Genomic DNA, 57,671 nt, shown 5'->3' with positions numbered 1-57,671 from the left:
GGTCTTTCCACCATAACTGGATATATTAACTACCAAGGGAAGAAGCGTATTGCCTAGTACATATCCGATGATAATACCTAAGGGTATACCTATGATTGAGAGGATAAATGCCTGCCTACTAATAATTCGTTTTATCTGCTTAGGCGTCGTACCGATCGTTTTTAATAGACCATAAAAACGAATATCTTTAATGACGGATATCTGAAAAATATTGTAGATGATCAGATAACCAGTGAGAATAATTAGAATCGCTCCGATCATGAAGCTAATTATGGTTTGAGCATCCCAGCCAAAATTTGTGGACATATACGCCCAGTTGACACCGTATGCTATATAATTGGCATCACTCTCTATAAGACTATACCCGCTATCTGTAATAACTTTTTGGATATTCTGCTCAATATTCAAGCTATTTCTAAACATAATATCTGCGCGTATCGTACCGGTCAAATCAAAGTTCTTGTAATAATTCGGCTCTATGTTGGCGAGTTCTGCATCAATAAAGGATCGAGAAACAAAGACCAATCCCGCCGCAAATGTAGGATCACCCTCATAAAAACCTGTTACCACAAAATCACGTGAACGTTTCTCTCCCTTAATGCTATACTCCAACGTCACCTTTTCCTCAATCTTATGAGGAACACCCAGTAAATCCAATGTCACTGTATCAGCAATGATTTCATTTGGTTCAATCGGTATTTCACCCGTGGTTGGGGTATTGAATCCTAGCTTCATAGCAACACTATCGGCATAGGCGATTTCAGTATGACGTTTAAGAAATTCTTTATTATCTGCCATATTCACAAAAATAGTTCTTCCAATATCCTTGATAAGCGGATGATTCTTCAACTTCTGATACTGCTCTTCAGAAAGATATTTCAGACTAGCATGAGCACCACCACCTGATTGACGCATCGTTTCTGTTTGAAAGGTATTCACTAATCCATAACTAATCGTAAACAATGTGGTGAATAAAATAGTCGTAAGCGCAATGGCAATAATCGCAATCCAGTTTCTAGTTCTGTTCGCTTTAAAGCTTTTGAATACCAACCGATTGATGACTTTGTGATTAGCGACTTTTATCATCCCTTCACACCAACAACAATTTCGCCATCTTCAATGTGAATACTGCGGTCCGCCAACTGTGCAATCTCCTCATTATGTGTAATCATCACAATCGTCTGGTTAAATTGTTGGCTAGTCACCTTGATTAGACCTAAGACATCCTGACTAGTTTTGCTGTCGAGGTTACCTGTAGGCTCGTCCGCAAGTATGATCGCCGGTTTAGTAGCTAGCGCACGTGCGATGGCTACCCTCTGTTGTTGTCCACCAGACAGCTGACTTGGCAGATTAGTGAGCTTGGATTCTAGCCCAAGAACTTCAATAATTGTATCCACATAGGCTTTATCTATATTATTACCATCCAACTCAATGGGTAATGTGATATTCTCGTAAACATTTAATACGGGTACAAGGTTATAACTTTGAAATATAAATCCAATATTTCTTCGTCTAAATATGGTCAACTCATTATCTTTCAAACCAAAAATCTCTTTCCCATTGACAATAACGTGTCCTGAAGTCGGCCTGTCCAAACCGCCTAACATATGTAACAACGTTGATTTACCACTACCAGAAGTGCCCACAACCGCCACAAACTCCCCATTGTGTATGGTCAGATTAATTCCATTTAAAGCCTTTACCATATTCGGTTCCCTACCGTACAGCTTGGTTAAGTTTCTTGTCTCCAAAATAATCATTCGATCATACCTCCACAAAAAAAGTCTATACCTCTTCTGCATAGACTTTAACATCCAAATCTTTCGAGGCTCTTTCTCAAATCTAACAGTATTGAAAGATTTCAAATTACACTAAGCCGTTCGGGAGAAACACTGAAAAGACCGTCCCCTTCCCCAGCTCAGATTTCACCTTGATATATCCACCTTCTACAGAGACAATTTCTCTTGTTAGATAGAGCCCTATCCCTACACCCTCATATGGATTGACATGTACAGATCGGTAAAATCTTTTGAAGATATTGTTTATATCCTGTTCTTCTATCCCAATGCCATTGTCTTCAATATCAATGCGAGTAAACAGCTCGTAAGCGACTGCCGATATCCAAATATGTCCTCCCGCTCGGGTATATTTCACCCCATTATCCAAGATGTTATAAATCGCTTCCTCCGTCCACTTGGGATCAAAAAAAGCTTGTAGATTGTGATCACATGTTACATTTACAGTAATTTGGTTCTCTTCAGCCTTTTTGGTAACAGCATCCACTGCATTCATTAATAACACTGCAACCGATGATTGCATTGGATTGACTGTAATTAGGCCTGTTTCGAGTCGTGAAGTTCTCACTAGGGCTTGAATCAGAAAGCTCAGTTTCTCTGACTGTATTGTAATTTCTTCCACACAACTCTTTGACTGCTCTGACAACTCTCCCTGCTCCTGTAACAGCTGAGCATACATCATGATGTTTGAAATAGGTGTTTTCGTCTGATGCGAGATGTCCGATACCAAGGCTTTAATTCTGTTTCTTTCCTCTGCGATATTACTTTCAGAAGATTTAGACAACGTCAAGAAGCGACTCAACTTACTTTCTAACGCAGATATCATCGTTTCATCATAAGTAGGTTCAGAGAACGTATTGTTTATTGCGCTGTCTAATAGCTCATTCATTCTTTGAATCGTAGTTTTTTCTCTGTGACGCATATAGAGAACCGATAGGAAAGCGAATACTAAGACAACCATAGCTACGACACTCACCATTAGATTAGTTGTGTTTATCTTGTTCCACCGCCCATGTGTACCCTAGTCCATACACCATTTGAATGTATTGGGGCTTGGAAGGGTACTCCTCTAATTTGTTTCTCAGACGACTAATCGTAACCGATAGGGCATTCTCATCTACATATTCTGAGTCCTCTGTCCAGATTTTATCAACAAGATTAGCACGCGAAAGAACTATACCCTTGTTCATGATCAGTACTTTTAATAATCTTTGTTCAGTTTTACTAAGTACAATCTCATTCTTATTTTTATAAAACTTCATATTTTCAAAATCAAACACAAAGTCATCAATGACAACCTTGTCCGCCAATGATTTGACAGCTCTTCGCAAAATAGTAGATACCCTCGCTCGTAGAATCATTAGACTGAATGGTTTCGTTATGTAGTCGTCTCCACCTAACCCCAAGCCCGTTACCACATCCAACTCCATGTCATTTGCGGTTAAGAATATGATAGGAACTGCAGATGTCTTACGAATGTCTTGGCAGAGGTCACACCCGTTGCCATCAGGTAAGTTGATATCCAATATAATTAAATCTACTTGATTCGTATCTAATTGTTCCTTTGCCTGTTTCACAGTTAAAGCTTGCATAAACACAAAATTATCCTGTTTTAAAGTTAAAACAATGCCATTATTCAAAGCCATATCATCTTCTACAATTAATATATTTGGCATGACTCCACCTCCTTCGGCATATAACTTCATTATATTGCTTCTATTACACATTTTAATATGACGAAATGTCAAACCTCACCTTTTCCAGAATGGACAATCCGTCAACTACAATAACCTTGTCGTCTGTTGTATCATCAATTAGAAAAGGAACAGGAGAATGATTTCTCCTGTTCCTTTGTCTTTCGTCGTCCTGCTTCTACTTTCTTTCTGTTTCTTCTTGCGTCGTATTACTTAGTCTGGCATCATACTTTTACTTCAATAAAATCCGTTCGGATAACGTATCCCATTGCAGTTTTTTCCCAGTGAGTTTAGTAAATGCAGCTAGAGGTAAATATAGCGTTTCTTTATCAACTTCTGCCTTATAAGAAGCTGCTGTACCATTCCATTTCGTGGAGTTGGTGCTTAAATCAATTTCAATCGTATTCTTTTGAAAAGAAAGTTTAGCCTTACCATTGCTAGAAGTATAAGTACCCCCAAGTGCAGTAATCAATGACTTAGCAGGGACAAGAACTTCTTTAGCTTCACTCATTTTAAATTTAGGATACAGGTATTTCGATTGTAGATCTGTTGTTACCTTGTTCAGGTCAACACCAATGCTGGTTGCACTAGCAATTGCTATTTGTGTATTGTCAATTTGGCCTTTTACTTTATCAGCGATTGGACCATATGCCCATACGCCTACATCCACTGCGGAATGTCCGTGTCCTGACCAACCAACCAATAACCGTTTAGAGATCACTGCATTATAAGCCCCTTCACGTTTATAAGAAGATCCATCTCCATCCAAAATAACTTGAGCTTCTTCATCTGAAAGATCAGTGATCCATGTATTGCCTGACACGATTGTTTTGATGTCAGCGATCGTTGTGGCTCCAGCTAATGCCTTCGCTATGTTCTCTGAGGAATGTTTTTGCTTATTCCACAAGTCGATATTAACTTCATAAATATCATCACGTGATAAGGATAAGCCACCTGTTTCATGATCGGCAGTAACCACAATGGAAGTATTGCCATCCTTTTTAGCGAAATCGAGTACAACTTTGAAAGCAGCATCGAAATCAAGTGCTTCTTGAACCAGCGTCGGCAAATCGTTGGCATGACCTGCATGATCAATACGTCCACCTTCAATCATCATGGCGAAGCCATTTTTGTCCGCAGATAATATTTCTATCGCTTTAGACGTCATAGTAGCTAAACTCGGTGTATCCGCTGTCCGGTCTGGTACATAATCAATATGCGAACTTCCGAACAATCCAAGCACTTTTGAATTTTTAGATGATATCGCCTTCAAATCTTTCGCATTTTTTACTACTTTATATCCCTTCGCCTCAAAGTCCGGAAGGATATTCTTGTCTGTACGTTTTCCTTTTTCATCTTTAGTTACGAAGAAATTAAGTCCTCCTCCGAACAACACATCCACGCCACTCGTCAAATATTGAGATGCGATCGCAGATTCATTATCACGGCTACGTACATGTGATGCATATACAGCTGGTGTAGCATGTGTAATTCGTGCAGTCGTTACGAGTCCGGTAGCCTTCCCACTGTGTTCTGCAGCTTCAATCACGGATGCAAACGGTTTAGATACATCCTCGTTAGACACACTTATACCAGCATTATATGTTTTATGACCTGTTGCGAACGCAGTTCCTGCAGAAGCAGAATCCGTTACGATACCAGAGACGATTACTCCAGCTTCTTCTCCTCGGTCAGCATATGTAGTTGCTTGACCCACGTAATAAGGATCTAGATTCAGATGCTTTTGTCCTTTTACATATTGCTGGTAGTATCGCGTTGCTGCGACTTGTGCTGGTCCCATACCGTCCCCAATCAACACAATTAAGTTCTTAGACGTAGACTTACTAGCTGCATGAACGGTAGTTTGTTGTTGATCAATCACCAAAGAAGTTGTTCCAACTATCGAAAGAACCAATCCACTAACAACCAAACGCTTAAACATCCGATTCATTTTTTCGCCTCCTAAATATATGTTGCTAAGCCGATTTTAGTCGCTAATGATTATCACAATGTGAATTACAAGGACGATTTGTATTAACATCCATGATTACCCTTTTAAATAACATTCATATTTCTGAGCATAAAAAAAGCTTAACCATGTTGGCTAAGCATGTCCTGGGATCTATGCATTTGGATACACCCATCATCTTCAACAAAATCACTGTTCGCTAATCCACCATTGATCCGATCATACTTGCAAACTCCTAATTTCACGAAGAATCAGATCGTAGTATCCTTTGGGATGTGGAACCAAATCGCTTAAGCTCACTTCTCTATTCTCTTCATATCGTTCTCCAGTGCTTTCATTCAATGAGATCCCTTCGGCAACTACTGAATCGATATCCCCCTGAATCAGTTGCTGGAATTCATCCATACTGATGAAGTAAAGCCCCGATACTTCACTAACTTGAAACACATATTCAGATACATCCCTATGACATTCATACAAAAAAACATGACTGAATTCACGATCTATAAGTGTCTTAGTGATGGTATTATCCTCAATAAAGATACCACAGGAATGTAGCTCATCAAATGAGACGTCAAGACCAAGTTCTTCCTTCAATTCTCGCACCCCATCCTCGGCACTCTCTCCGGTTACTAGATGACCTGCACAAGAAATATCAAGCAAACTTGGGTATGTATCTTTCTTGGAATCACGCAATTGAAACAATAAGCTTGGACTCTGCCCTTTAGTATTTCTGTACACCCAACAATGAAATGTTTGATGCCATAACCCTAGAAAATGTGCCTCCTGCCGACTTGCCGTTCCTATCTTTTTCATTCTATCATTGAAGATATCCAAAGTTTCATTTAATGACATAAGTCTTCTCCCTAGGTGTACTTAATAACTATTTCACAATCGTTTGCGTATTCCACTCGCTACGTAGCAATCCATAAATCGCATGATCTATGTAACGATCGTAGATCCATTCTACCTGTCCTGCCGTTCCTTCATTGACAAATCCAAGTCTTACAGGAACCGCTCTAAATTACAGTTTACTAAAAAGCCCTTCCCTCCCTCTCAACAAGGGCAATACCGAAAAGGGCTTCTCACACCTGATTTGTACCCATTTAATCAATAAAAAAGTCTTGTTCAGGCCGGATTTTTGTTTTTAATTGCTTCAAATTATGTTCCAAATTTAGTATGATATCTTCCAATTGTTTGGGATCTATGGTGTGTGTCATCACAGGTTCTGGTTTAATACCCGCTTTTAGCTCACGCATGACAATTTGTTGCTCCTGCCACTTGTCCATTAAATCAGCTATCGTAGCATAAAAGCGTTCATAATCTTTAATAACCTCGTCCAAAAAAGTGTCGACTTCATCAGGATCATACCCTCTGAGCTTATTATTGAACACTTTTTCATGGATAGAACGGGCATCTAGATGAATTCCCAATTGAGTAAATAATTTCTTCTGTTTCTCTAATCTTCGTTGCATATGCTCATCCAATGAGAATACCTCCTATGATCTACTATCTAAGATGTGTTTGACTGTGAAATAGTAAACGTACTTGTTAAGTATATAACAAATTCACGCTTATATAAAAATGGATACACTATTTTGTAGGAATATCCAATCTCTATTGTTCAATTTGGAAAGAATTCAACAGACACCATAAGCTCTTATCCGTGTCTTCATTAGGAATCAATAATTATCGTTAGCCGCTTTATTCAATATCCCAAGACAACGATCAAGATCCGTCTTGATCTGCTTCTTATATAGTTCAGCCTTCGCCTCACCTTCATCAGTAAAGTGATACAGGACGATTTCTTGAAAATCCACTCGGGGATCATTTCCCTTCAACTGCTTCGTACGGTATAATACCCCTTCTTGCACTAATTCATGAAGAGCTCGGTAAATTTCACTCTGAGGAGGAGAATAACCGTAGTTACTAAATTGCTTCCGAAGTTCTTCGAGCATCTGATATCCATATCCTCGTTGTTGTTCGACCATCGTAATTAGATATACTTTGATAAATGCGCGCTGGGCAATCATGAATGCCATGGATAATTTCTCCTTTCATATTTCCTTCATTAACCAATATATGCTCATTATAAACAACTATTTACCAAATTGCACAATATGATTTGTTCACGGCATTTTCTTTTATTACATGAGTTGTAATGTGAAATATACCTACGTCGTTAAAGACGATACAAAGTATCTAGGTACATCTTTTTCTATTTTCTATTGTGAATTTTTCATATGATGTATTATTCACTCTATATGTTTTAAAAAAAAGGACCTATTCTAAACTTCAGTCATTCCGAAGTTTAGAATAGGTCTCCCAAAAGAAATCTGTGCATCTACGATGCTTTCGTCTCAAGCTTCTTCCTTTTCGCTGGAACCCCTCCTACCCATTTGCCAAAAGGCATCCTTGAGAGCAACATCATCAAGAGATAGGAGAACAGGACACAAATCACAAAAGACATCAACATCCTAAATATAACAGGCCAATATACAAAAAACTGAACATCAAATGTATAACTAACTCTTAACATCAAGGCATGTGCTAAATAAGCTCCGTATGAGTATTTTCCGATGGAAAGAATGATCTTATTGTATCTTGTTCCACCACGTTCATTCATCCACATCGCCAGTTGGTAAAACACACATATTGAACTTACTAGGAAGAATACCATAAGCGGCCGCAGTAAATTTACTTTATTAAAGTTAATGACCATTCCACTCGGTGTTTGAAAACTCTCGATTACGATGTATGTATAGTAACCGAATAGGACTAAGAAGCAACTAACATAGATCCACTTCCCTTTGCGAATCCATTCTCTCCATAGATCCGGGCGCAGACCCGCGCAAGCTCCCAATACAAAATAAAAGAAGAAAAAGATGAAATTCCGGTCCACATACTTCGTAAACATCGCTGCGATCCCAGGTAACTGAATGCCTGCCATTAGATCTCCTATCGTAAAAATATGATCTGTTAGCCACACAAATAGTAACCCAGTACAGATAATACACACGATATATACCCCTGGTGGAATCATTCTTCTTACTTTAAAGATGACGTAACGAAATACAGGGAATAACAGATAGAACTGAAAGATCATCACTACATACCAGAGATGATAGCTACCCTTACCCGTAAACAACATTAGAAACCATTTCCAACCTTGCTGAATTACCCCTTCGTTCCAACCATAATTTAATGAGAAATAAACCAATGACCAAAGTACGTAAGGAATGATAATGTCACTTAATCGTTTTCTCAGGAAAGAGAAGTAATTGAATTGACCCTCATAGTTGTAGAATAACACCATGCCAGTTATAAAAATAAATACAGGCACCGCAAATTTGGCAGCCATCAAGAATAGGGTCATAAGAACACCATCATGAAGTCCTATACCCTCTACAATCGAATAATGCGCAATGCTATGCTGTAGTGCCACCGCCAGAAAAGCAAACCCACGTAACAGTTCTATTTCAGTAATTCTTTGCTTGTGTGCCATTCTCTTCTCCCACTCATTACAATTTGACGCTGCTCATTTCTTTATGTAAAACATACGTTTCTTTGTCCAGATCCCCTGGATCTAATATCTCAACGAGCCGAAACCCGCATTTATTCATGTAAAAGTTATGATTTCTCTTGGAAAACCCCGGTGTTTCTGCAATCCACTTCAACGTATCTGGATATCTTCTTTCAATGGCTCCCCAGACTTGCCCTCCAATTCCTTTGTTTTGGATCGATGAATCAATAAATATATTCCCTAAATAATTATTCCCGTCATCATTAACCCATATGATATACGCTCCAATCAGTTCACCATTTAACAATATTTTGAACGCCCCACTCGATGTATTTAATGCCCATTTCCTTAGGAATTCTCCATTATTATAACCTTCTGGTCCATCCGTTTGACCCTCACCGAGATGAATTCGAGCATCCTCATCAAATGCCCTAGTCATGATCACAGTTAAAGGTTCTATATCTTCCTCAACAATCATACTGAATGACAGATTGTTCATGTTCATTTCACTTATACTCATATCATTACCTCCCTACGTAAATAACAATCTCTACTTCACCTATTGTATCCATATATTTTTAGTTCTTTGTTAAAGTTCTAGAAAATTTATTATACAAAAGGTTTATTAGACAAAGTATTTAAGCCACTGTTCACTTCTGAGTCATAACGACTTGCATTCAATGATTTATTATCATGGAATACATGATACACTTCTGTTCCAGGAGAAGCAGAGTCTACAAGCATCCATACTAAAGTAAACGTTCTTAAGAGAATTCATATGAGTTGTTGATTATTAAGGTGTGCTCCTCGCTACTGCTGAGGTCTCGTGCGACGTGTAGGTATCGCTTCTAATGGCTTATCCGGCCAATAATGTTTAGGATAACGACCTTTTAGATCTTTTTTCACCTCGAAATAAGCGCCTTGCCAGAAACTAGCCAGATCTGATGTTACCTGTACCGGACGTTGTGCTGGTGACAATAAATGAAGTGTTAGCGGTATGCGACCTCCGCCTATACGAGGCGTTTCTAGTAATCCGAACATTTCCTGTAATTTCACAGCTACCCTCGGCTGGTCAGAATCACTATAATCTATCGAAATTCGCGACCCACTAGGAACTGTCATATGGGTCGGCGCTTTGGTGTCTAACTCTCGGCGTTGATCCCACGTCAGAAGATACTGTTCGATAATACTCGTCAATTGTAACCTTTGTAGATCATTACGATTCTTCATCCCATATATAGAAGGCAGTAACCAATCTTGCATTGTAGCAAGAAGGGCTTCATCTGAAACATCAGGCCATTGCGAAGGCGTTATGAAATGCATAAATAACAACCGTTGTCGTAATTGTGTGGATACTTTATTCCATGGTAGCAGTTGTAAGCCTTCTTCTCTAATACCTTCAAGTAAAGCATATGCCACTTCTTCTTCGGGTGGCTTCGGGTAGGCTTTCTCTTGGAGCATCAATGCACCTAATGACCATCTACGCCGAGCTTTAACCCCCTGCAATTCATGATCCCAGAGGATCATGTCCTTTTCTTGAATGAGCTCCTGTTGATAACGATATAACGAAGATTCGGATAGTGATGCAGCCAGTAACAATCTACCTTCAATTCCTCGATCATCGACAGCTGCCGCTACGATATATTCCGAGCGGCTCAGTGGCTGAACCATCGACATCTCCACGCCGCGTCCACTTGCCAATAGAAATCTTCCGTCTCCTCTTCCCTGACCAATTCGATCTGGATAAGCAAATGATAATAAGATACCGCACCAATCTGTCTGTGCACTAGACTGCAGTTTCAAATCCAAATTGGTCCCTATTTGACGTGTCTCCTGAATAATACGATGCATGGCTGCCACATCTAGTGACGGATCATCCACGTTTGGCATGCCTTGATTCTCCCACAGAATCAATTGCTCCATTCTAGTCGAGATATCACTATTATTGAAGGCTCTATTCCCTTTGAATATATCCCGCTCCTGCAGTAGTGCTGCAAGTCGACATGCTAACTTGCCACATTGAAGTGGAATAGCCTTTAAAATCATATGAGCCATACGGGGGTGCATCCCAACATGAGCCATTTGACGACCATGTGAAGTAATCCGGCCCCTCTGATCCACTGCACCAAGCCTCTTTAATAGATCAACTGCTTGACCAAAAGCCAGCTCGGATGGCGTATCGATCCATCGTAATTCCTTCGGATCTTGAATTCCCCATACAGCAATTTCGAGTGCAAGTGATGAGAGATCACTGCTCATGATCTCAGGTGTATTAGCAATCTGGAGGGAATCTTGTTCCAGTGGACTCCACAATCGGTAACACGTACCTGATTCAGTTCGTCCCGCTCTTCCTCTTCGTTGATCAGCAGATGCCTTCGATACCTTAACTGTCGTTAAATGAGACATCCCACTTCGCGAGGATACAACTTGCGTTCTCATAAGGCCACTATCTACAACGATACGTACACCCTCCATCGTTAAGCTGGTCTCAGCGATCGAAGTGGCAAGAACGATTTTACGACGTCCATCCGCTTCCATTCGAATAGCATCACTCTGTTCAGACAACGTCAACTGTCCATATAATGTCCTGATCACCATTTCATCCGGTAAGGTCATCATTTCTAATTCCCGCTTAACCTTACGAATCTCAGCCACACCCGGAAGAAAAGCCAGAAGATTCCCTTCATGACTGGTCAATGCCTCACGAATTACCGAAGACATCGCTTTCTCCATCGAAACATGGGCTGGATTAGGCACATAAACCGTATCCACGTGGAACTGGCGTCCAACGCAGTGGATGATAGGAGCATCATGAAGCAGGGAAGCCACCGAGGCTGCGTCCATCGTGGCCGACATGACTAGAATCCTCAGGTCCTCCCTCAACACACCTTGGGATTCTAAGGCTAGTGCCAAACCAAGATCTCCATGAATATTTCGTTCATGGAACTCGTCAAATATGAGGATACCTATATCTGAAAGTGCTTGATCGTTCTGTAGCATACGTGTCAGAATCCCTTCTGTCACGACCTCAATTCGTGTCGTCTTCCCTACCTTACTATCCATTCTTACGCGATAACCTACCGTTTCACCCACTCGTTCTCCTAGTTGAGAAGCCATAAAGTGAGCAGCAGAACGTGCGGCTAATCTTCGAGGTTCAAGCATCATAATCTTCTTGCCTTCAAGCCAAGGCTCATCAAGTAATGCCAATGGTACACGTGTCGTTTTACCTGCACCTGGTTCTGCTATAAGAACAGCTGAATTATTTCGACTCAAATTGTCTTTCAGCTGTGGTAATACATCGTTTATAGGTAATTCATGCATTGTATCTTCTCCATATGAATCCCTTACTGGATTCCTTATTAAGGTTCTTGCCTATTATATAGCCAAGCCACTTCCAATATCTATAGACCCAATTGAGTAGGAGCGAACGGCTTGTCCCCTCTTACTTGATTAATAACATAAAAAGGGTACCATCCCTTCCAGGATGATACCCTTTTCTAACAGTCAAAGATTAGCACAATAGCGATTCAGCACCGTCAATAATTATTTCTGCCCCGGTAATATGACTCGCTTCTTTGGATGCTAGAAAACTCACTAGATCAGCGACTTGCCGGGAATCTCCTGGACCATCTGCTAAAGGCTGACTTCCTTCAGGAAATTGCACAGGAATAATGATATCCTTTAGCTCCTCTGTTTTTTCCGTGCTTTGGTCGATGTTCGTTGAGATCGAACCTGGACAAATAACATTCACGCGAATCTTATACCGAGCAAGCTCTAATGCAGCCATCTTGGTAAAAGCAACCTGACCCGCTTTCGAAGTACTATATGCAGACATACCAAAACTAGAAAACGTTCGGTTCCCATTAATTGAACTGGTAATTATAACGCTACCCCCATTTTTTTTGAGGTGAGGAATCGTATATTTCAACGTTAAAAAGGTTCCGTTCAGATTGACACGTAGCGTCTGCTGCCAATCTTCGAAATCCATCTCCTCAATTGGAGACAGAACCCCATTAATTCCTGCATTAGCAAACACGATATCAACACCACCGAATAGCTCAACCGTCTCAAGTACAGCCTTCTCTACACGCTCTGCATTCGACGTATCCACATCAAATGCCCTTGCTGCACCCTCACGTATACGATTTATTTCCTGTTCCGTATCTGTTGTCCTATCGTTGAGAAGATCGAATAAGGCCACATTAGCACCCTGCTGAGCCAATTTAATCGCAGATGCTTTTCCAATACCGGAGCCCGCACCTGTTATAATGGCTGTCTGTCCTACAAAACGTTTCGTATTTATATGTTCTTCGCTCATATGGACCTCTCCTTTTAGTGTACTTGTAACTCAGATTACCCCAAAAGGATGGTTCCTTAATCACGACTATAAGAAAAAATATAAAAATCCAAATACCAACAACAAAAATGTGCACCTTCTCGAAAGAAAAGATGCACGACCTCTATGAACAATACTATAAATTCAATATATTATGGTTCCATCCATTTAAGTAGCAGATTCTATCACCATTCAAGTTCCAAGAAAGCCGCATCTTCTATTAAACCATCCGTATGCGGTGCATCCAAAAGAATCTGAATCTGCTCGTCAGGTAGTCGTTCATGGATAGGATCTAAATCATGAAGTCCATCTGTATACACCTGCAGTCTCATCGGTATGCCATACTCCAGACGGCTTTGATATACATGTGGCGATCCACCCAGTGGTCCTTCAGAAATCGACCACCACTCTTCCTTACGCATAGTGCCCTTGAAGTACTGACTTACTTCGAGCCCGTTCCGCCAGAACCTTAGACGAGAAACTCCCTGCCAAGCCATCCATATTCTTCCGATGGGTTTTTCAAGCGTAGGTAGTTCTATCCGTCCACATATGTACATTGTATCTAAGGGAGTCGGGTTCTGTAACTCCTTCATAGCTATGACCGGAATATACTCCATATAGGATAGAAACTCCTTGGACGACCAATCTATAGTCGAATCTAGCCAGTCCATCAACGTATTACCTAAATATCTTGTAGTCGAGTTTCCTTGGTTGCTTGTGCCTATGCCATCACATACAACAAAGTTACAAATATCATCTTTAATATGTACACCAAGAAAATCCTGCCCAGATCTACCTTGCAGAGCCGTCTTCATTGCTCTTCCATAACCATACCGACATGTAAGGTGTCCATGATACGTTGAAACTTTTTGCTCTTCATTCTGAGAACTTATGTAATGAAACATTTTCACCACTTCAGGGTTTATAATCATCATTACCTCCTATAGGTGAGGATTGCTTTACAACAATTAATTTAGGGTCTACTAAAGTCCAAACCTGTGGATTCAACGTAGCAGTAATACGTTGATTTTCACCTCACATCAGATTGTGAAGACTGCTTCAACCACATTAGTAACATATTTTGAAATTTTTCCTTGCAAGTTGGACTTGCGACAAGCCAATCCTGATCGCTCTTTATACTTCTGCGGACTAGCCAGTTTACCGAACCATTCATTAAGAACGCTGCTTGCTGTGTTTCCCATGTGAGTCCCGTCCATTTCGAGAGATAAAATTCACCTTCACCAGAAAGGAATTTCAAAGATTTAGCCAATGAGATCGAACCTTCTAAATCGTCAGTTACTTCAGCAAACTTATTGCTTAATGCATCAACATCAAGAACGTGGGATTTCTCGTATAGTTCATTAAAATGTTGTTGGGAGAAGAATAATGCGGGCAAGTCAGAATGAGAACCATCTTGCATATCTATTTCACCCATTATCCTACAACAAGCCTCTTCAATAGTTCCTAAATCGTCCAACATATAACATGCAGTAAGGTCATTTGTTTTACATACTCGTACTACCCGTTCATTCGAAACATGTAGGTAACTTTCGTGTATTTCGTCACAAATGCTATATTTGATCCAACAAGCACGTTCAGCTAAACATGCAATAGCAACCCTAGAGAATACCAAGGGTGTTATAGAAAGCTGAATCTCATTCTTATCCCTAATTAAATAACCTTTTTCAAGTAATAAAGTTTTGGTTTTATGCCATTCGTCAGTTATTTCTTCTGCCAAGCGCCCTTCAAAGGGATCTTCGACACCAAGTAAATGGTCTGAACCCAAAATCCCTGCAAGAAAAAAAAACTCCTTATTATCTAGTATAATTGAGTCTTGCAAAGAAGCATTAGTCGAGAACATTATGTTCCTCCTTCCGAAAAACCACAACATGCCATATGACGCAAATTTTCTAACACCCATACGAGTGTTTCATTGCTCTACATACGAAATTGTGGCTTTATCCCTATTAAAATATCCAATACGTAGTAATCTTGACCCTTTGAAAGATGGACTAACTCTATTAAACTATTAATTGATTCCAATAAAGGTTTCAAAAAAAAACTTATATTTAGTGGTGTGATCTAGGTCAAATGTATCATGACGATTATTGATATATATAACATAATGGAATAGTTATCAAATTATTAAAACTTCCACGATATAGCGTATTCGAGTGATACATCCTCTTATTTTCAAGTTACACCATCATTATAACGTCGTAATTTTTCTTCATTTAAATGTAACATCCATCTAAAAACCAGTCAATTTGCGTTATCTTATCATAGTAACTCTTACTTATTAAGATAATCTGGGATATTCATTACAAATAAAGTGGATACAATGGTAATATGAGCCCACATATCTTTATCTATATAGATTGAACTAAAGACGAACTCTCCTATTCATGAATTTCTTTAGAAATGCTTGAACTTGTGAGCGCAAACTTTAGTTCAATATATATAATTTCATTGTTTTAGGTTCGTTCACGACTTAGACTAACTCTAGTATTTTTTTAATTCTTTAGCTATTTATAATCTAGTTTTAAGGTGATTTTAAGAAAAAATGAATAGAATAGATTTATGAAAGGAATAGGGTGATTTCAATGACCATGTTAATCAACTTTCAAAACAAATTAGTACCGGTGTATTTTAGCACAGAGAACAAACAGCCTGTCCAAAAAACATTAAGACTACTTAGTCATACACTTGAACTTAAAATTCAAAATGGCAAAAGAGCATTAAAAAAATGCTTGGACTCTCTTATAAGCATCGAAATCGTAGGTTCAGAAGCTATTCTACACAGCAAGAGCGAGGATGATTCATTAGCTTTATCTCTTTATTAACATTTGAACACAACAATAACCACAATAGAAAAGACACTGTCCTTAGTGGAGGATGTGTCTTTTCTATTGTGGTTATTTCCATTTCAACATCATTATTAATTCAGTGTATTGCATTAATCAGTACCGTATATTATAATTTGCTCATTCACTAATGTTTAATAATCAGTACTACATACAAAATACTACTAGATCATCAGAAAGAATTGAGGTGCCTACCATGGATGTAAGTGTACAGTTTAAAAAGGGAGTATTGGAACTTTGCGTACTCGTCCTAATCCAGCGTAAAGATCAATATGGATACGAGCTTGCACAGTCCATATCTAAGCACATTGAAGTTGCTGAAGGGGCTCTTTACCCTCTGCTCCGCAGATTAGTGAACGACAACTATTGCACGACTTATTTACAAGAGTCTACTGAGGGACCCCCTCGCAAATATTACCAAATCACACCCCTTGGCAATTCTTATTTGACCCGTCTCATCCTTGAATGGGAAGGCTTTGTTAAGGATGTTTCCAATCTGATTGAGGAAGGAACTGAGCATGAATAAACAACAATTTCTATTTATAATGCAGAACCATCTTACATCCATTACGGAAGTGGAGAGAAACGAATTACTCAATGACTACGAATCCCATTTCACCTATGGTATGCAGAATGGGAAGACCGAAGAGCAAATTGCACATGAGCTTGGAGATCCATTTGAATTAGTTAGAGAAATATTAGGCGATCGATTTACGATACAAGATCCACATACAAGCACACAAACAACCGTATCTTTAACACGCAATATTTTTATTTACATAGGTCACTTCTTTATTAATATTGTTATCGTCCCGTTATTGATTGGCCTATGGTCGGGTTGGGTAGGTTTATGTGCAGGATCAATAGGGCTCCTACTCAGCCCCCTTCTTCTCGTTCCAGAATACTTCATTAATGATACATTTTCCGTCGCTAAGGGATTTGCTGCTGTGACAGCGATGGGGTTTGGTCTTTGGATGACTATAGCTGTCATGTTTACTTTCAAAGGATTAGCAACGATAAGCAGGTCTTACCTTAATTGGAATATCAACATCACTAAAGGGGGCAGTATCAAATGAACAACAAAGTCTTCAGACTTGGGATCTTCGGTTTTATTCTGATCGTTATAGGAATCATAGGTATGTCTTCTAATCAATTTAACTTTGGTGATAAGCTTACGGAATATAATAAGAAATGGACAATAGATAACGACACCTTAAGTCATCTCATTGTAACTAGCGAATACACAACGGATGTTGAGTTTGTTCAAAGTACGGACGGTACCCAGAGCATTGAACTAAACGGCCTATTTGAAGATGCACTGATTTCCAAGCTAAATCAAATAACTCCTAAGAATGGACAATTCGAAATCACCATGGAGGATGACGTTGTTCAATTCTTTAGCATTTCATTCAAATCTCAAAAAGCGACTCTGATCGTCTCATTACCTGATTTAAATCAACTTCAAGAAGTTGGCCTTCATTTCACTTCAAGCGATGGGTCAGTAACTAATCTGAGTGCCAACAATATTGAAATCACATCGAGATCTGGTAATTTAAATCTCGAATCCATCTTCGCGAAACAACTAAGAATCGAAGCTAACTCAGGAAATATTACGGGTACTGATATTCAAAGTAATCTCCAAGCCTCTGTTCAATCAGGAAATATGAATATTAGCAATTATGCTGGTGAAGGTACGTTCAAGGCAAATTCAGGTAATATTGAATTAATACAAAAAGGAGCATCTTCCTTAGATATTTCCGCTAAGTCCGGTAATGTTACACTAACTGCCGATCCTAATTTCAAGGGCTTCTTCGATGTAAATGCCAATTACGGTAATATTCATTCACCTGAATCGTTAAGATTAACCAAGGATTTGATTAAAGTTCGCACGAACTCAGGGGATATCAACATCACACAAAACAACTAAACTGAGCCAAATCCATTTTAAAATTTTTGACAAATAACCAAATAGTATAGTACTATACTATTCATAGTTGATAATAAATATATAGTGCAGAGGAGATTTAATCATCATGACACAAGTTTTATTTGTAAAAGCTAATAACCGCCCCCTAGAACAAGCAGTAAGTGTTCAACTTTACCAAACTTTCTTGGACAGCTACAAACAATCTCATCCTAACGATGAAATCATAGAACTCGATCTATTTGCAGAGAATCTCCCTTACTACGACAACACGATCATTATGGGATTATATAAAGCAGCACAAGGTATGGAGGCTACTTCAGAAGAAAAAGAAGCTGCTGATAATGTATCTAAATACTTGAATCAGTTCCTAGCAGCTGACAAAGTCGTATTTGCTTTCCCATTGTGGAACATGACTGTTCCTGCAGTGCTTCACACGTACATCGATTATTTGAACCAGGCAGGTAAAACTTTCAAATATACAGCAACTGGTCCTGTAGGACTTGTGACTGACAAGAAGGTTGCTATTCTTAACGCACGTGGTGGCGTTTATTCTGAAGGTCCTATGGCTACGGCTGAAATGGCTGTTAACTTCGTATCGTACAACATGAATTTATTCGGTGTACAAGATGTGACTACGGTTATCGTTGAAGGACATAACCAATCTCCTGACCAAGCAGCAAGTATTGTTGAAGCAGGAATGAAACAAGCTTCTGAAGCAGCTCTAAACTTCTAATATTATTTAATGATTAACATATGACAAGACCCTTGGTTGTTTACGGTGTTTAACCGTAACATCCAAGGGTCTTGTTTGTATTTCAATAAGCTTTTACATTCACTCGTCCGCAAGCCGTAACCACTCTGAACTTTTTCGACGGGTTCCGTTTGTATTAGAGTTTCTGCTATTCAGTTTACTTTGAGCCTTAGCTTCTTTTTGTGTCTGATATTTAAGTTCACGAAGTGTTTTTCGATAATTTAGTAGTCGCTTCTCTTCGATTTCACCATCTGCAACAGCTTTCAGAACAGCACAACCCGCTTCTTTTTCATGCATACAATCCGTGAATCTACATGTTGTACTCATCTCTTCAATATCTGCAAATGTAAGAGATACCCCTCCTTCGTCCTCCCATAACTTAAGCTCCCTCATACCAGGTGTATCAATCATGACTGCACCTTGTGGGAGAAGAAATAGCTCTCTGTGTGTTGTTGTGTGTCTACCTCGATTGTCGCCTTCTCTCACATCTTGTGTGCGCTGCAACACCTCACCAGACAACCAATTAATGATCGTGGATTTACCACATCCAGACGACCCCGTTAATGCTACCGTAGACCCCGTAGTAATATATTTAGAAAGCTCTTCAAATCCTTGATTATTATGCGCACTTATAACATGTACGGGAACACCTATAGATGCCTCTTGTATAAGACGTAATCGTTCATTCACATCCGAGCATAGATCGGCCTTACTTAACAGAATTACCGGGTTCACCCCACTACTCCACGCCATGATCAGATATCTTTCTATCCTTCTAACGTTAAAATCATTATTTAAAGCACATACGAGAAATAACGTATCCACATTCGCTGCTATAATCTGTTCATGAGTCACAGTTCCGGCGCTTTGACGTGAAATACACGTCTTTCTGTCAAGAATCCCTTGGATGATTACTCTCTCTTCCCCTTCAAGCCGTTGGACAGCGACCCAATCACCAATGGCCGGAAAATAACTACGATTCTGTAGTTCATGCTGCAGCTTCCCAGTCATTTCTGCCCAAATGTCAGAGCTAAATGCAGTGGCTACACGGTATTTATGTCCAAAATCACCAATGACACGCGCTGGAATAGCATCCTTTCTATCTAACATTGTCCATTGTTGTTCCCAATGATCATTCCAACCTAATTTTTTCAAATCCATTTATTTCATTCCTCCAATTATATTAACTTCGTTATGCTGACCGACTGCATTAACACTCACGAAAATACAAAAAAACCACCGAAACGTTCCTCCGGCGGCAATTTGAATGAAAGTGTTTACCCATCGTGATGAGATAACCCTTCTACAACCTTCAACTTACACAAAAAAACCGCGGAAACCATCAACGGTCCCCACGGTTAGATTATTACGCTGAGATATGATTACACATTTACATGTAATCATTATCTTCAACTTTTAATATCACCCGTTGTAAAAGAGACCGTCCAATAAGCCATATTTTGTTTGTTGATGTGTTCATTATATGTATAGGCCATTGTCATCATCTCCCTTCCCTGTTATATGTTGCAATAATAAACGCTCACGATTACTTTTGTCAAGAATTTAATTCCATGTTTATATGATTCCTAGTAATTCATTCAATTGATCGATCGTTTTCCATGGCTTAATACCCAGTGAATCATCCCATCCATGGTAACGACGTAGCCATATTCCACGGATACCCACTTGATTTGCTCCCCAAATATCGTTCCTTGGGTGATCTCCAACAAAGACTGTATTCTCGGCTTCAACTTCTAGTTTGTCTAATGCCATTTGGTATATCCGTCGATCCGGTTTTTTCATGCCTGCATCTTCAGATACAATCACAGTATGAAATTGTTCACCTAGTTGAAGCAGACCCATTTTTCCATACTGAATATGATGTTTACCGTTCGTCATAATCGCCATTAGATACCCTTGACGCTGACAATAGGCTAGAACCTCATCCACATAATCCATTTTACATGCGTGAGTCATATAATGTGTGTTGTAATACGATTCAATCTCACATGCTGTAAGCCGGTTCTGCCACGGAAGACATTCTACCATCTCTTCAAAAAATTCCTGTTTATTCCGGTAACCATCCGCATCTCTAACTTTCAAATCGGCTACGATTTCAGCTTGTGTCAACGGATCTAAATGTCCTAAATGATCATTCACAAACTGTTCTGAGTATTTACGAAATGTCGTATCTCGGTCCATTAGTGTATTATCTAAATCAAAAATAATTGCTTTGATATGCAAATGTAATCTCTCCAATCCCAAAAGGCCATCTTTATTCTAGTCATTAAGCATAATTCCTTTTAAAGCATACCATATTATACCTCATCACTTCAGTTAGCTATATCCGGCTCTACATTTCTGGCAATCAACTGATATTTAAGGTAGTATTATTATGTTTGAGTTACAGATCATACGATCCTAAGGAGGTTCATCATGCAAGATGTCATCATCATTGGAGCAGGTCCCTGTGGACTTTCAGCGGCAATAGAATGTAACCGTCGTGGACTATCTACACACATTATTGAGAAACACCATATTGTTCGCTCCATTTATCTATATCCTACATATATGCAGTTCTTCAGTACAGCAGAGCTATTAGAGATTGGGGATATTCCTTTTTCCTCACCAAATGACAAACCTTTTCGCCACGAGGCCCTTTCCTATTATCGCAAAGTAGCCGCCCATTACGAACTAAACATTACATCTTATGAAGAAGCCGTCTCTATTGAGCGACATGAGAACGGGTTATTTACTGTTCATACGAAAGACCGACGTGGGCAAGAACTCCATCATGAGGCTAGACACGTCGTGATTGCAACGGGGTATTTCGATCATCCTAACTACATCGGTATTCCGGGTGAAGACTTACCCAAAGTGACTCACTATTTCCGTGAAGCACATCCTTATACGGGCACGAAAGTAACCATCATTGGTGGAAGTAACTCTGCTATTGATGCAGCTATGGAGCTAGTCCGCGTGGGAGCTGAAGTTACCATCGTCTACCGAGGTAAGACCGTATCGAATAATATCAAACCTTGGGTTCGTCCTGTATTTGAAAATATGGTTACCAAAGGGAGTGTCACCCTTCATTTGGATTCCAGAGTGACGGAGATAAGAGAAGATGCTATCATCGTTACGACGAATGAGGGGCATGAATCCACCGTAGATAATGATTTCGTTCTTGCACTTACTGGATTTCATCCTGATCGTGCATTACTCGCTTCTTCAGGTGTACAATTAGGTGGCGATATGGAGAAACCTGTCTTTCACCCTGATACCATGGAAAGCTCCGTACCACGACTTTATGTGGCAGGTGTTATCGCTTCAGGTAGTAATGCCAATGAAGTGTTTATCGAGACAGGTCGCATACATGGACGTTTGATAGCTGAACATATACACAGTGCTCAGCAATTAGAATGAAGGAGTTGACCCGCTCATGGATATCACATCACTTATTCTTTTAGGAATGGCTGGCTTAGGTATCATTAGTAACAATACGCCAGTGAGCGTCGCTATGATCATACTCCTTCTCCTGCGGGTTACACGCTTTACGTCCGCTTTTCCTTGGTTAGAGAAATATGGTTTAACTATTGGAATTATTATCCTTACCATTGGTGTTATGTCTCCACTCGCAAGTGGTAGTATGAGTCTGTCCACGATTACGAAATCTTTCCTACATTGGCAATCCTTACTCGCTATCGCCATAGGTATGCTAGTTGCTTATCTTGGAGGTCGTGGAGCAACACTTATGGGTAGTAACCCTACCATCGTTGCAGGGCTGCTCGTAGGAACTGTGCTAGGGGTTGCACTATTTCGTGGGGTTCCCGTCGGCCCGCTTATTGCAGCCGGGATTTTATCTTTACTGATCGGTAAGTCATAATTACGAATTCACCATATTCATATGAAACATAATGACAGGGGCTAGCCTAAAAGGTCAACGAAATGACCTGCTAGGTTAGCCCCTGTGGTTTTTTTTGGATCTGCACTAAACCCTAGTCTCGGCTGTTATACTTACGGATTCAAAATATAAAAAACGTAGTTCGTCCTCTTGATTTTCTACACATAATTCTTTAAACCATTCTTCTTCTTTATCACCATCTTTAAATACACTCGATCGCCATAACGATAAACCTATTTCAGGAAAAAAATAAGTGTAACCTAATTCAGGATGATCACGATCATATTCAGCAATTCTATCAATGGTTTCAACAAGTTCCTCTGCTTTGATATTAAAGACGTTAATCCCACTAAACACACAATTAAATTCTGTTGTAATCATTCCTGAAGGTATTTCTATAAAGATAATCTTACCCAAAGTGTCATACTCAACTCTAAACACGTAATTAAAATAATCAGGATCATGAGCTTTCTTTTGATATTTGACAGTATATGCTTCAATGCATTCTTCAAACTCATATTTACTCATACCCAACTTAATATCCCCAATCCCTATCCCCGGTTCGATCACTAAAGTATCCATAGTAAACTCCTAAATAAGCAAATTTAGTTTTCCACTATATTCCAAATAGAGAAGACTATCTGCCTTTAATATAATCTCGATTCTAAGATAGCAAATCTTAACTCATCCATTCAAACATGAAGTGCTGAACATGAATGTATCCGTCTATGACATAAAAAAACAGTAGGGCAATGAGATCCTCTTGCCCTACTGTTTTTAAATCGTCACTTAAAATGAATAACCCACGTTAGTAAAATATAATCTATCTTAACGGCCTGTCCTAACAATCTCAGATAACTCTAACTTTCCAAATGTTGAACATTGTACAATCTAGCATAACTGCCATCCAATTCCATCAATTCATAATGCGTTCCACGTTCGGTAATACTTCCATTCTCTAGAACGACTATTGTATCTGCGTGCGTAATGGTGGACAAGCGATGTGCCACAATTAGCGTCGTACGGTTCGATGAAAGAGACTGTAGGGATTGCTGAATCAAATGCTCGGACTCTAAATCTAGAGCTGAAGTTGCTTCATCCAGCACGAGAATATCAGGATTCTTCAGGAACACACGTGCAATTGCTAAACGTTGTTTCTGACCACCTGATAATTTAACGCCACGTTCTCCCACTTCCGTATCATAACCTTTGGGCAAATTCATAATGAACTCATGAGCATTCGCTGCAACAGCAGCTGACATAATAGCATCTTCGTTCGCATCCGGATTACCTAGTAGAATATTCTCCCTCACAGATCCACTGAACAAGAAGTTATCTTGCAGAACCATCCCAATCTTGCTACGCAGGCTCTCCTGGGTTAGATCACGAATATCGATATCATTCAACAATATTCCACCTGTCTGAACGTCATAGAACCTGGGAATAAGACTAATCAGTGATGATTTCCCGCCACCACTCATACCGACGAAAGCAACCGTTTCACCTGCTCTGATATCTAAGTTGATATCTTTCAAAATCCAATCATTCTTCTCATTATACTTGAACCATACATGATTAAAAGTAATCTTCTTAGCCTGACCTTCCAAAGTCCTGGCATGTGGAGCATCGACAATATCATAAGGCTCATTCATCAATTCCATCACGCGATCTAACGACGCAGATGCTTGGGTTAGTACCGTAGACGAACTGATCAAGCGTCTTAGAGGAGCATACAAACGGTCTAAATAAGCAAAGAATGCCACAAAGGTACCAATCGTTAGATTACCCTGAATGACTTGATAACCGCCATATCCGATGACCAGAATCGGTGAAATGTCCGTTATCGTATTAATGATCGCAAATGTAATCGCATTCCACCGGGTCTGTGCCAACGCCTTATTGAGGAAATTACCATTTGTACCTTCAAATTTATTCTGGTCGTATTTCTCCAATGTAAAGCTACGTATAACAGATATCCCTTGAATACGTTCGTGTAAATAAGATTGGATACCCGCCAATGCTTGTGATCGATCTTTTGTGAGCTGTTTCAACCTTTTATACAGTATCTTGACTGCAATAGCATACAGAGGAAGCATCGCAATAGCGACCAAAGCTAACATTGGGTTCATTGAGAATATGATAACTAATACGAATACTAGCGTAAACATGTCCAACCAAATGTTCATCATACCTACTTCAACGATATTTTTGGTCTGCTCCACGTCATTGATGAACCGTGATATGGCTTCACCAACCTTTGTATTCTGATAATATCTAAGTGATAATTTTTGTAAGTGCGCGTACAGTTTATTTCGAAGATCAAATAAAATTCGATTTGTAATCAGTTGGGCGAAATATTGACGGAAATATTCAACAGGACCTCGAACAACAACAAACAGTACCAGCGCTCCACCAAGAATAAGCATCAATTGCGATATTTTCTCTTGAACAGTAAGCGTTGATGCGATCAATAGATCATCCACTACATATTTCATAATCATTGGTAAGGTCAGAGGAATGGTGAATTTAATCATCCCTATGATCAGTGTAATCATTATTAATTTCATATACGGCTTGATAAACTTAAAGTAAGCTATCCAATGTTTCAATGAATATAATTCCCCTTTCGATAGGACAACTCTGATTTTCTAATGTCCTAACACTTCTATGATGTATTTTTCAAGACCATTAAATCCAATATTTAATGAATTGCGTTCAAAAAGGTTGACTTTCCCCTCCTATAGTGGTTTTATATCAACATATCCGAATCAGGAGGAATACCGTGTCCAGACAATTTATAATAGAAGCTACCATGGTCGCTTTCTATGGTGAGCTGCTACAACCATCCGAATCCGTTGAATATATCATTCCCTATACGAGCATTCTTGAATTATACGAACTTCAGAGCACATCCGACATCATGATGAGCAATTTAGATCACGACCAACACGTCAAGCAACAGATGAAACAATTAACAACTTACCTTGAAGAACCTCTTAATCGCAAAAAAATAGAGCGTGCTCTGCAAATTCCATGGGCTAAAAGTACATCCATCCCTCTTGGAGATTCAATTATGATTACGGTCGTCAATGCCGTAGACACTGAGGTGTATGGTGAGGATTTCGATCCGATTGAAACAGAACTCCTCTTAATAGCACAACGACTTCAAATCCCACTTCTCACGGATCAATTCGAGTTCATTCAACGAATTATCGAAGGTGGTATCCCTGTTCAAGTCTTTGATATTGAAGATTTCCAATTTGCCATAGAAGATAATGTTTTTACTCCTCACCCGTAAATAACTCACAAGATATGTACGCAATCAAAAACTCCTTTCCTTACGGAAAAGGAGTTTTTATATATTAGCTTAACAATAATGACTTCCTACGCTTGAATCTCTTCATAAACATAATCAATATCATCATTTTTTGCTATCCATCGCTATCCGCTTGTATTCGTTACCATAAACATAGTATTGCTTTAAGGGACATTCCGAATAATTTGCTTCGTTCATATTCACGTTTGTTTGCAGAGAATGTGATTTTTTTCGTGATTTTTCTTTGGATGAAATTATCCTGTTAGAATCAACTATACTTCTTTACTGTTTTACCATCATTATATACTTTCTTCTATAAAAACCACAATCTAAACCTTACTTCTAACCACCAGAGCTTCTTTGGATCAACTAATTATTGTTAGTATTTCATTGCAAACTTCACTATGCTATTCCTTATAGAAAACACCTCTTCTTTCATTTCCCTTCATTTAATGCATTTGGAAAATTCGTATCACGATTAGAAGAGTATGGATATAAAACTTCTTTTACTCAGCAGAAATTATATCTTTAATATCTGTACCCATTCCCACTCACCTGCCCCCGTAGACAGCTTTATCTCTCTTCGGTAGGTCTGTACCACAGTAACCACCCCTTGTAGCTCGATTACCTTGCGGTCCCCAAATAACTTTAGTATTATAGCCCGACCCTCACGGAAGGACCTAGCCAGCACGCCCTCTATCCGCTCAACCTCCTGCTCATCTAAAGTCGGTTGCGCTATATAGCTGTGCCTTAGTTGATCTTCGATGATTGCCGATTTGTGCTGTGGGAGCATCATCCGGCTACTTTCCCATAAACCATTGCCACTAAGTTTCTTGCTCACTTATAATGCCCTCCAATTTTAGCTGATCTATCAACTGCCTGCCCCGCAGATGTTACTGAACTTGCTCTCAGAATCGAAATATCTCCAAATCGATCCTTTATGTCGTCCATAACCTTATCAATAGCTCTTTGATGTTCCTTATCGTCGAATAGACTTAACTGATAAGATTCAGCGCTAGATAACCCAGATAATGAAACACTTACTCTTCTAACAGGTTGCCTATCCCAATACCTATGGAAAATTTTCTTTGCAACGTCGTATACCTCAGTTGTTATGTTTGTAGGATCGTCTAGTTTCGTTTGTCTGTGAAATCCTGTAGGATGGTCAAAATCAGCGCCAGAAACACCTATAGAAACTACACTTCCCATTAATCCCTTTTTTCTTACTCTCCTTGAAACCTCTGTACAAATATCAAGAAGAACCGCTTCGATTTCCCATGCTTGGCTGTAATCTCTAGGAAGGGTCATCCCGTTTCCAATGTCTTTCTGGACATTATGAGCTGCTAATGTTACCGGGGAATCGTCAAGGCCGTTTGCCACCCTCCAAATTACCTCACCGTTTACGCCCCACTTATTTCTCAATTTAAACAAAGGTGTTCTAGCTATATCCCCAATTGTCATAATTCCCATCTTCCATAGGTGTTTTTGCATCCTTGATCCGATTCCCCACATGTCTCTAATAGGTTTATCCCAGATGTATTTATGTAGTTCGCTTTTCTGTAAATGAAATACACCATCGGGAATCTTTTTTGCAATCATGTCACAGCAGAGCTTAGCGATCACTTTGTTTTCACCAATCCCTGCTCTAGCCACAACCCTTGTCGCAAGGTATATTTTATTTTGAATTTGCCTTGCTAAATCAATCGGATCGTCATCAAAAAAGTGTAGGCTGCCCGTGACATCTGCAAACATTTCATCAATAGAATATGGCTCCACGAGATCCGTGAACGACTCAATTATCCTTTTTATTTGCATGGAGACATCAATGTATTCCTGCATATGCGGCCTTACAATAATCAGTTCTGGAAACTTCTTAAGAGCTTGCCAAAGCGGCTCAGCAGTCGTCACCCCGTATGCTTTAGCGAGAGGACATGCTGCCAGTATAATACCCGATCTACGTTCTGGGTCTCCAGCCACTACCAATGGCTTGTTTTCATAAGAAGGTACTCTAGCCTTCTCCACGCTTGCGTAAAATGATTGCATGTCTATAAGCATTATTGTTCGAGACTTCTTCATCTATATTTCGCCTCCGTAAATACGAACGTCTGTTTGTAGTATATGCGAACGAATGTTCTTTATTCAAGAAAAATATTTTTCCATGTAAGAAGGGTTTATTCATGATATAGCAGAACATTGTACGTATGAGCGGAGGGATTTTATGAATGTGAAGGGTGAATTGCGTTTAGCTGTAGCAAGTAATCAGAAAGTCGCTTTGAGGCTCCGCAATGGGGAGATAGTAACCGGAGTGGCTGAAGCATTCACAGCCTCTAGCCGTGCCAAAATTAGAACGAAAGAAGGCCCTACGTGGGTGCCTTTTGCAGATGTTGAACATGTTTCGAGGGTTATAAATATGTTTCAAAAATAAGTCCGCTTTGGTGTTCGTTAGTCGAGCAAAAAAGTCGTTTAAACCTGCTCCTTAAGTTATTAATAATGATAAAGTCCCATAATTAATTGGATTTGTAATTAAGAATTCTTTGAGACTGTTAGGGCAAAATATATTTTGGGACTGCGCTATAAGTAGAACCGTTCATAAAAACTAGGGAGTGAGATTAGATGACTAAAAACAATGACCGCAATCAAAAAGATGGTTCTGACCTCAACACGACCAATACGGATGGCGTTGACGCTGGAGAAGCTTTAGGAGCCGTGGGTGGTGGTGCTGTGGGCGCCGTCGTAGGTTCCGCTTTGGGACCTATTGGAACCGTCGTAGGTGGTATCGTAGGCGCAACGTTGGGAAATAAAGTAGGTAAAGCTACTGAAGATAACGACAACGACACACACCGAACAGAATAAACAGGCGCTAGTAAAGGTTCAGGCTTCATGCCGTGTTATTTTTCTGCTAAGGAAAATTTCCTTACCTAAACAAAAAAATACCCCACCGCCCGTATAGGTTAGTAGGATATGATTTTCATTATTGGGAAATGCTTCATGTTAAGATACTTAATGCTGTGCTACTATGCAATTGACGGGTATCTCCCCCTCATAATACCCATTCAGCTAAACGCCTCCGCGTCCGGTTGAGTGGGTATTTGTTTGATTCTATGTGTTAATTTTCCATGATATTTCTAAATAAGAGTGTTCCGTTAGCACAATAAGGATTTATGAGTATTGTACAGTTGACAAAAACTGCTGTAGCAGAAATCTCTTCTTTCATATAAAAAATCAACTAATTAATGGTGATTAAACAAGACTAGCTTTAAGTTCTCTAAGAATTAATAGAACACCAATACCATACACAATAGATATTGCTAAAGGTACAAGAGTGAATGCTTGATCAACAAGGAATCCACCTAAGATCAGGGAAGAAAAACAGGCACCTAAAGTAACAAATAAATAAGCTTTGCTTTTATAAATCCACATGTAAGGTAGAAAATGAGAGCCTGCTAGTAAACCAATGGTGAAGGGAAGGTATTCAGGTATATTCATATATACAATTACAAATACAGGTATGTAAAAAGCTTGGGGAGCTGCAACTATTCCGCCTAAAGTTCCTACAGGATTGTTGGTAGTGAATAAATTAATACGAAGCATTTTACTAATTATAATTCCACTAGGAAAAATAGCACCTAAGCCAAATATCCAAACTAAATGCACAGTTTCTATTGGGAAAACTAAGGGTAATAAGGTGAAGATTAAAAAGACAATTACACCAGCCAACAAAATTGGGAACCCTTTTCTTGCTTCAACTATCATTTCTGTTTGTAATTCCTCAAGTGTTCTACTCATAAATACACTCCTCAATAAGTTTAGTAGACTATCTCCAATACTGGTAAGGTATGGTGCTTACGTACAATGTTAATCAGTATAATTTATTGGGGACATTCTGTATAGGAAAATTTTCCTTACCTAAAAAATACCCCTCCGACCAATTAAGGTTAGTGGGGGATTTTACCGATGTTTTCGGATTGCATAACGATGCTTCCGTATATGTTGCGACTAATATAATGCATTTGGGTGAATTTGTTAATTGCTACTATTTGCTGCGTATTAATTTAGATACAGAACGCACTGGTAATGATAACCAACAAAATGAACAGAACTAAAATTGCCGCTGTTGATGTTCCAAGTCCTCCAACAAAACCTCCCATTTGCAATTCCTCCTTTCACTTAGAATACACCTTACTATATGGATAAATATTAAATGGAGATTGGATTTAATGGTAAGGAAGATTCAGCCTTAAAACATGCTCTGTGGTGATTTTTTTTGCTCAGGAAAATTATCCTTAGCTATACAAATAAGACCACATTGGCGCTATGCCTCTGTGGTCTCTTCATTGTCCTCTACATATTCAAATAACTCATTCAATGATTCCAATCCTAGTGGTGAAGCCGCAGAAGCTGATGCTAAAACAACAAAAGCCTACTGTCATAAATGACAGCAGGCACATCTGCTTATCTGTTCTAAGTACGGTTCTTCTTATAGGACGACATACACATTTACTATGAATGAAGACTGAGCACCGCTTGGATTAGCGATATACAACGATCTTGCATTTATGACTTTGGATGTATTTCCTGAAATTACACCTGATAATTCAGTTGGATCCGAACCTCCGGATACATCTTTCTTCACATCGAACGTGATGTCATAGGGATCTACGCCACCGCCTACTACTTCCCACAGCAATCGTTTCGTTCCGGTAGGTAGCACTTCTGTGCTGAAGTTTCCGCTCGAACGATGACTCTGACCGCTTAACGGTGATTTTTCCGATCGAATACTAGCGACTAATTCATTCATTACAATATTCCTCTAATAAAATCTTTTTTTAGTTACACTATTGATATATGTAATATAAGGATTATTCAGAACATGGGTTGTCTTTATATTAGATGACGTACCTATTATCATTATCGTTTTCCTTCCAATCCTTATATATATATAGCTGGATGGATTTTAATTGGTATGTATATCTTTATCGTAGTTGTATTCGTTTTAGAATCATATTACTAATGTACGATTGTTCTCAAATGATCTACAAAAAAAACATGAAAAGTACGCTCTATTAGTTTGATCTATAGAATAGCAAAATAGCCCTACCGACCGAAGTCAGCAGGGCTATTCATATTCCCAAGCACTTGGTTTACTCTTTAGTTGTGCCGGCACGCTTATTAAACGCTAGCTCAAATAGCCCCGTAGCACTCAACCCAGCCACCCCACCTGCCCACAAACGCAATACCAATTCCAAATTCGTAAATGGATAAGAGATGAATCCCACGATCAAACCGATTAGCAAACCAATCAATGGTAAGACATTTTTATTTACATTAACCACACTCTTAACCAACTGCACTCCCGCCAAAACAAAAACGGCCAACACTGATGCGAAGGCCAAAACGTTTGTTAAATTTTCATTATTCATAGTTAATTACTCTCCTTTTATGCAGTCGGCATACCCGCTGCTTTCCTCAAATAGTTAGCTAAATTGTTGTAATGCTTCATACTAGCCTGATCCTCTGCTAACTTCGCTTTAAACCATGCAGGCGAGAGCCAACGGAAGATAATCTCTTGAGCATTAGACTTATGCAACTTTATAGGCCCATTCAGCTTTTTCCCATCTTCAGTTATGGCTGCTGCACTCCGTAGATTATTAGCGAGATTGTGAAAATGGGTCATGCCGACTTTATCCCCCTCGATCTGCTCAGCCTTCCATGCAGAACGCACATAATCATTAATGAGAGATAATGCGATATACTCAGGTAACTGTTCGAAACCCTGCTCGATAGGTTTTGCTGGTGAGCCCTTCATCTCCTCTTGCACATCATATATTAAATCCTTTAAGGTTTTTCCTCCTGAAGCCAACCCTTGATCACAGTCTCTTTTTCGTGCTGGATCAAGCTGTTTATGACTAGGGATATATGTCATAGGGTTAATGGTCCACTTGTCACAACAGTATGCCAGATACCACATGAACCGCTTGTACGCTTCAGTGAAATTAATCTCACCTCCATAGCACAATTCAACACCTAGAGCGATATCGTTCGCGTCATCACCAAACCTATCATTATCAGTTGTCACATTGTACAGCACATGCCATGCTTTCTCTGCTGGATCCGACCCGGTACCCGTAGGTATTATTTCAAGTATCGTTTTATCATCGATAAAGACTTGGGCCGAAGCAGTTCGATCCTTAAGATTTTGAAAATAATTAAAATGATTATCTGCGGTTGCTCCTGGGTTACCTGTGTCATGGGCAACAAAAAAGCCCGGTGTACCGGAAGTTAACCGGGTACCAGGCCGAACGTTTTGACGCTTGTCGATATAGCGCCGTTCAATCTTATATTTAGTTTTGTCCAAACTACTCACTCCTTCAATTTGATTACTAAGCAAAAAAATCGTTTCATGTATCTTACCTGTCCTCATTGTGCCGTGGAAAGCGTTCCTTAATGCCTCGAAGCTCCCCAATAATAACATCATATTTGTCACTGAATTTATCTAATAGATCCTGCAATCGTCCCTCACGCTCTCTGTTTGCACGCATCACATAAATTAGTAGCCAAACAAATAGTAAGGCAAAAGGACCTTGTGTTAAAAAGTACTTGAGCACATCTACATCCATCCCCTGTTCCCCCATCTTCTAAATAAAAATAGCCCCCATGGTTATGAGGGCATAAAAAATACACCTTATTGGGTGCTGTTGGTGCTGCGTTGGCACCATAAAGCTCATCGTTTGAGCTAATACACGCCTTATATCGACTACTTAACTATTTTTATATATTCTTCATTTAAGAATTCCATTGCCAATTCAAAGGTACATAATACTTCTTTCTCTTCAATATATCTCTTATAATTCTCATAATTTTCTCCAAGCTTCCCCTTGTTCCCTAGCATTAATTCATCTGCGATCATCCAGTGAACTGTGATGACCGGTATTTTAATAGGAAATGAGATAGGAAATTTAGCGCCTCCCATTTTATTATGAATTTTTATAAAGTACATATTATGTTTCATTGAATTGTAAGCGTGTTTCAATCCTAATAGCAATTGACCTTTTTCATCTAGATCTCTTCTTTCTTTATATATCGGATCGTGACTAAGATGCCATTCATCTGTTGTCATGATCCACAAAAGTGTTTCCCCTAATGCAGTATATATTTCTTGTTCGTGATTTGAATCGACTGCATTTTGTAATCTTTGGTATACCTTTTCAAGGGCATACCGATTGTATTCAAGTCTTCTTAACCGGAAACCGTCATCCTTTGTTGCATCTTCATCCTGCATTTGTTTTCAACACTCCTATACCATTAGATTTGAAGTGTAATTCAATAAGAGTGACTTAATGTCCTCCTATTTGAGTTGAAAGAATATATCCTATGGAGTAGGAACTGTTCCATATATATTATCTTTGATCTGCTCCGCCTGAGCTTTCTCTAGCGCTGCCATCGCATCACTGATGTGCTGATCGAGTGCCTGTAGAATACTTAACTGCTGTCCTGGATGTGCATTTATAACAAGTGAAATGATATCTGTTATCTCTTGAACCGGTTGCCCAAGATCAATCGATACGTCGATTTTCGTGAGTTTCGTCAAACTATTCACCTCCTTCCAGACATAATAAAAGAGCCCGGTTAGGAGCTCTTGATTGATGAGTATTTAATGTGCGACTCACTTTAAAAAGGTTTGAATTAACCCTTGAAACCAATTTCCCGATTCATTACCAAGACAACTAACATGCTCATGCATTTCTCTAAGTTCTTTTTCAGATGAATTACCAAACATTTTCCATACATCATATAAAAATTGCTTATCCTCGTCCCGTTGGATCGCATCCACCTTTATCGCTCCCTTGAAGCAACCCCCTTTACACACCACTTTTAAATCTAGCAGTTATCGGTTATAATGATGCGTATCAGGGTATTGCCTGTGTTATTTACTGGTTCGCCTTCGATTCCGCCAAGAAACGAGAAGGCGAATTTTTATTTTCTTTACCTACACTATCCCCTGCTTTCACATCAAACACTTTACTTACCTCCTACCTCACATCGACGTAATGCTTTTCAATGTTCGGTTTAATCTCACGCTTATTTAACAACTCATGAATGAACAACCTTCCAGCTTGCGTCCACCTTGTGTTCATCTTCGCCTCTAGTCTTCCATCTCTGTGTTCGAAATCGAAAGTATATGATTGTGTTAAGCCCCTATCTTGATACTTGCTATACAGTAGCCATTGGTCATTTTGCTTATACTGAATTTTATCTTGATGCAATATCTTGTTAAGCTGCGGTCCAGACACCTGTTTTCTCGTCATGAACCATCATGACATCCTTGATCGCCTTGAGCTCATTTAGGACCCGCCGCTGTTTCTCGGTTAATCCATTCATAAGCCGTTGGATGCGCTGCAACATACGTCGCTCCCGAATAGTAAGCAGATAGATCATTTCATCGGCTTGCTGGATCGGATCAGTATCAATAAGCCCAATAAGGTCCTGCTCATCCTCTTCCAAGGCGTCCATCCAGATAGTTTCATACTCTCCAGTAGTAACAGCCTTCTTATTGCCTACTGGACCACCGTCACCGCCCTTATTGCCAACAGCTCGTTTATTATCGGGAGGGGCGCCGCCGCGATTTCCCACAGCGTTCTTGTTACCTTTAGGTGCTCCTCGTTTAGTAACGTTACCTTTCGATTCATTAGTAACGTTACTATTCAGTTCAGCAGTCCATTTGTCTTGAGACTTCCATTTACGGATCTGTGTCTCCCCAACAGAAAGAGCAGCGGCGATGTCTTTAAGCTTCATCGTTCCGCTGCTCTCCAGCCACATCTGTTTAGCGTTGTCCCTTTCGGGACTGCGTTCTCTAGCCTTTACATTTCACCTCACCTACAAAAACATGTATACATGTTCAGATTATGGTTACACTCACTAATGGAAGACAAATCAAGTTAGGAGAATTCACATGAAAAAAATCTTTTTTTTCGCCGCAAAATTCATGGGTATGAAGATTACTATCATGTGGTCAGTAAACCATTAAACTGATCACACCAAGGGGAGAGAATTTGTCCCTGAGGTGTTTATAAAATAAACATACATAACGGGCCAAAAATTGGCTCGTTTTTATTTTTGTCCAAATGGATCAAAATTCCGATAAAATAAGGGAAAATCCCAGTCGGTTTAGAGCTTGATACAAGTCTTCTGAGGTCCGCCAAGTAGTGATTAAAGCTCGTCCTTCTGCAATTCAATATCTATTTCAATTATTCCTGTGAATATGCTCACGGTTGAAGAAATTGAGAATGCTACCGTAGAAGAAGGATACCTAGAGAGATCAGAATTGAGTGAGTTTTTATCTGCAGCACAAGAACATGGGTTGCCTCAAGACGTTGAGATGTTTTACACGCTTGCTTTCAGCGGAATGCGATCAGGAGAACTCTGCGCTTGGAAATGGTCCGATTTAATTTTTGAAACCAATATGGTTCGGATCACCAAAACACTTTATAACCCCAATAATAATATGCGAAAATATGAGTTGACTCCACCAAAAACCACAGCATCGATTCGTGATTTCGACTTAGATGAAAGTGTTATGAAGTTACTTGAAAATCACAAAAAGAGCCAAGCAGCATCTAAGCAAAAAAATAAGGAAACATTCTCAGATTACCACGATAAAAACTTTGTATTTGCACACGATAATGGATATCCGTTTATTCAGCAATCTATATCAAATAGGATGGAACGAATTCTAAAGAAAACAACTATAAAAAAGAAAGCTACTCCTCATATCTTTAGACATACACACATCAGTATGCTCGCTGAAGCTGAAGTAGATCTGAAAACAATCATGGAACGGGTAGGTCATGATGATGTAAAGACTACTCTAAAAATCTACACTCATGTCACCGATAAAATGAAAAAGAATGCTCGTGAAAAAGTCAAAATCCACTTTGCAGACATTCTAAATTTCGATTTTAGCAGAGAATGTGATTTTTATGTGATTTAAATCAAAGAGGCTCCCTCTTGGGAGCCTTATAGACACTGGTATATCAGCGATTTTCATTCATTTAATCTCTTCATAAACATAATCAATATCATCATGCGACTCGACATAGTCAACGACTAAATTATATCCCTTAAGATACCACAAATCCCGTTCTTCTAGAAAAAAACGAATGCCTTCAACATCTTGAGATAAGATGTCATTGCTTGGCTCTTCAACAGAGATGCCGAGTGAGAATCCTGGATGTAAACCTCCACCAGAGCTATAACGTGGAAAAAAACGTACAGAATCACCTGTGTTTAAATGTAGTTCTCTAATATACCAACGAGCAGCGTTCGAACTCATTCGAATATTCATGAATCTCACCTCCTTTACATATCTATATTCCTTTTATGTGTCTTTCTATCATACCTGAACATGCGCGAAAAATACATACAGAGTCAATTGTCTTATGATTATCGGGAATAGGAACATACAAGCTCCTAAAAATATAAATTGACAACTTTGTTAACATGGTGATAATATTTTGCCATACGAGATTCACAAAATTTGCTAAAGAAAGGGTGAGTAAAGTGTTCAATACAAAGTTCAGAGGATTTATGCTTCTACAGCATCTTCAACCTCAACAAAACCTACAACTGAATACTGGAGTAACCCTGCTGGTGAATTCATTCTAACCCAAGTCTTATATGTTTCTTAAGATTTTCGAATTGAATATCCAATTTTTAGCTACGGTTGCTTCACAACAACCGTACGCATGATAAGTTAGCATTTTCAAGACATATCTTCCGTTCACGGATGGTGTGTCTTTTTTGATGTTCTAGCTTTGGGTAATGAATCCATCAGCAGTTTCAACTTGAGAGGAAGTGATTGTTTTGTTTTCTGTTTTAAAAAAGTTAGGATGGTTTTTCCATCAAGAAAAAAAGCGTTATGTCATCGGTATGATCATGCTGATCTTATGTGGAGTAGGCGAACTGTTACCTCCACGTTTATTAGGAAATGCGATTGATGACATTGTTACGGGCACGATTACTGGCCCTTCACTCATTCGTTATATCGTTTCGATTGTCGTCCTTCTCGTTGTTATTTACATCCTCACTTACATATGGATGCACAGATTATTTGGAGGCGCCAACCTTATCGAACGAATGCTTCGTTCACGGTATATGAATCATTTACTTAGCATGACTCCTCCTTTCTTCGAGCGAAATCGTACGGGTGATTTAATGGCTAGAGCGACCAATGACCTTCGGTCTGTCTCTGCAACAGCAGGTTTTGGGATTTTAGTCATGACCGATTCAACGATTTATTTGCTCAGTATTCTTCTTGCTATGGGATTTATCATCAGCTGGAAGTTAACGTTAGCAGCCATTATTCCTCTACCCTTTATCGCGATTGCGATGAAAATTTATGGAAAGATCATTCACGAGCGTTATACCTTAGCACAAGATGCCTTTGGCGATATGAATGACCAAGTACTTGAATCTGTGGCCGGTGTGCGTGTTATTCGCGCTTATGTCCAAGAAAGATCAGATCAACAACGTTTTCAGACGATAACCGATGATGTGTATCGCAAAAATATGAATGTAGCTAAAGTTGATGCCTATTTCGAGCCAACTATTCGTCTTTGTGTAGGACTAAGTTATGTCATTGGACTTACCTTTGGTATTTACCTTGTGTTCAAGAATCAAATTACCCTTGGGGATCTCGTATCTTTTAATATGTACCTTGGGATGATGATCTGGCCTATGTTTGCCATCGGAGAGCTCATTAATATTATGCAACGTGGTAGTGCCTCACTCGATCGTGTTGATGAAATATTGAACGTTGTTCCAGATATTGAAGATGTTGCTCATCCTACGGTTGTTCAAGATCCAGATCGTATTGAGTTACGCAACGTTACATTCCGTTATCCTACGTCAACCGTTGATAATCTAAAGAATATTCAATTAACACTTCAAAAAGGGCAAACGCTTGGCGTAGTTGGCCGCACAGGTAGTGGTAAATCCACCTTGCTTAAGCAACTCCTACATGAATATCCAACGGGAAGTGGCGACCTATTCATCTCGAGTGTATCCATTGATGATATCGCTAAGGACCAACTTCATGGATGGATTGGATATGTTCCACAAGAACAAATATTGTTCTCCAAGACTGTGCGTCAGAATATTCAATATGGGTTAAGAGACGCTAGTGATGATGTCATTATGAATGCCATTGCTACTGCCGCATTTGATAAAGACCTTATAACACTTTCCGATGGACTGGATACCCTTGTCGGTGAAAAAGGTGTTGCCCTATCAGGTGGTCAGAAACAACGTGTTGCTTTAGCAAGAGCATTCATTGGAAATCCTGAGATTCTCATTTTGGATGATGCATTATCCGCAGTCGATGCAAGAACCGAGGCACGCATTATAGAGAACATCCGACTCAAACGTGCTGGTAAAACAACACTTATATCCACCCACCGCTTATCTGCTGTGGAACATGCCGACTGGATTGTTGTTCTTGAGGACGGAAGTATCATTGAGGAAGGTACACACGAAGAGCTGATCGCTCACGGCGGTTGGTATCTAGAACAATATGAACGTCAACAAGTGGAGAATAAACTCACCACAGAGGAGGTGTCTTAATTGAACGTAGGAAAACGCTTATTCCAATATGCACTAACGGCTAAAATCACATTCATTGCCGCCATCATTACATTATGCTTAGGTGTGGCTGCCGAACTTGGAGGTCCTTTTATAGCTAAGGCAATGATTGATGACCATATGCTAGGCATTGAGAAGCCTTTCTTTGAGACAGATTCACCTACTTCAGTAGGCGCTGTAGCCTATGAAGATAAATATTTCAAACGTGGCGATCGATTCGCTGAGAACGAGATTAAGGGTCAAGAAGTTCGTATTCTTCAAAAAGGGAAGAACTTCTACTTCATAAATCAAGCGGTTGAAGAAGCTTCTGGAAAGAGAGTCGTTGTTAATGGTCAAATGACAATCACTAACGGGTCTGTTCAGAACATTTATCCTGTCAAGGCATTGAGCGTTGATCAGATATTCGATTTCTACAAACCGGAAATTCCAGGTATTATGAAGCTCGTAGGCGTATATCTCCTCTTGCTGCTCGTCACGATATTCACTGAATTCGGAAAAACCTACTGGCTACAATCATCTGCTAATAAAGTTATTCAGAAATTACGTACAGACGTTTACGCTCATATTCAACGTCTACCTGTTAACTTCTTTGATAACTTACCCGCAGGTAAAGTGGTCTCACGGATCACGAATGATACAGAGGCTGTAAAAGACTTGTTCGTCGCTGTCCTTGCCAACTTCAGCACAGGTATCGTCTATATATCAGCTATTTATGTCGCACTATTCCTACTTGATGTACGTCTTGGACTTGTATGCCTGTTCATTGTACCGATATTAATCGTCTGGATTATTCTGTATCGGAAATTCGCTACAAGATTTAATACGATCATTCGGTCTCGTCTTAGTGAGATTAACGCCATCATTAATGAATCTATTCAAGGGATGTCTATTATTCGTGTATTTCGACGTCAGCAACAAACCAATGATGAATTTGAAGCCTTAAATCAAGATTATATGAAATATCAAAATAAAATGCTTAACCTTAATTCATGGACTTCTCATAATCTGGTCAATGTGTTACGTAATTTTTCATTTGCTGTCCTGTTAGCTTATTTTGGATATGGTTCAATAACGGGTTCGAATGCTGTATCACTTGGGGTATTATATGCATTCGTCGATGTACTCGGTCGACTCTTTCACCCCATCACGGGTATGGTGAACCAACTTGCTGCGCTTGATTCCTCCATGGTGTCTGCAGGAAGAGTTTTTGAATTAATGGATGAAACAGGCGAAGAAGTTACCGATGGCCAAATGCCTCGCTACAAAGGAAATGTGGAATTTAAAGATGTATCTTTTGCTTATAAAAAAGACTATGTACTTAAAAACATCTCCTTTGAAGCTAAACAAGGTCAGACGGTTGCGTTGGTTGGTCACACCGGCTCAGGTAAGAGTTCCATCATCAATCTGTTGTTTCGCTTTTATGATCCTCAGAAGGGTTCGATCACAATCGATGGTCAAGAAGTGTCGGATATCCCTAAACAATGGTTACGTCATCATATGGGGATTGTGTTACAGGATCCGTATCTCTTCACCGGTACTGTGGCATCCAATGTCAATCTTGGGAACGAGACAATCACGCGTGAACAAATTGAGAAAGCTTTATGCGATGTAGGTGCTGAGCGAATTCTTGCTCACTTACCTAAAGGTTTTGATGAACCGGTTGTAGAGAAAGGTAGTACGTTGTCCGCAGGTCAACGCCAACTCATCTCATTTGCACGAGCGCTAGCTTATGATCCAGCAATCCTTATTCTCGATGAAGCTACTGCCAACATTGATACAGAGACGGAAAGTCTCATTCAATCGGCCCTTGAGGTTCTAAAGAAAGGTCGTACAACATTCATTATTGCTCATCGCCTCTCTACGATCCGAAGTGCAGATCAAATACTGGTATTGCATCATGGTGAGATCGTTGAACGCGGCAGTCATGATGAACTCATGGAGATTGGCGGTAGGTACTTCCAGTTGTATCAACTGCAACAAGGGAACACTTTAGCAAATCCCTCTGCATCTGAGTCAGCAAAAGTCGCTGCAATCAATCACAGTGCGCCGTTACCTAGTGGAGTTATTTAAAATCTCACAAGAAGTTATGCATCGATATCTTGACGGTATCGATGCAACTCATTCAAGAATAACAAAGAACGACACACCAAAATTATTGGCGTGTCGTTCTTTATTGTTAAAGGTTCTTCTTTTCTATGATTTATCGGAACGAGTTGGAGTAAAGTCCTTTTCTAGCCCTAGTGTTCGATACAATTCTCGAGAATATCCTTGAAGCTTCCGTTCCAACGCTTGCGCCTGATCTTTAAAACTCGTCAGTTCTCGAATCATTCGGGATCGGCCTGCTGGACTAAAGGTATCTTGAATTCGCTCCTTGAAATAATCATGGACAATATAATTTCGCTGTTTCCATACTTCTTTCAATTGAATCGTTTCCTCTTCCGAGAACGGAAAATAATGCTGAATTTCCTGTACTAATTGGCCTAGCGAACTGCTTAGCTTACGTTGATATAGTTCGGTGAAGTCTTCTTCTGATGGAATCGTGCCTTGTGATAGCTTCATGAGCATTAATAAGTTAGCCAGTTGTTGCTCCAAAGCTTGTGAATAGTATACAGCAAGTCCGAAATATGCGAATACATCCTTAGAATGATCACTATCGAGCAGTTTTTCTTTTCTCATGCTTTCCGCTCCATTCACTATCAACACATACAACATGTGCAAAATGATATGCTTTGTTACTCCTTATGTTAAAGGAATATGCGGAATCAATCAATAAGTGTTTCAAATTCATTCACATAAATAAGTTCACATGCGATTTGGGGTACGAAGACCGAGAACGTTCATGGTTCTTTGTAATGATTCACCAGTTAATCGCGCCAAGGTTACCCGCACTGTTCTTAGATGCTCTTCTTCACTTAGTATTCTTTCCTGGCTATAGAAATGATTGAACGCCTGTGCTACATCTAATACGAATCTTGCTAGTACAGAAGGTTCATTATTCTGAATCCCTCTTTTCAACTGCTCGTTGAATCGGTTCAGTAGTTTAAGAAGGATCCAGCCGGACTCACCTAATGCTTCAGCATACATCACTTCCTGATTCTCTATACCCTCAGTCTCACGTTCTTGATCTAATGTAAGACTCTTAGCTAGAATGCTTTGTGTTCTTGTATACGTATATTGTAGATAAGGACCTGTCTCCCCTTCGAAATTCAGCGCATCTTCCAAAGAAAAGTCCACCTCGTTAACCCGATTATTCTTCAGATCACCAAAAATGATAGCTCCAATTCCAACATCCTTTGCCACCTGATATTTATCTTCAAGTTCTGGGTTCTTATCTTCAATGACCTGCAATGCTCTGGCAACCGCTTCATCCAGTACCTCTTCAAGATACACAATTTTACCACGACGTGTGGACATTTTCTTACCTTCAAATTTCATCAGTCCAAAATGAACATGGGTACAATCTTTCACCCACTCTGCCCCCATTTTATCTAGTACTGCAAACACTTGTTGGAAATGAAGTTTTTGCTCTCCCCCAACAACATATAAAATCTGCTCAGCTTTCAAGACGTTATGACGATAGAATGCCGTCGCTAAATCTCTCGTTGGATATATTGTCGTACCATCCGATTTCATAATTAAGCATGGAGGCATGCCGACATCTTCTAAGCGAACAACTTTTGCACCTTCGCTTTCTTCTAGCAAACCTTTGTCTTCTAATTCTTGAACCACCTTACTCATCTTATCGTTATAGAAGCTCTCCCCAAGAACATAATCGAAGGTCACATCCAGTCTTTCATACATTCTATTAAATTCCTGCATGCTGACTTCTACGAAATACGTCCATAGTCGAAGAGCTTCCTCATCACCAGCTTCTAACAAACGGAACCAATTTCTCGCTTCTGGTTCCAAGGTTTCATCTTGTTCTACCTCTTCATGGAAACGAACATATAACCGTAAAGATTCCTGTATAGGGTTCTCTTTTAAGGCTTCATCATCCCCCCACCGCTTATACGCAGTGATCTGTTTTCCGAATTGCGTTCCCCAATCACCCAGATGATTGACGCTTATCGGTTCATACCCAGCTGTTTGATACATTTTGTACAGCGCTGCACCAATCATAGTAGATCTCAAGTGACCTATACCGAAGGGTTTAGCAATATTAGGCGATGACATATCAATAATGACCTTTTTCCCCTGACCTATGTTCGATTGAGCAAAACTCGATTGTTGTAATGCTTCCATCAGCATCCCAGCGTAATAGTCCCGATCAAAAAACAAATTCACATAAGGCCCAGCTGCTTCAGCCTTAACCCCTTTCATATCAATAAGGTTGGCTATGTTTACTGCGATCTCCTGTGGAGATCTTCTGTATGCCTTGGCTAACATATAGCATGGAAAAGCCATATCTCCCATGGCAGCAGAGGGTGGTAATTCAAACAATGCTCCTATTTCTTCTGCTGATAAATTGACGTGTGGCTGTATTGCTTCTAAAGCCCATTTCTTTAACATGTTTTACCATCCTCCAGCTATTTTTTAATAAATTTTGAATATCAAAAAGCCCTCGTCTCTAATAAATAAGAGGCGAGAGCTATAGTTCCCGTGGTACCACTCTAGTTGAACCCGCGCGTATGAGGATATTATCCTCCCTTGAGCTGTTCCGCTTGATGATCTATAACGTAGATCAACCGGACTATTCTACTGATGTGATCAATCATATGATCTACGACGTTGGAATAGCCATCTCCCGGGTGCGCTTCATGAGGGACCTACATACCGGCTTTCACCACTTCCGGTTCGCTGAATTGTTGGCTAATCCCATTACTCTCCCGTTCAAAGACGTTCAATTTACAATATTATACCTGTCACTGCCGTAGCTACGCAATAGTCTTAAACACATTTTATTATTTTCCTAAATGGATTTCAACCTTGTTTCTCTAATTCAATTAGGGCATTCTTCAATTCAGATTGGGAGAAATGTTCACCTATAAATACGACAACATCTGGAACAATCCCCTGAGGATTGATCTTCAAGAAATCAGATTCTCTGAATGCATATTGGAATAAGAATCGTGCCGAAGTATCACTAAACGTCATAATTCCTTTGGCACGATACACTTCACGAGGTAATTGAGCAATCAAATTCTCAAATGCTTGACTATCAATTGGACCTTGGAAATAATGAGTATATACCATCACATGATCATGTGAACTATGCGCATGGTCATGGTCGGAATGACAGTGCTCATGTGAATGGCTGTTGTGCATATCTCTCCAATACCCTGTTCGAATATCTTGTCCAAATAAAGGTACCCAATCAACATCACAACGTACGGCGGGGATAATCGGTGCGAATTCGTTCCACCGCGATATGACCTTATGTAAATTCTCTTGATCTGTTTCACTAATACGGTCTGTTTTATTCAGTATAAGGTAGGATGCACAACGGATCTGCTCTTGCATCAATCGATAAGTTTTACCCTTTTGATCCTCATACAGTTCTAATAGATGACACGCATCCACGACGGTAATGACACTCTTTAAATCAATCTTCATATATAATGCCGCTTCACTCACACCATCCAGTATTTCCATAGGGTTCGCAATACCTGTCGCTTCAATGACAACGACATCTGGTGATTCTTTCTTAATTAGATTAGAAATCTCCAGACTTAGATCACCACGACTCGTGCAACAGATGCAACCGTTGAGCATTTCAGTCATTGGGACTGTCTCCTCAATAAGTGCACCTTCCAAGTTCACATCGCCAATTTCATTCATAATAACAGCCGGACGAAGCCCCTGTTCCTGCCAGTAAGACACCATACGTTGTAACAGCGTCGTTTTCCCGCTTCCTAGAAATCCTGACAATATATATATTGGTGTAACACGATCTGTTACTTGATTCATATTCATTGTGTTTCTCCTCCATATGTTTCTTTCTTTGTTAGCCGAGTTTACTATATAGAAGGAACTAAAGACAAGTTTAAACTCTAGTTCATTCTATATATGTTATATTACGGATTGTCCAAATGATCCATTGTTGCACGGAAATACCAGAAGACTTATGCTTATAATAGCAAATACCTAAGTATCTAAGGGGCGAAATAACGAATGAATTCGGTAGACCAACATCGCAGTGAAGGACCTGATACTGTCTCCTGTATGATCATAACTGTATCGGATACACGTAACAAAGAAACGGATACAAGTGGGCAATTAATGATAGCTCTCTTACAAGAGGCAGGATACACCATCTCACAATATGTTATTGTCAAAGATGATTACGACGGTGTGAGAGAGTTAATCTATGAAGCCGCTTCAAATAAGGACATTCAAGCTGTCTTATTGACAGGAGGAACAGGTATTTCTTCTCGGGATACAACCTATGAAGCCGTATCCTCCATATTAGATCGTGAATTGCCTGGATTCGGAGAGATTTTCCGCTTTTTGAGTTTCACCGAAGATATTGGCTCTGCTGCAATCATGAGTAGGGCTACTGCGGGAACCGTTGGGACAACCGCTGTGTTCTCGATGCCAGGATCCAAAGGCGCCGTCAAATTAGCTCTTGAACGCATCATCATACCGGAGCTACGTCATGTTATAAGAGAAATTCATAAAAGGTCATAGACTTCCAGTGATGATTTCCACATAAAAATGCCGATATCTACTGTACAGAACAGATATCGGCTTACCCATTTCAAATCGGCTAATTGTCTCTTTTCATTTCTTTGCGAACTTCATCTGGTAACTCCAGCGAGATCTTACCCTCGCTATTAACGACATCACCACTAACACGGTGCTTGTAACCTATTCCAGTCATGATTCCCTCAAGGTCGATTTGACCACTTCTTTCAGTAGAACTATCCCCCCATCCCCCTAAATTATAATAAAGAAATTTTTTATGTATATTGATTGATTTCCCCTTCTGAACCAAGTATTTGCCCTTAATAAATTGTTGCAATGGATCTCCTTCTTGGAGATATGCTTGCCATGTCACAATGGGAAAATCATCCTTGAATTCATATAGCGATACCGTATCCCCTTCAATAGCATAGAACCGAAGGGACTCTCCATCAGGAAATAAAAACGTCTTGCTGAAATCTTCACTATCATTTGTGATCTTTAATGGTTTGTTCTCATAATGAACATTAGATGAATTTACCATTCGCATAACTAACGTTCGAGCTTCCTGCAATGATCCTTCATAGAGCGTCATGCGCTCTTTCGCGCTAAGCGGAGATTTAATGGTAATCGACTTACCATCCCAATTCACTTTGTATCCGTATTGCTGAGACAGAAATCGTAAAGGTACATAAATGCGATTTTTTTCTTTTTGCACAGAGACATCTAAATCTATAACCCCTGACTCATTGGGTTTTCCCTCACGGGACGCAGTGTTTTTACCCAACGTCAATATGACGCTTTCAGACCATTTACGAATCGTTACCGTGTTCATTTTCTGATCCCACGATACCTTAGCACCTAAAGATTCTGCAACAACACGAATAGGAACAAGGACACGTCCTTGTGCAAGAATCGGAGCTACAACACTTTGAATCTTTTTATCTTCTACGAATATTGATATAGGCTTGGCAGCATTTGCTATAGAACCAACACTCAGTAGGCTGAGTATGACCATAGTAGATATAATCTTTTTCATGAAGTCCCCCCTTCCTTCTCTTAATCTTTAAACGTTTATTACACCAAAAATGTTCCACTTAACCAGAAAAAATTAAAAACAGAGCGCCAACTATCACCAATTCGCACCCTGTTATATGTTGTTCAATACGCTTTCATTTCACCGTGCTAATCTAGCAACCTCAATCATTTGTTAATCAAGCTTCACAACCGTACGTCCAACGGCTCCACCTAGTAAAATAGTCTCTAACACACTAGGTAATTCATCTAAAGATATCTCTGTTATACCTTGCTCTAACATTTTAACTGGCTTCCACTCAGCGCCTAATTTGCTCCACACTGCCTGCCTTCGTTCCATCGGACAATACACAGAATCGATTCCTAACAATTGTACACCCCGAAGTATGAATGGATACACCGTACCCTCAAAGGTCCCACCGGCGGTTAGTCCAGATAGCGCTACACTCCCACCGTACTGAATACTCTTTAACAATCCGTTAAGATTAGACCCACCCACAGGATCGATTATAGCTGCCCAACGTTCTTTCGCTAGAACCCCCTTAGCAGATGCTATGATATCTTCACGACTAACAACTGAGGAGGCTCCCAGTTGGTGTAACCAATCTTTATGAAGTTCACTTTTACCCGTACTTGCAACAACGTCATATCCAAGCTGAGCTAAAATATTGACTGCGATACTACCCACGCCACCTGTTGCCCCAGTTACTAACACAGGTCCCTGCTCTGGTGAAAGTCCATTATGAATTAGACTATCCACGGACAATCCAGCCGTAAATCCAGCTGTGCCTATACCCATAGCTTCTTTGAAATTAAGTCCCTTGGGAATGGACACCAACCAATCACCACTCAGTCTCACATAGCGACTATAACCCCCGAAATGGGATACGCCTAGTCCATATCCAGTACACAAGACAGCATCTCCTGCTTGAAAGCAGGGATGACTAGATTCCACAACCGAACCTGCCATATCTATTCCTGGAACAAATGGATACGAGCTAACGATTCTTCCTTCCGGTGAATTCGCTAACCCATCCTTGTAATTCACTCCGGAATAATGAACCTCTACGATGACGTCGCCCTCTGATAACTGCTCTATGTTTAAAGTCTCCACACTGCTGCGAAATCCTTGTTCATCTTTACGAATAATAAATGCTTGAAAACTATTCATATAAAGCCACATTCCCTTTCTTAATTAGCTTAAAGACTAATCCTTATTTCGGCTCAACGTTAAAAACAATTTTGTCTTATTATACACGGATCCATCACTAGAAAAAAGAAGGCCTCTCCCCCTTTACACACTAAGGAGAGAACCCTTCTTCATTTCTTAATTCCCTTACAAGTATGGGTTCTCATGTTTGGCCTTTAATACATGCCAACGCCGATCGACCTCACCTTGAAAGTTCTCATAGGCCGCTTCGTTCTCTGGTTTAAGTAGATGACGTGTTTTGCCCATCCATTTCAACCATTCACGCAACTCAACTTTCTTGTTCTTATCTTCAGGATTATAGGTGATCGTCGTACATCCATGTTCGACTTCATAGAGTGGAAAGAAACAAGAATCTACTGCTTCATTCACAATTTGAGTTCCCTCATGGTCATTGGACAACCAATTCAGCGGACATGCGATAAGGATCTTTCCGTACACTAATCCTTCATTCTGAGCATAATATTGGGCTTTGGCTGCTTTCTTCACCAAATCTTGTGCGAAGGCTTCCGACCCGGTAAATACATAAGGAATATTCGTTGCTGCCATAATTTGAGCCGTATCTTTATGATGGGTCGTCTTTCCTTGTTGTTCTTTCCCAATATTCGATGTAGAAGTGCGATTTCCGATAGGTGTTGAATAAGACTGTTGAGCACCGGTGTTCATATATCCCTCATTATCATACTCAATAATGATCATCTTATGATTCCGAAGGGCTGCCCCAATGGCAGGACCCATCCCAATATCCATCCCGCCATCACCCGTTACCATCACGAACGTGAAGTCATCTTGCAGACCTAAATGATCCAGTTCTCCACGGCGTTTGCGCTCCCAGAACATTTCTACTACACCTGATAGTGTCGCAGCCCCATTCTGGAATAGATTATGGATGTAGGTAGCTTTATGAGAGGAATATGGGAATCCCGTCGTCACGACCATAGCACAACCTGTATGGTACAGAGCAATAATATCCCCTTCAATTCCTTTGAAGAATGTCTCGAGTCCTGAGAATATCCCGCACCCAGGACAAGCACCATGTCCAGGAGATAATCGCTTCGGCTTCTTCGTTAGTGAACGTAGTGGAGGAATGCGTACACTTAACTTACCTGTCACTTCATCCTTCTTAATTGTAATCAGACCTGTCTTTAAGTCTTCGAACTTCATAGGCTTAAGTATTCGCTTAGGAGCCTTATCTGCATCACCCACGGTATGACCATAATAATCAAAAGGAACTTCTACCTTACCCTTCTCAACAGCTTCAATCGCTAGTTCGAATAAATGATGTCCATCCTCAGCGTAGAATTCCTTCCCCCCGAGTCCATATATCCGACTAATCACTTGCGTAGAAGTGTTCCCATATGTGAACAGAGCAGCTTTAATCTCATTAACCATATTTCCGCCATGAGCGCCATAAGAATCGGCTCGATCTCCAACCGTTATTGCTTTGACATGTTGAAGAGCTTCGGCTATTTGTTGCTGTGGGAACGGTCGAATCATATTAGGAGCGATTGAACCCGCCTTGATCCCTTGACTACGAAGCTGATCCACCACATCTTTGATAATTTCTGACGCTGAGTTCATCAGGAATACAGCAACTTCGGCATCCTCCATGCAGTACATATCAAGCATTTCATAATGTCGACCTGTAAGTTGTTTATATTCATTTGAAATGACTTCAAATACATCTCCCGCATTATACATCGCTTGTGATTGCTGGAATTTGTTATTAATATAATCCGGTTCGTTCATATAAGGACCAACCGTTATCGGATTATCTCTATCTAACGTATTAGGGAAGCCTTCTGGCGGCTTTTCACCTACGAACTTAAGTACATCTGCGCTATGAGCGAAAGCTTGAACACGGCGTTTCTGATGCGATGTGAAGTAACCATCTGAAGCCACCATCACAGGAAGTCGTACTTTAGGATGCTCAGCAAGCTTCAATGCAATCAAATTCATATCATAGACAGATTGGGGATCACGACACATCAAGATCGGCCATCCTGTGTTCAATGCGAAATATAAATCAGAGTGATCTCCATGAATATTGAGAGGACCTGAAATGGAACGACAGACTAGATTCAATACCATCGGGAACCGAGTTCCAGATTGCACCGGCATCTGTTCTAGCATAAACATATATCCATTAGCACTAGTCGCATTAAATACGCGTCCACCCGCCGTAGAAGCCCCATAACATATCCCTGCCGAACTATGTTCCCCGTCTGACGGGATCAACTTTATATCATGTTGTCCACTTGCTTTCATGAGATCCAAATATTGTGCCACCTCAGTTGAGGGGGAGATTGGAAAATAACCCATGACATGATAGTTAATCTGATGAGCAGCGTAAGCAGCCATTTCATTCCCTGATTCATATACAGTTAACTGCTCTACTTCAGATAAAACAACTTCTGTTTCATAATTAACAGCCACTAGAGTACCCCACCTTTCACCATTGTTCTATACTAAATCAAAGACATGCTTAATCGTCTGCGCATCTGCTGCGCCCTCTACTTCAAGAACTTTAGAAAGGGCATCTGTCGGACAAGCCTCAATACACTTCAGACAGCCTTTACAATATTGGAAGTCAATCCCTTTCAAGAACATTTGAGGTCTTCCTTTTTTATCTGGTTGTTCTTCCCACACAAAACAAAAATCAGGGCATACGGTGTCACATTGAGCACAATGGATACAATCATCCAATACAAAATGAGGCATCATACCCGATCGTGAAATACTGAGATCCTTCAAAAAGCTATTACCAGGATTCGTAATGACCCCACCGATCGATTGTGTCTCATAGCCAAGCACTGGTGTATCTGCACGTATAAATTCTGGCATCGACAATCCATCCATTAAAGGGAATTCCTGTATCGTAACTTCGTTAAACCCACGTTCGAACGTGTTTATTGCAGAAGTAACACTTTGCGGATATTTGGTTCCAAGTGATTTGCGAATGACATCTTTCATGGTGTCTGGATCTAGAAAAGGGCATAATCGGAACATAGCACCTATCATCGCCATATTGACTCGGTTTTTCTCGGCCAAAGCAATCCCGGTGGCATCAATAACAGCAATTGTACCTCCGAGCATATTCATAACATCCTTTAATTGCTCAGGTGACTTCTGAGAGTTAATCAGGACTGTACTGTCTGCATAAATTCCACTGACTACGTTTACTGTCTTCGCCAGAGCTTCATGAAAAATACTAACAACATGCGGACGTTCTACTGGGGATGTATCACGAATGGGTGTATTTAAATCGCAAAAACGAATGTGCGCTTTAACAGGGGAGCCCTTCTTCTCAGAACCATAAGATGAGAAACTCACCCCATTCAGACCGGCTCCTTCAACACCAGCTTCAGCTAGCATTTTACCAGCAAGATTTGCCCCAAGACCTCCAATTGACTCTAATCGAATTTCAAAGAAACCCAGTTCATTCACTTTTGGCAGATGTACCACCGACATAACCCCTTTCAGGATATTTTTCTATAATTGTAGATGTTTTTATTTAACGAAATATCACAAATTTTAGATATGATAATAATCATACATCTCCTTAATAAGATGCCTGCGCGATACCCACGCTGTGTTATATGTCGAACCTACAACCAATTTGCCAATTCCTGCGCTTTCCCGAGAAATAATTCTAGCGTGTGGAGCACTTCTTGTATCTAATGAAACCTATACTTTTTATATTTTTAACAAAAAAACACGTCAGAGATCCTATTGGATCTTTGACGTGCTTAGGTTACATCTTATATGTCCTCTTCTTGCATATATTCAGCCATCATGGATTTCTTTAAATCCCATACCTTCTCACTAATATTCACCCGAAATATCTCTGGATTCATTTTCCGAAGATATTGTGGCCAGAAGAGATTTAGCTGTTCTTTGTGGTAGTCACGAATAGCTTCCAATACAGGAAGTACATATACTTGAATACCATCCACAAAGATAGGTTCCAACATAGGAATAGCTTCATAGTTGCGAATCGTCTTTTGTAAATACGAATGCTGCGGGTTTAACAATTTGATAGGCCCGCCTTCACGAGGTTGTTCCTCATCAGGGAAACAAATATAGTCTGCCAATGCTTTACCACTGGTGCGATCTATAATGCGATACACATCTTTCTTACCTGGCGTGGATACTTTCTCAGGATTACCGGAAATTTTGATGGTTGGTTTCATCTCCCCATCTACGTCCCGCTCAACGAGTTTGTATACCCCACCTAATGACGGTTGATCCGCCGCAGTAATAAGCTGTGTTCCGACTCCCCACGTATCAATTCTCGCTCCCTGCGCCTTTAGATTGAGAATGGTATTCTCATCCAGATCGTTTGATGCAACAATCTTAACGTTAGGTAGACCTGCCTCATCCAACATTTTACGAGCTTCAATAGATAGATAAGCCAAGTCACCACTATCTAATCGAATCGCAGCTAATTCCTTCCCAATAGAGGCTAGATATTTCCCAGTCTGAATGGCATGAGGAACACCGCTTTCGAGTGTATCGAATGTATCTACTAGTAAAGACACTTGATCCGGTAGTACTTTCGCATAGGCATCAAAAGATTCTTGCTCGCTTTCAAAACTCTGTACCCATGAATGTGCATGTGTACCTTTCGTTGGGATACCAAATTTCTTACCAGCTAGCATATTGGATGTGGCATGGAATCCCGCAATATAAGCTGCACGAGCTCCCCATACTGCAGCATCCGCCTCTTGTGCACGACGTGTACCGAATTCCAGTAACATGTCCTGACCCGCTATCTGTTTAATTCGTGATGCTTTAGTCGAAATAAGTGTCTGAAAGTTCATGAAATTAAGGATAGCCGTCTCCACTAATTGGGCTTCCATCATTCTAGCTTCTACTCGGATCAACGGTTCTCCTGGGAATACTAACGCCCCTTCTTTCATGGAATGAATCGTCCCCCGGAATTGAAACGTCCGTAATTCTTCTAGAAATCCAAGATCATAATTCTCTTCTTGCTCTGCGAGATATTGAATATCCTCTTCTGTAAACCGAAGATTCGAAATGTAATGAACAATTCGCTCCAATCCAGCAAACACTGCATAACCATTACCGAAAGGAAGCTTTCTGAAGTAAGCTTCAAATACCGCCTTACGTTCATGTGTGCCTAAGTGCCAGTGTGCATACATCATATTAATCTGATATTTATCCGTGTGTAGTGCAAGATCTTCTGTTAGCATGACGTTCTCCCCCCTTGTTATTGTGCTGTTCGTTGTTGTATTTGATGACAAAGAGTAGCGTCAATTTGAGCTTCGTATTACCTGAGCACCTAGACTCCCTGCAAAATGTTGCAACGCCCATTCATGTCCTCCAGGATTAAAGCTAGCCACAGCGTCTTCAAACACCCTAATACCATATCCCTTGTTATAAGCATCTACAGCAGTATGAAGCACACAAATATCCGTACACACGCCTATTAAATGGACCTCTGTTATCCCGCGTTCCTTGAGCATAATGTCCAGATTCGTCCCACAAAAAGCACTATATCTCGTCTTATCCATCCAATAAATAGAATCCTGATTTCTCTGATAGACATCAGCCAAATCTCCGTACAATTCTCTACCTTGTGTACCGCGGATATTATGTGGAGGGAACAGACTCGTCTCTGGGTGATAAGGATCATTTGCCTCATGAAGATCGACTGCCATGATGACGAAATCACCTTGATCTACATATGTCTGCGTGATGGACGCTACAGTCTCTTGAATGTCGATTGCAGGTTGCCCCACAGGGAGACTTCCATCCACGAAATCATTGGTGAAATCAATGACGATTAGTGCTTTCATCATTACCACTCCTCAATTAACAAATCGTTAAGCCATATTAAGGTTAGATTAAGTATAAATCGATAATAAAGGTATTTCGTCCGTAAACATATATAATTGAGCGGAACGTTGTGAATATTGATTGGAGCTAAGCTTCTTACCCATCTCATCTCTCACTTCTTCAAGGATTCCCTGTCTACTGCGAGTAGATGTGATTTTACGTATGAAATTAGGTTCCTTGAACTCTGGCACAACGGCTTGAATGACTTGATATAACTCACTTAGTGTAAAGTGCTTAGGCAGAAACTGTTTGGCGATTGTGGTCTGTAACATCTTCTGTTGAATCCTAACATAAGCGTCTCGGATAATCTCACGATGATCGAAAGCAAGCTCTAATTGTTCTAGTGCCTCATGAATTTCGAACAAACCCACTTCTTCTGCATCATCCGCAGCCTGTCGTTGCTCCAACATCCCCTCTTCCACGAGGGCAAAGAATGCATTACTGATAATCCATCCACGAGGATCTCTACCCGGTTTACTGTAGACACCTAAATATTCTAGATGACCTCCGTCCACGCCCGTTTCTTCTTTCAATTCTCTCTTAGCAGCATCATAAATGGATTCACTCTCCTGGCAAAACCCCCCAGGTAATGCCCACATGCCTGCATACGGCCAAGACTTCCGACGGATCAGCATGACCTTAAGCTCTCGAATAGGCAGAGTCTTCGTAACCGTCTTACGTTCCCGCTTCGTCAGAGTAAACATGACAATGTCAGCAGGCACACCATCTGGCGTGCGATATTTCTTAGAATTATAAGATTCTTGTTCATTCTTTTGTTCATTCATTTCATCATCACCACATAATATTCTATTTGATATTTTCATTATGATCTATTAAAAATATTTGTCAAGTGTATGACTCTGTTCTGCCACAATCATTTGTTATTTACCACTCGGAAGGTAGCCGTGGATATGCAACCTAAAGTTCCTTGACTGTCATGAATACGGGCTTCTGTTGTTAAACTCCGTCCCGCTTCATGAATAACTATCGAAGTCACCGTTAATCGTCCCTGCTTCATTGGTGATACAAAGTGTACATTCATATTCGTCGTTACGCATGCATCAACGTTTTTAGCTGCGGTAGCCACCATTCCCATGGCTTGATCCATCAGTGAAGTTAGAACTCCACCATGAACAATTCCTAGAGAATTAGTGTGGTGCTCCTTAGCATCCAATGCGATCTTCACTTCTTGTCCATTACCCGAAATAAATTCACACCCTAGAAATCCCCAAAAGGTATCCTTACCTTTAGAAATCATGCTGTCTAAACCCTGCATTGTATGTTCCCCCTATGTGTGTCGATCCTCATATTTTTACAAGTCTTGTGTAATATTATCCTTCTGCGTAATACGAGCTCCACAGGACACAAGAAGAAACGGCATTCCCATCCAATATTGGACGGTATCCGTTTCACTATGCGTACTGAGATAGAGTTGATCCGCCTTGGTTGTTACCTTATCTTTTCCTCTAATCAAGTAGAAAAGGCTTCGCCGTCCTTCTCCAAAGACGGCACCCGTTTTTAGCGGAAATATAAGAATTAGAGTATCAAGTGAAACTTATACTTTCTTATATTTCAATAAAAAGGCGCGGATAATTATCCGCAACCTTTTTTATTATTAACCGCAATTAGATGGAGGTGAATCTGTCCCCACTTCTACATTAACCTTTTCGGATACTGTATCACGGATAACAGAAATTACGAGTTGTAACAAGTAGTTTATGTCACTTTGACTCTGCTGGAATTCAACCACCACGGGGATACCGTCAATCTCGTCTTGCAAGACTTCAATCTCCGCTTCAATCTTCGCAACCATATCTTTATTTCTAAAAGATTCGAAAGCGACGATCTCCTTTTGCTTCTTCTTAATAACAGTGATCAGATCTTGTACACGCTCATGGTTACGAATCTTTTCTTCTGCTTGTTGGAATTGCTGTACTTCCTCACTACTAGATATCAGGTTCGCTAATTCCTTAGCTTTGGCCATAACGTCTTCTTGAATGACCAAATCCCGTGAATCATATGACATCATTTCATATTTATTCAATTGACCTTTACCTTGTGTCACATTGATCACCCCTTATCTTATGAATTCACAGCTACAGATTCTGTTACAATCTCACCTTTAATATACCATGTCTTAACTTCACTAATTTCAACATTTACTAACTTTCCTACTAAATCTTTACTTCCTTCAAAATGTACGAGTTTATTGCTACGTGTTCTACCTGCTAGAACCACCTCGTTGTTCTTGCTTTCTCCTTCTACCAGCACTTCCACAATCTTTCCTAGCATCTTCTCATTATTCATACGACTGTTATCTTCAATCGCTTTATTTAGACGCTGTAAACGTTCCTTCTTCACTTCTATTGGAACATTATCCTCCATGATCGCTGCAGGAGTTCCTTCGCGAGGGGAGTAGATAAAGGTATAAGCTGAATCGTAGCCTATTTCATTTACCATTGTCATTGTGTCTTCGAACTGTTCATCCGTTTCTCCAGGGAAACCAACGATAATATCGGTCGTTAACCCTACATTCGGAATCGCCGCTTTAATCTTATGAGCTAATTCCATATATCGATCGCGTGAATATTTACGACTCATTTTCTTTAGAACTTCCGTACTTCCTGATTGAACAGGTAAGTGAACATGCTCTACCAAATTGCCACCCTTAGCCAGGACACTTATCAATTGGTCATCGAAATCTCGTGGATGAGACGTTGTGAACCGAACACGTGGAATATCAATAAGACGCATATCGTCCATTAAGTCTCCGAAGCTGTATGTAATATCTGTGAAATCCTTACCATACGCATTCACATTCTGACCAAGTAACGTAACCTCTTTGAATCCTTGTCGAGCAAGGTCTCTAACCTCTGCAATAACATCTTCTGGACGGCGACTACGCTCTTTGCCGCGAGTGAATGGCACAATGCAATATGTACAGAACTTATCACAACCGTACATAATGTTTACCCATGCTTTCATACCTTCGCGTTTCTTAGGAAGGTTCTCAATAATGTCGCCTTCCTTGGACCATACATCAACAACTAACTCTTTACTGAACAGTGCTTCCTTAATTAAGAAGGGCAATCTATGGATGTTATGAGTCCCGAAGATCATATCGACGAAACCATGCTTTTGCAAAATACGATTGACCACATTCTCTTCTTGAGCCATACATCCACACACACCTAGCAGGAGACCTGGTTTCTCTGTCTTCAGATGCATAAGATGTCCAAGTTCACCGAATACTCTGTCTTCGGCATTCTCACGAATAGCACATGTGTTAAGCAGAATAATGTCTGCTACTTTACGATCTTCTGTACTACGATACCCCATCTGTTCTAATAGCCCTTTAATCGTCTCTGTATCATGCTCATTCATCTGACATCCAAAGGTATAGATAATATAGTGTTTACCTTCTCCTATGCCTCTCAGTTCGTCTGGGACGGCATTCCCGTACAACACCTGAACATCTTCTTTACCCCGTTGCTTTTCCTGTCTATGATTAGGCTCCGATATAATATTAATTTCACGGCCCTTAATCCGAATTCTCTTACCGAATTCATCCTCTGATAGAACCTTAGCATCCGAGAAATCAAAATATGTAGAGTAATCCTTAACCTTTTCGGATTTTAAGTCCGATGGTTTTTGGCTCCCTTTTGTCATAGGTTTCACTTCCTTCTATTATTCATACCATTAAATTTAATTTAGTCTCAATATGAAATTATAGCATATAAACTACGCGTATATCCATCTTACTAATGAGAGAAATCGAAATCGGAAAGTACTAATAATGACCGTTATTGTGAAAAAATAAAAAGCACTCCCACTACATCTTAGTGAAATGTGCTCCCATCCATTTATTTTATCACATTAGGTTCAAGAGGTTTTATTTCAAGCGGTTCCTTTACATTCGGTACAGCGCGTTGCTGACATTCTCGGAACGCATAATACTTGCACCCTAGGCAATGCGATTTATTTAATTGTGTTAATGCATAATCGATAGCCTTTCCTGTCTGCTCAAAAAAGTGTTCCTTCCCGATACATTCATCTAAATGTGTATTTTGAAGAACTTGGCGCGGTTGATTCTGTATTTCAGAGATCAGTACCTTACCACCCTTTTTCTCAAAATGATTCGTAATACTTGCGAAATTCGATTCCCCTGTTGAATCTAAATAAGGAACATTGTTCATTCGCAATACGAGTAATTTAGGTTCGTGCTTCATTTCA

General features: G+C 40.0%; 60 protein-coding genes, 1 pseudogene and 1 other annotated feature (2 of these 62 running past the window's edge). Of the genes and pseudogenes, 14 read left to right on the top strand and 47 right to left on the bottom strand.

The window, feature by feature from the left end; genetic code table 11:
- The 14 genes from PGLA_RS16815 to PGLA_RS16750 all read right to left on the bottom strand — a co-directional run.
- Positions 1-1,086, bottom strand: partial view of an ABC transporter permease gene (locus tag PGLA_RS16815; RefSeq protein ID WP_068534913.1) — the 5' end (the start) only. 1,383 nt of this gene lie to the left of the window's left edge; only the first 1,086 of its 2,469 coding nucleotides appear in the window; its start codon is at positions 1,084-1,086; its stop codon lies beyond the left edge, outside the window.
- On the bottom strand, positions 1,083-1,760 hold the full coding sequence (locus PGLA_RS16810) for an ABC transporter ATP-binding protein (protein WP_068534910.1): 678 nt from the start codon (positions 1,758-1,760) through the stop codon (positions 1,083-1,085). Before PGLA_RS16810 ends, PGLA_RS16815 begins: the two co-directional genes overlap by 4 nt.
- A gap of 106 nt (positions 1,761-1,866) precedes the next feature.
- Positions 1,867-2,775: a sensor histidine kinase gene (locus PGLA_RS16805; protein ID WP_145939584.1), complete on the bottom strand. Its 909-nt coding sequence runs from the start codon at positions 2,773-2,775 to the stop codon at positions 1,867-1,869.
- Between the two features lie 4 nt (positions 2,776-2,779).
- Positions 2,780-3,472 (bottom strand): response regulator transcription factor, encoded by a 693-nt coding sequence (locus PGLA_RS16800; protein ID WP_068534904.1) that lies wholly within the window; start codon positions 3,470-3,472, stop codon positions 2,780-2,782.
- A gap of 250 nt (positions 3,473-3,722) precedes the next feature.
- Positions 3,723-5,441: an alkaline phosphatase gene (locus tag PGLA_RS16795; protein ID WP_068534901.1), complete on the bottom strand. Its 1,719-nt coding sequence runs from the start codon at positions 5,439-5,441 to the stop codon at positions 3,723-3,725.
- 237 nt (positions 5,442-5,678) lie between these two features.
- Positions 5,679-6,314 carry an NUDIX hydrolase gene (locus PGLA_RS16790; protein WP_068534898.1) on the bottom strand — a complete coding sequence of 212 codons (636 nt, stop codon included), beginning with the start codon at positions 6,312-6,314 and terminating at the stop codon, positions 5,679-5,681.
- Between the two features lie 251 nt (positions 6,315-6,565).
- The gene (locus PGLA_RS16785; protein ID WP_068534895.1) at positions 6,566-6,946 is read right to left on the bottom strand and encodes a DivIVA domain-containing protein; all 381 of its coding nucleotides are present in this window, start codon (positions 6,944-6,946) and stop codon (positions 6,566-6,568) included.
- Positions 6,947-7,141: 195 nt separating this feature from the next.
- Complete coding sequence (locus tag PGLA_RS16780) at positions 7,142-7,501, bottom strand: replication termination protein (protein WP_068534892.1); 360 nt, start codon at positions 7,499-7,501, stop codon at positions 7,142-7,144.
- Positions 7,502-7,803: 302 nt separating this feature from the next.
- Entirely contained in the window at positions 7,804-8,964 is a 1,161-nt protein-coding gene (locus tag PGLA_RS16775; protein ID WP_068534889.1) for an acyltransferase, read from the bottom strand.
- Between the two features lie 16 nt (positions 8,965-8,980).
- Positions 8,981-9,502 (bottom strand): GNAT family N-acetyltransferase, encoded by a 522-nt coding sequence (locus PGLA_RS16770; RefSeq protein ID WP_245700013.1) that lies wholly within the window; start codon positions 9,500-9,502, stop codon positions 8,981-8,983.
- A 290-nt stretch (positions 9,503-9,792) separates the two neighbouring features.
- On the bottom strand, positions 9,793-12,303 hold the full coding sequence (hrpB, locus tag PGLA_RS16765) for an ATP-dependent helicase HrpB (protein ID WP_068534886.1): 2,511 nt from the start codon (positions 12,301-12,303) through the stop codon (positions 9,793-9,795).
- A gap of 190 nt (positions 12,304-12,493) precedes the next feature.
- Positions 12,494-13,300, bottom strand: coding sequence for an SDR family oxidoreductase (locus PGLA_RS16760; RefSeq protein ID WP_068534883.1), 807 nt, complete (start codon positions 13,298-13,300; stop codon positions 12,494-12,496).
- Positions 13,301-13,503: 203 nt separating this feature from the next.
- Positions 13,504-14,253, bottom strand: a complete 750-nt coding sequence (locus tag PGLA_RS16755; RefSeq protein WP_068534880.1) for a hypothetical protein — start codon at positions 14,251-14,253, stop codon at positions 13,504-13,506.
- Positions 14,254-14,348: 95 nt separating this feature from the next.
- Positions 14,349-15,179 (bottom strand): hypothetical protein, encoded by an 831-nt coding sequence (locus PGLA_RS16750; RefSeq protein WP_068534877.1) that lies wholly within the window; start codon positions 15,177-15,179, stop codon positions 14,349-14,351.
- 742 nt (positions 15,180-15,921) lie between these two features.
- Here PGLA_RS16750 and PGLA_RS29110 point away from each other — a divergent pair.
- The 5 genes from PGLA_RS29110 (at position 15,922) to PGLA_RS16725 (ending at position 18,842) form a co-directional block, all read left to right on the top strand.
- Positions 15,922-16,161 (top strand): hypothetical protein, encoded by a 240-nt coding sequence (locus PGLA_RS29110; protein WP_068534875.1) that lies wholly within the window; start codon positions 15,922-15,924, stop codon positions 16,159-16,161.
- 217 nt (positions 16,162-16,378) lie between these two features.
- A complete protein-coding gene (locus tag PGLA_RS16740) occupies positions 16,379-16,708 on the top strand; it encodes a PadR family transcriptional regulator (protein WP_068534872.1) in 330 nt (109 codons plus the stop codon).
- The gene (locus PGLA_RS16735) at positions 16,701-17,258 is read left to right on the top strand and encodes a DUF1700 domain-containing protein (RefSeq protein ID WP_068534869.1); all 558 of its coding nucleotides are present in this window, start codon (positions 16,701-16,703) and stop codon (positions 17,256-17,258) included. The genes PGLA_RS16740 and PGLA_RS16735 overlap by 8 nt, the downstream gene beginning before the upstream one ends.
- Positions 17,255-18,109: a DUF4097 family beta strand repeat-containing protein gene (locus tag PGLA_RS16730; RefSeq protein ID WP_068534867.1), complete on the top strand. Its 855-nt coding sequence runs from the start codon at positions 17,255-17,257 to the stop codon at positions 18,107-18,109. Before PGLA_RS16735 ends, PGLA_RS16730 begins: the two co-directional genes overlap by 4 nt.
- 106 nt (positions 18,110-18,215) lie before the next feature.
- A complete protein-coding gene (locus tag PGLA_RS16725) occupies positions 18,216-18,842 on the top strand; it encodes an FMN-dependent NADH-azoreductase (RefSeq protein WP_068534864.1) in 627 nt (208 codons plus the stop codon).
- A gap of 99 nt (positions 18,843-18,941) precedes the next feature.
- On the opposite strand, the gene rsgA is transcribed toward PGLA_RS16725, so the two are convergent.
- Positions 18,942-20,021, bottom strand: a complete 1,080-nt coding sequence (rsgA, locus tag PGLA_RS16720) for a ribosome small subunit-dependent GTPase A (RefSeq protein ID WP_068534861.1) — start codon at positions 20,019-20,021, stop codon at positions 18,942-18,944.
- Positions 20,022-20,435: 414 nt separating this feature from the next.
- Complete coding sequence (locus PGLA_RS16715) at positions 20,436-21,104, bottom strand: HAD family hydrolase (RefSeq protein WP_068534857.1); 669 nt, start codon at positions 21,102-21,104, stop codon at positions 20,436-20,438.
- A 192-nt stretch (positions 21,105-21,296) separates the two neighbouring features.
- Between PGLA_RS16715 and PGLA_RS16710 the strand changes: the two genes are divergently transcribed.
- Both PGLA_RS16710 and PGLA_RS16705 read left to right on the top strand, forming a co-directional pair.
- A complete protein-coding gene (locus tag PGLA_RS16710) occupies positions 21,297-22,283 on the top strand; it encodes a YpdA family putative bacillithiol disulfide reductase (RefSeq protein ID WP_068534855.1) in 987 nt (328 codons plus the stop codon).
- A gap of 16 nt (positions 22,284-22,299) precedes the next feature.
- A complete protein-coding gene (locus PGLA_RS16705; protein ID WP_068534852.1) occupies positions 22,300-22,743 on the top strand; it encodes a DUF441 domain-containing protein in 444 nt (147 codons plus the stop codon).
- 105 nt (positions 22,744-22,848) lie between these two features.
- On the opposite strand, the gene PGLA_RS16700 is transcribed toward PGLA_RS16705, so the two are convergent.
- Positions 22,849-23,343 carry a hypothetical protein gene (locus PGLA_RS16700; RefSeq protein WP_068534851.1) on the bottom strand — a complete coding sequence of 165 codons (495 nt, stop codon included), beginning with the start codon at positions 23,341-23,343 and terminating at the stop codon, positions 22,849-22,851.
- A gap of 278 nt (positions 23,344-23,621) precedes the next feature.
- Positions 23,622-25,328: an ABC transporter ATP-binding protein gene (locus PGLA_RS16695; RefSeq protein WP_245700029.1), complete on the bottom strand. Its 1,707-nt coding sequence runs from the start codon at positions 25,326-25,328 to the stop codon at positions 23,622-23,624.
- Between the two features lie 215 nt (positions 25,329-25,543).
- On the opposite strand from PGLA_RS16695, the gene PGLA_RS16690 reads away from it, so the two are divergent.
- On the top strand, positions 25,544-26,059 hold the full coding sequence (locus tag PGLA_RS16690; protein WP_068534845.1) for an ADP-heptose synthase: 516 nt from the start codon (positions 25,544-25,546) through the stop codon (positions 26,057-26,059).
- Between the two features lie 538 nt (positions 26,060-26,597).
- Here the strand turns inward: PGLA_RS16690 and PGLA_RS16685 are convergent.
- Entirely contained in the window at positions 26,598-26,918 is a 321-nt protein-coding gene (locus PGLA_RS16685) for a YolD-like family protein (RefSeq protein ID WP_068534842.1), read from the bottom strand.
- Positions 26,915-28,153: a DNA polymerase IV gene (locus PGLA_RS16680; RefSeq protein ID WP_068534839.1), complete on the bottom strand. Its 1,239-nt coding sequence runs from the start codon at positions 28,151-28,153 to the stop codon at positions 26,915-26,917. The genes PGLA_RS16685 and PGLA_RS16680 overlap by 4 nt, the downstream gene beginning before the upstream one ends.
- Positions 28,154-28,295: 142 nt before the next feature.
- On the opposite strand from PGLA_RS16680, the gene PGLA_RS16675 reads away from it, so the two are divergent.
- Positions 28,296-28,502: a hypothetical protein gene (locus PGLA_RS16675; RefSeq protein ID WP_068534836.1), complete on the top strand. Its 207-nt coding sequence runs from the start codon at positions 28,296-28,298 to the stop codon at positions 28,500-28,502.
- A 188-nt stretch (positions 28,503-28,690) separates the two neighbouring features.
- Entirely contained in the window at positions 28,691-28,930 is a 240-nt protein-coding gene (locus tag PGLA_RS16670; RefSeq protein WP_068534833.1) for a glycine zipper domain-containing protein, read from the top strand.
- A 387-nt stretch (positions 28,931-29,317) separates the two neighbouring features.
- Here the strand turns inward: PGLA_RS16670 and PGLA_RS16665 are convergent, their stop codons facing one another.
- The 11 genes and pseudogenes from PGLA_RS16665 to PGLA_RS16625 all read right to left on the bottom strand — a co-directional run.
- The gene (locus tag PGLA_RS16665; protein WP_068534830.1) at positions 29,318-29,863 is read right to left on the bottom strand and encodes a DUF7010 family protein; all 546 of its coding nucleotides are present in this window, start codon (positions 29,861-29,863) and stop codon (positions 29,318-29,320) included.
- A gap of 266 nt (positions 29,864-30,129) precedes the next feature.
- Positions 30,130-30,225 (bottom strand): YjcZ family sporulation protein, encoded by a 96-nt coding sequence (locus PGLA_RS26965; RefSeq protein WP_084411177.1) that lies wholly within the window; start codon positions 30,223-30,225, stop codon positions 30,130-30,132.
- A 329-nt stretch (positions 30,226-30,554) separates the two neighbouring features.
- On the bottom strand, positions 30,555-30,875 hold the full coding sequence (locus tag PGLA_RS16660; RefSeq protein WP_068534827.1) for a DeoR family transcriptional regulator: 321 nt from the start codon (positions 30,873-30,875) through the stop codon (positions 30,555-30,557).
- Positions 30,876-31,218: 343 nt separating this feature from the next.
- Entirely contained in the window at positions 31,219-31,497 is a 279-nt protein-coding gene (locus PGLA_RS16655; protein ID WP_068534824.1) for a holin, read from the bottom strand.
- A 17-nt stretch (positions 31,498-31,514) separates the two neighbouring features.
- A complete protein-coding gene (locus PGLA_RS16650; protein WP_245700027.1) occupies positions 31,515-32,441 on the bottom strand; it encodes a peptidoglycan recognition protein family protein in 927 nt (308 codons plus the stop codon).
- A gap of 43 nt (positions 32,442-32,484) precedes the next feature.
- The gene (locus PGLA_RS16645; RefSeq protein WP_068534821.1) at positions 32,485-32,694 is read right to left on the bottom strand and encodes a BhlA/UviB family holin-like peptide; all 210 of its coding nucleotides are present in this window, start codon (positions 32,692-32,694) and stop codon (positions 32,485-32,487) included.
- 137 nt (positions 32,695-32,831) lie between these two features.
- Complete coding sequence (locus tag PGLA_RS16640) at positions 32,832-33,356, bottom strand: hypothetical protein (RefSeq protein ID WP_068534818.1); 525 nt, start codon at positions 33,354-33,356, stop codon at positions 32,832-32,834.
- Between the two features lie 90 nt (positions 33,357-33,446).
- A complete protein-coding gene (locus PGLA_RS16635; protein WP_068534815.1) occupies positions 33,447-33,665 on the bottom strand; it encodes a hypothetical protein in 219 nt (72 codons plus the stop codon).
- 75 nt (positions 33,666-33,740) lie between these two features.
- The gene (locus PGLA_RS28115; RefSeq protein WP_161487936.1) at positions 33,741-33,908 is read right to left on the bottom strand and encodes a hypothetical protein; all 168 of its coding nucleotides are present in this window, start codon (positions 33,906-33,908) and stop codon (positions 33,741-33,743) included.
- Positions 33,909-34,107: 199 nt separating this feature from the next.
- Positions 34,108-34,383 (bottom strand): phage antirepressor KilAC domain-containing protein, encoded by a 276-nt coding sequence (locus tag PGLA_RS16630; protein ID WP_068534810.1) that lies wholly within the window; start codon positions 34,381-34,383, stop codon positions 34,108-34,110.
- Positions 34,349-34,921, bottom strand: a pseudogene (locus tag PGLA_RS16625) (phage terminase small subunit-related protein); the annotation flags it as partial. The pseudogene PGLA_RS16625 and the gene PGLA_RS16630, both read right to left, overlap by 35 nt.
- A gap of 415 nt (positions 34,922-35,336) precedes the next feature.
- On the opposite strand from PGLA_RS16625, the gene PGLA_RS16620 reads away from it, so the two are divergent.
- On the top strand, positions 35,337-36,065 hold the full coding sequence (locus PGLA_RS16620; protein ID WP_084411172.1) for a site-specific integrase: 729 nt from the start codon (positions 35,337-35,339) through the stop codon (positions 36,063-36,065).
- A gap of 57 nt (positions 36,066-36,122) precedes the next feature.
- Here the strand turns inward: PGLA_RS16620 and PGLA_RS16615 are convergent, their stop codons facing one another.
- Entirely contained in the window at positions 36,123-36,419 is a 297-nt protein-coding gene (locus PGLA_RS16615; protein WP_068534803.1) for a HesB/YadR/YfhF family protein, read from the bottom strand.
- Positions 36,420-36,937: 518 nt separating this feature from the next.
- Between PGLA_RS16615 and PGLA_RS16610 the strand changes: the two genes are divergently transcribed.
- Together PGLA_RS16610 and PGLA_RS16605 are read left to right on the top strand one after the other, a co-directional pair.
- Positions 36,938-38,695 (top strand): ABC transporter ATP-binding protein, encoded by a 1,758-nt coding sequence (locus PGLA_RS16610; RefSeq protein WP_068534800.1) that lies wholly within the window; start codon positions 36,938-36,940, stop codon positions 38,693-38,695.
- Positions 38,696-40,783, top strand: coding sequence for an ABC transporter ATP-binding protein (locus tag PGLA_RS16605; RefSeq protein ID WP_068534797.1), 2,088 nt, complete (start codon positions 38,696-38,698; stop codon positions 40,781-40,783).
- Between the two features lie 123 nt (positions 40,784-40,906).
- Here PGLA_RS16605 and PGLA_RS16600 read toward each other — a convergent pair whose 3' ends face one another.
- The 3 genes from PGLA_RS16600 to PGLA_RS16590 all read right to left on the bottom strand — a co-directional run bounded on the left by PGLA_RS16600 (position 40,907) and on the right by PGLA_RS16590 (position 44,626).
- The gene (locus tag PGLA_RS16600) at positions 40,907-41,389 is read right to left on the bottom strand and encodes a hypothetical protein (protein ID WP_068535105.1); all 483 of its coding nucleotides are present in this window, start codon (positions 41,387-41,389) and stop codon (positions 40,907-40,909) included.
- A 126-nt stretch (positions 41,390-41,515) separates the two neighbouring features.
- Complete coding sequence (argS, locus tag PGLA_RS16595; RefSeq protein ID WP_068534794.1) at positions 41,516-43,222, bottom strand: arginine--tRNA ligase; 1,707 nt, start codon at positions 43,220-43,222, stop codon at positions 41,516-41,518.
- Between the two features lie 65 nt (positions 43,223-43,287).
- Positions 43,288-43,556, bottom strand: a binding site (T-box leader).
- A gap of 77 nt (positions 43,557-43,633) precedes the next feature.
- Complete coding sequence (locus PGLA_RS16590; RefSeq protein WP_425415399.1) at positions 43,634-44,626, bottom strand: CobW family GTP-binding protein; 993 nt, start codon at positions 44,624-44,626, stop codon at positions 43,634-43,636.
- 198 nt (positions 44,627-44,824) lie between these two features.
- Here PGLA_RS16590 and PGLA_RS16585 point away from each other — a divergent pair, with 198 nt between their 5' ends.
- On the top strand, positions 44,825-45,340 hold the full coding sequence (locus PGLA_RS16585; protein ID WP_068534792.1) for a MogA/MoaB family molybdenum cofactor biosynthesis protein: 516 nt from the start codon (positions 44,825-44,827) through the stop codon (positions 45,338-45,340).
- 79 nt (positions 45,341-45,419) lie between these two features.
- Here the strand turns inward: PGLA_RS16585 and PGLA_RS16580 are convergent, their stop codons facing one another.
- The 12 genes from PGLA_RS16580 to PGLA_RS16530 all read right to left on the bottom strand — a co-directional run.
- Positions 45,420-46,373 (bottom strand): copper amine oxidase N-terminal domain-containing protein, encoded by a 954-nt coding sequence (locus PGLA_RS16580; protein ID WP_068534791.1) that lies wholly within the window; start codon positions 46,371-46,373, stop codon positions 45,420-45,422.
- 171 nt (positions 46,374-46,544) lie between these two features.
- Positions 46,545-47,540 carry an acrylyl-CoA reductase family protein gene (locus PGLA_RS16575; RefSeq protein ID WP_068534788.1) on the bottom strand — a complete coding sequence of 332 codons (996 nt, stop codon included), beginning with the start codon at positions 47,538-47,540 and terminating at the stop codon, positions 46,545-46,547.
- A 165-nt stretch (positions 47,541-47,705) separates the two neighbouring features.
- Complete coding sequence (locus tag PGLA_RS16570) at positions 47,706-50,012, bottom strand: thiamine pyrophosphate-dependent enzyme (RefSeq protein ID WP_068534785.1); 2,307 nt, start codon at positions 50,010-50,012, stop codon at positions 47,706-47,708.
- A 27-nt stretch (positions 50,013-50,039) separates the two neighbouring features.
- The gene (locus tag PGLA_RS16565; protein WP_211269566.1) at positions 50,040-51,041 is read right to left on the bottom strand and encodes a 2-oxoacid:acceptor oxidoreductase family protein; all 1,002 of its coding nucleotides are present in this window, start codon (positions 51,039-51,041) and stop codon (positions 50,040-50,042) included.
- A gap of 296 nt (positions 51,042-51,337) precedes the next feature.
- Complete coding sequence (locus PGLA_RS16560) at positions 51,338-52,792, bottom strand: nicotinate phosphoribosyltransferase (RefSeq protein WP_068534779.1); 1,455 nt, start codon at positions 52,790-52,792, stop codon at positions 51,338-51,340.
- A gap of 60 nt (positions 52,793-52,852) precedes the next feature.
- Positions 52,853-53,398 (bottom strand): cysteine hydrolase family protein, encoded by a 546-nt coding sequence (locus PGLA_RS16555; protein ID WP_068534776.1) that lies wholly within the window; start codon positions 53,396-53,398, stop codon positions 52,853-52,855.
- Between the two features lie 48 nt (positions 53,399-53,446).
- Positions 53,447-54,223: an NUDIX domain-containing protein gene (locus tag PGLA_RS16550; RefSeq protein WP_068534773.1), complete on the bottom strand. Its 777-nt coding sequence runs from the start codon at positions 54,221-54,223 to the stop codon at positions 53,447-53,449.
- A gap of 89 nt (positions 54,224-54,312) precedes the next feature.
- Entirely contained in the window at positions 54,313-54,714 is a 402-nt protein-coding gene (locus PGLA_RS16545; protein WP_068534771.1) for a PaaI family thioesterase, read from the bottom strand.
- A 36-nt stretch (positions 54,715-54,750) separates the two neighbouring features.
- Positions 54,751-54,912 (bottom strand): hypothetical protein, encoded by a 162-nt coding sequence (locus PGLA_RS28110; protein ID WP_161487935.1) that lies wholly within the window; start codon positions 54,910-54,912, stop codon positions 54,751-54,753.
- 141 nt (positions 54,913-55,053) lie between these two features.
- Complete coding sequence (locus PGLA_RS16540) at positions 55,054-55,467, bottom strand: YlbF/YmcA family competence regulator (RefSeq protein WP_068535100.1); 414 nt, start codon at positions 55,465-55,467, stop codon at positions 55,054-55,056.
- A gap of 53 nt (positions 55,468-55,520) precedes the next feature.
- The gene (miaB, locus tag PGLA_RS16535) at positions 55,521-57,107 is read right to left on the bottom strand and encodes a tRNA (N6-isopentenyl adenosine(37)-C2)-methylthiotransferase MiaB (RefSeq protein ID WP_068534769.1); all 1,587 of its coding nucleotides are present in this window, start codon (positions 57,105-57,107) and stop codon (positions 55,521-55,523) included.
- Positions 57,108-57,301: 194 nt separating this feature from the next.
- Positions 57,302-57,671: the end of a SulP family inorganic anion transporter gene (locus PGLA_RS16530; protein ID WP_068534766.1), read on the bottom strand. 1,397 nt of this gene lie beyond the right edge of the window; 370 of the gene's 1,767 nt are visible here — the last part of the coding sequence; the start codon falls outside the window, past its right edge; the stop codon is at positions 57,302-57,304.

The sequence above is a fragment of the Paenibacillus glacialis genome, assembly GCF_001637205.1.
GTDB classification, from domain to species: Bacteria; Bacillota; Bacilli; order Paenibacillales; family Paenibacillaceae; genus Paenibacillus_AQ; species Paenibacillus_AQ glacialis.
Note: the sequence above shows the minus strand (reverse complement) of the source record. Positions and strands in the feature narration are given on the sequence as shown.

Bases quoted from the DNA above. Each gene is read 5' to 3' on its own strand.
- PGLA_RS29110 (WP_068534875.1), top strand. From the start codon at position 15,922: ATGACCATGTTAATCAACTTTCAAAACAAATTAGTACCGGTGTATTTT.
- PGLA_RS16805 (WP_145939584.1), bottom strand. From the start codon at position 2,775: ATGGTGAGTGTCGTAGCTATGGTTGTCTTAGTATTCGCTTTCCTATCG.
- PGLA_RS16600 (WP_068535105.1), bottom strand. From the start codon at position 41,389: ATGAGAAAAGAAAAACTGCTCGATAGTGATCATTCTAAGGATGTATTC.
- PGLA_RS16620 (WP_084411172.1), top strand. From the start codon at position 35,337: ATGCTCACGGTTGAAGAAATTGAGAATGCTACCGTAGAAGAAGGATAC.
- PGLA_RS16555 (WP_068534776.1), bottom strand. From the start codon at position 53,398: ATGAAAGCACTAATCGTCATTGATTTCACCAATGATTTCGTGGATGGA.
- PGLA_RS16695 (WP_245700029.1), bottom strand. From the start codon at position 25,328: ATGAAATTAATAATGATTACACTGATCATAGGGATGATTAAATTCACC.
- PGLA_RS16645 (WP_068534821.1), bottom strand. From the start codon at position 32,694: ATGGATGTAGATGTGCTCAAGTACTTTTTAACACAAGGTCCTTTTGCC.
- PGLA_RS16760 (WP_068534883.1), bottom strand. From the start codon at position 13,300: ATGAGCGAAGAACATATAAATACGAAACGTTTTGTAGGACAGACAGCC.
- PGLA_RS16655 (WP_068534824.1), bottom strand. From the start codon at position 31,497: ATGAATAATGAAAATTTAACAAACGTTTTGGCCTTCGCATCAGTGTTG.
- PGLA_RS16750 (WP_068534877.1), bottom strand. From the start codon at position 15,179: ATGTTCTCGACTAATGCTTCTTTGCAAGACTCAATTATACTAGATAAT.
- PGLA_RS16775 (WP_068534889.1), bottom strand. From the start codon at position 8,964: ATGGCACACAAGCAAAGAATTACTGAAATAGAACTGTTACGTGGGTTT.
- PGLA_RS16590 (WP_425415399.1), bottom strand. From the start codon at position 44,626: ATGAATATGAATCAAGTAACAGATCGTGTTACACCAATATATATATTG.
- PGLA_RS16640 (WP_068534818.1), bottom strand. From the start codon at position 33,356: ATGCAGGATGAAGATGCAACAAAGGATGACGGTTTCCGGTTAAGAAGA.
- PGLA_RS16730 (WP_068534867.1), top strand. From the start codon at position 17,255: ATGAACAACAAAGTCTTCAGACTTGGGATCTTCGGTTTTATTCTGATC.
- PGLA_RS16680 (WP_068534839.1), bottom strand. From the start codon at position 28,153: ATGAAGAAGTCTCGAACAATAATGCTTATAGACATGCAATCATTTTAC.
- PGLA_RS16755 (WP_068534880.1), bottom strand. From the start codon at position 14,253: ATGATGATTATAAACCCTGAAGTGGTGAAAATGTTTCATTACATAAGT.
- PGLA_RS16585 (WP_068534792.1), top strand. From the start codon at position 44,825: ATGAATTCGGTAGACCAACATCGCAGTGAAGGACCTGATACTGTCTCC.
- PGLA_RS16550 (WP_068534773.1), bottom strand. From the start codon at position 54,223: ATGAATGAACAAAAGAATGAACAAGAATCTTATAATTCTAAGAAATAT.
- PGLA_RS16780 (WP_068534892.1), bottom strand. From the start codon at position 7,501: ATGGCATTCATGATTGCCCAGCGCGCATTTATCAAAGTATATCTAATT.
- PGLA_RS16705 (WP_068534852.1), top strand. From the start codon at position 22,300: ATGGATATCACATCACTTATTCTTTTAGGAATGGCTGGCTTAGGTATC.
- PGLA_RS16580 (WP_068534791.1), bottom strand. From the start codon at position 46,373: ATGAAAAAGATTATATCTACTATGGTCATACTCAGCCTACTGAGTGTT.
- PGLA_RS16790 (WP_068534898.1), bottom strand. From the start codon at position 6,314: ATGTCATTAAATGAAACTTTGGATATCTTCAATGATAGAATGAAAAAG.
- PGLA_RS16800 (WP_068534904.1), bottom strand. From the start codon at position 3,472: ATGCCAAATATATTAATTGTAGAAGATGATATGGCTTTGAATAATGGC.
- rsgA (WP_068534861.1), bottom strand. From the start codon at position 20,021: ATGGATTTGAAAAAATTAGGTTGGAATGATCATTGGGAACAACAATGG.
- PGLA_RS16725 (WP_068534864.1), top strand. From the start codon at position 18,216: ATGACACAAGTTTTATTTGTAAAAGCTAATAACCGCCCCCTAGAACAA.
- PGLA_RS16630 (WP_068534810.1), bottom strand. From the start codon at position 34,383: ATGACGAGAAAACAGGTGTCTGGACCGCAGCTTAACAAGATATTGCAT.
- PGLA_RS26965 (WP_084411177.1), bottom strand. From the start codon at position 30,225: ATGGGAGGTTTTGTTGGAGGACTTGGAACATCAACAGCGGCAATTTTA.
- miaB (WP_068534769.1), bottom strand. From the start codon at position 57,107: ATGACAAAAGGGAGCCAAAAACCATCGGACTTAAAATCCGAAAAGGTT.
- PGLA_RS16575 (WP_068534788.1), bottom strand. From the start codon at position 47,540: ATGAATAGTTTTCAAGCATTTATTATTCGTAAAGATGAACAAGGATTT.
- PGLA_RS16810 (WP_068534910.1), bottom strand. From the start codon at position 1,760: ATGATTATTTTGGAGACAAGAAACTTAACCAAGCTGTACGGTAGGGAA.
- PGLA_RS16795 (WP_068534901.1), bottom strand. From the start codon at position 5,441: ATGAATCGGATGTTTAAGCGTTTGGTTGTTAGTGGATTGGTTCTTTCG.
- PGLA_RS16740 (WP_068534872.1), top strand. From the start codon at position 16,379: ATGGATGTAAGTGTACAGTTTAAAAAGGGAGTATTGGAACTTTGCGTA.
- PGLA_RS16665 (WP_068534830.1), bottom strand. From the start codon at position 29,863: ATGAGTAGAACACTTGAGGAATTACAAACAGAAATGATAGTTGAAGCA.
- PGLA_RS16675 (WP_068534836.1), top strand. From the start codon at position 28,296: ATGAATGTGAAGGGTGAATTGCGTTTAGCTGTAGCAAGTAATCAGAAA.
- PGLA_RS16560 (WP_068534779.1), bottom strand. From the start codon at position 52,792: ATGCTAACAGAAGATCTTGCACTACACACGGATAAATATCAGATTAAT.
- PGLA_RS16735 (WP_068534869.1), top strand. From the start codon at position 16,701: ATGAATAAACAACAATTTCTATTTATAATGCAGAACCATCTTACATCC.
- PGLA_RS16615 (WP_068534803.1), bottom strand. From the start codon at position 36,419: ATGAATATTCGAATGAGTTCGAACGCTGCTCGTTGGTATATTAGAGAA.
- PGLA_RS16545 (WP_068534771.1), bottom strand. From the start codon at position 54,714: ATGCAGGGTTTAGACAGCATGATTTCTAAAGGTAAGGATACCTTTTGG.
- PGLA_RS16710 (WP_068534855.1), top strand. From the start codon at position 21,297: ATGCAAGATGTCATCATCATTGGAGCAGGTCCCTGTGGACTTTCAGCG.
- argS (WP_068534794.1), bottom strand. From the start codon at position 43,222: ATGTTAAAGAAATGGGCTTTAGAAGCAATACAGCCACACGTCAATTTA.
- hrpB (WP_068534886.1), bottom strand. From the start codon at position 12,303: ATGCATGAATTACCTATAAACGATGTATTACCACAGCTGAAAGACAAT.
- PGLA_RS16700 (WP_068534851.1), bottom strand. From the start codon at position 23,343: ATGGATACTTTAGTGATCGAACCGGGGATAGGGATTGGGGATATTAAG.
- PGLA_RS16670 (WP_068534833.1), top strand. From the start codon at position 28,691: ATGACTAAAAACAATGACCGCAATCAAAAAGATGGTTCTGACCTCAAC.
- PGLA_RS16770 (WP_245700013.1), bottom strand. From the start codon at position 9,502: ATGAGTATAAGTGAAATGAACATGAACAATCTGTCATTCAGTATGATT.
- PGLA_RS16540 (WP_068535100.1), bottom strand. From the start codon at position 55,467: ATGATGTCATATGATTCACGGGATTTGGTCATTCAAGAAGACGTTATG.
- PGLA_RS16660 (WP_068534827.1), bottom strand. From the start codon at position 30,875: ATGAATGAATTAGTCGCTAGTATTCGATCGGAAAAATCACCGTTAAGC.